This window comes from Nostoc sp. (genome assembly GCF_036917815.1).
Classification (GTDB): domain Bacteria; phylum Cyanobacteriota; class Cyanobacteriia; order Cyanobacteriales; family Nostocaceae; genus Nostoc.
Genome location: NZ_JBALEK010000098.1, coordinates 57672 through 102295 on the forward strand (window position 1 = coordinate 57672; position 44624 = coordinate 102295).

Here is a 44624-nt window from a genome sequence, read left to right on the forward strand (position 1 = left end):
TTTTGACACCCTGCTAAGGGTTCTAGTGTTTCCCAAACAGATGTAATTAGCGATCGCAATTCTACAGCTTTAGATTGCAATTGCATATTTGGGTTTGCTTCCATTTGGGTAAGTTCTAACCAGCTTTGCACCAAGCTAATCAGCCGATCAACTTCTTGCATTAGGCGGTTAACCCAGCGATTTAAAGGTGGTTCTAAACGGTTTTGTAAAGTTTCTACAACCAAGCGAATCGAAGTTAGTGGCGTTCTGAGTTCGTGCGCTAGATCAGAAAAAGAGCGATCGCGTACTTGATTTATATCTAATAGGGGTTGACGATTTTCTAAAAAGACTCCCACTTGTCCATTGGGTAAAGGCAAGCTAGATGCCCGCAAAGCTAGAGATTTTATTGTTGGCATCTGTGCCGTATCATCAAAAGATGGATGAAATATCCATTCTCCCGTCTGTGGTTTTTGGCAATCACGAGTTTGCTCAATTAAATGGTCAAGTTCATAAGACCTTACCAACTCCAATAACAAGCGCACCTGTTCTGGTTGCCACCTTTGCAGATACAAAATTTCCTGCGCCTGTTGATTGCACCACAGCAGTTGATTTTCCTCATCCACTTGCAAGTATCCCACGGGTGCAAAATCTAGCAGGTCTTGGTAGGTTTGCAACGACTGCTGCAAATCTTGTCGCTGCTGCTTCACCATCGCTATTTCCTGCCGTAACCCAGGAATCAGCAGCAGTCCTATCTTGGAAGAATGGGAGGTTAACGGTCGGAGTAAGCGCCCCAGGTAACGGTTAAGTTGAACCTGTTGCCAAACCCAAAACCCAATGCCTACTGCTAAACCCAGAAAAAATCCCAATAAAAGCATTTGAGTTGTTAGTTTCTTGGTGACTACTAAAAACTAACAACTATCTAAACTAATTATCCAAACCTATAGCCAAAACCTCTTACAGTCACAAGATATTCGGGATGACTGGGGTCTTGCTCTAATTTTTCGCGCAACCACCGAATGTGAACATCTACGGTTTTACTATCGCCGACGAAATCGGGACCCCAAACCTGATCTAGTAATTGTTCCCGTGACCATACCCGACGGGCGTAACTCATAAACAGTTCCAGCAAGCGGAACTCTTTAGGGGAAAGACTCACCTCTTGACCACGAACCAGCACACGACATTCTTGGGGATTTAAGGAGACATCCTTAAATTTTAATACTGGTATTTGGGGTAAATTACTTAGGCGTTGGCGGCGGAGTAAAGCGCGACAACGGGCTACTAACTCGCGCATACTAAAGGGTTTGGTCAGGTAGTCATCGGCACCGACCTCTAATCCTAAAACACGGTCAGTTTCACTACCCTTAGCACTGAGCATTAAAATAGGTACTGGGTTTCCTTGATGACGCAGCAAACGGCAAATATCCAACCCATTGATTTGCGGCAGCATCAAATCAAGAACGATCAGATCAAAAGGAAGCTCCCCGGAGTTGGTTTCAAAACTTTTGAGATACTCTATGGCAGACCGCCCATCTGGGGCAGTTATCACCCCATAACCTTCTTCTTCCAGAGCGACAACTAGCATTTCCTGGATTAATTCTTCATCTTCTACCACTAGAATACGGCTGGTTTGTCCAATATCCGTTCTGGCAGAGTATTTGGTCGATTCACTGGTATACATTGATATCACAAAAGTCTAGGACTGTGCTTGTATCAATTAGAAAGGGTCAACTACCCCGACGCAAGACGAACGTAGCTCTCCCAATTAATTCATCGGGAATAGCCTCCAGAACTCAGTAGTTCTATTGGTCTGCCATTCCCTCCTCTTGTCAGAAGTCCTGGTTCCCAAGACTCAAATTACCTATTAGCTTGGTTTTTGCTTGTGGCATTGATCGTTAAGACACTAACTATAATACCCGAAAAATTGGCAAGGATTGTCTTGACAAGAGCAGATTAGATTAGGTATATTTATTTTAGTACAAAAGTACTATAGTGTCTCAAGGGGAAAACCATAACTGAAAAACAGAAGGACATAAATAACATACTATGTGGAAAATTCGTACTCCACTAAGTGTCCTATATGATCATTTCAGTATTTTCACTGTGATAAAAATGTCGATTTAAAGGCTACTCTGATGTCTGCATAGGGTAGTCATTGGTATGGCTTGCTACCCAATAAATCATTGCCTATTGAAGGGAGTTGGAAGATGACTACAGTTGGAGTCAAGGACAGCAAACAACAACTAATGCAAGCATTTCAACAAATTATTATCCAAAGAAAAAAGCTTGAATCTAAAATAGCAACCAAACAAGAGGAAGCAGAAAAGGCAAAAAGTCAAGAAATTCTCCAAGGAGCTTCTGCATATACCGTTGATAGTATTGTCAAAGGTTTAGCTGATTTACAATTGGAGTTTGGCAGTATTCTCAATGCATTATCTGAAAAACTAGCTCAAGAAAATTCTAAGTTAGATGAATTGAACCGAGCTATAGAAATTGAAACTCAACGCCTACAAGAGCTTCAACAAATCAGAGTGGTAGCAGATACTCTAGACATTTTAAGTCAAGAACACCAAGAAAAATTAAAAAACCTCGAACAAGATACTATCAGCAAAAGGGAAGCACTAGAAAAAGAAATTACAATCAGGCGAAAAGAATGGCAAAGAGAGCAAGCAGAGTATGAAGAAAAACTCCAAACATATAACGATTTATTGGCCAAAGATCGCCAGCAAGAACAAGAAGAATCTCAGTATAAGTTAGAAACTACTCGTAAACTCAATACAGACAGTTACGAAGGGATAAAGCGCCAACAACAAAGAGAAATCCAAGAAAATTCTCAAAGGAAACAGAAAGATTGGGCAGAACGAGAAAAGATATTCGCTGAACGCCAACCCCTCTTTGCAGACTATGAACAAAAAGTAACTACGTTTCCTAACGAACTGGAAGAAGCTGTTAAGAAAGCTAGGGAAGAGGCAATTAAAGAAACCAGCCAAAAAGCTAAAATTGAGGCTGATTTATTTGAAAGAGAATGGGAATCTAACAAACAGAGTTATGAACAAAAAATTCTATCTCTGGAAGAAACAATTAAGAAACAGTCTGAGCAAATAGAAGGTATTTCTGCTCAATTGCAAACTGCATTAAAACAAGCACAAGACTTAGCTATGAGGGCTTTTGGTAGTTCTAATCCTAAATAGTTTTGAGTCTCTAGTATCTTAATCATTTTAAATTCCTGAAGAGGAGGTTTGTTGTGGTGGTGAAAAAACCGACTGATAAGAATACTAAGGTAGAAATTCTTCAGGCGTATGAGGAGTTAGCTAAAGAAAAAGCAGCACTGAAATCGGAACTCGATCAAGTTGCCAAAGAAAACCAATCTGGAACTAAAGAACAGCCTAAATTAGAACAAAAAACACCTATGAATCAGCTTTCTAGTGTCCAACAAAAGATGAATAATACAATTGAAAGCTTGGCAAAGATTCAATTAGGTTTTGGCAGTGCTGCTAATGAATTATCGGAACAGCTAACCACAAAAGCCTCTAACTTAGAAGAAATTAGGCGAAATTTAGAAGAAGAAATCCAGCAATTAGCACAGTTGCACAATTTAGAGATTTCTGATGATATCTTGGATACTCTCATCCAAGCCTATGAAGATAATACTAAAGCTTATCAGGATGAATATAGCCAGCGTTCTGAAGTGTTATTTCAAGAAATACTAGAGCAAAGGAATACTTGGGGAAAAGAACAGGAGGAACAGCAACGGGCGATAAAAGAACGGAATGAAAACTTGAATAAAACTCGGCAACGCGATGCGTCCGAGTATAAGTATAATTTAGAACTCCAGAGGCAACTGCAAAGTGACGAATACGAACAAGAGCAGAAAGCACTATATAAGGAACTGGAAGAATTACTACAAGAAACAGAAAAACAGTGGGCTGAACGAGAGAAAGCAATTTCTGAGAGAGAGAAACAATTTGAAGAATTAAAAGCCAAGGTAGAGGCTTTTCCGAAAGATAAAGAAGCAGCTATTAAAAAAGCTACAGAAGAAGGTAAAGGCATTGCCCACTACCAAGCTAAAGTAAAATCAGATTTATATTCTAAGGAAGTGGAAGGGCAAAAGCGTTTCTATGAACAAAGGCTGCAATCTCTAGAACAAACTATTACTAATCAAGAGACACGGATTCAAAATCTTTCTAAACAACTTGAATCTGCTCTCAAACAAGTTCAGGATTTGGCAGTTAAAGCTATTGAAGGTAATTCAAATGTTAATTCATATCAGGCAATTAAAGAAATAGCTTTAGAACAGGCAAAGACTCAAGCGAAAAATAAATAAGCTTATTTGTTTTTGAGGACAATTGTAGAGACTTAATTTAAGTCTCTACAAGAAATTAGAAAGCTTTTTATTCAGTTTTCTTTGGTTTTTTGATATCTGTGGGAGGTTGTAGTTTCTTCTTTGTTCCGCTAGACTGTGTTTGGTTCGATGCTTGGTTAGAATTTTGCTCTTGACTAGACATAATAGTGACATACTCCACACACTCCCCTTCTCTGCGAGACGCTACGCGAACGGGTGAGTGTGGGCTTCTCAACGACTCATAAAATTAATAAAAATGATATTGAGTTTTTACCTCGTATTCATCCCACACTCCTAAGAGTGAGTGTGGGGCTTCTACTGTTCAAGCTAAATTTTAAAGTCTACTATAATTTAATCTACATTACGGGTATTGTCGATTACCGACCTAACGCTTCACGCACCCACTGCCTAAATGCTCGCCGCGCTGTACTAGATCCTTCTGTCAGGCTAAGTTGCAAAAACTGCAATATTCCCTCAATCACAGGTAAATTCCCAAATGAGGGAATAGTTTCTATCAGCTGGACTGGTTAAGAATCCCACACTGTACTCGGTACTCTGAGTCAGTGTGTGGATTTTTCTACTAAAGACAGAAAATATCAAGCAAAGGTAGAAAAACCTAGATTCGGTGGAATATCCTGAATCCGCCCAGGCCCGATCGCTCGTAATGCTTCTTTGAGTAAAATATCTCCAGTATATAAAGCACGTCCGACAATTACACCAGTTACGCCTTGAGGTTCTAATGCCAACAAACTCAACAAGTCGGTGACAGAACTTACCCCGCCAGAGGCAATTATCGGGATGGAAATTGCTGCTGCAAGTTCTCGCAAAGCTTCTAAATTGGGGCCTGTGAGTGTACCATCTCGGTGGATATCTGTGTAAATTATGGCGGCTGCGCCCAATTCTTGCATTTGTACAGCCAGTTGGGTTGCTAAAACTTCTGAGGTTTCTAACCAACCGCGAGTTGCTACGAGGCCGTTACGGGCATCAATCCCGATGATAATTTGTTGGGGAAATTCTTGGCAGAGTTCTTGCACTAGCTGGGGTTGTTCTACGGCGATGGTGCCGAGAATTGCCCACTGTATGCCGAGATTAAATACTTGTTGTACGCTGGTGCGATCGCGCAATCCTCCACCAATTTCAATGGGCACTGACACCGCATGAGCGATCGCTTCTATTGCCCCCAAGTTTACTACTTTACCTGCTTTGGCACCATCTAAATCAACTATATGTAATCTGGTAGCACCTTCATCTACCCACTGTTTGGCAACATCAGCAGGATTTTCGCTAAAAACTTGTGAGCGATCGTAGTCTCCCTGATACAGTCGCACACAGCTACCTTCTAGTAAATCAATCGCTGGAATTACGTCCATTTAATTCTTCCTCATGACTCAATGCCATCAAACACTAATATCTTCATTTTTAACGGGTCGCGTCACTGGGGACTGGGAAGAGTTTTCTTCTCGTGCGTAAGCATAGCTCGCCGGAAGCATCGCTACTTGGTTTAAGTCCCAATCCCCTTCCAAGTTTTCCAAGTATTGAGTCCCTAATCCCCAGTCCCTAATCCCTTTTTTAATTGCCTTACAGCTTGCCCAAAACCCAGCACAAGCAAGATATTAGAAAGGGTCAAAAATAGTTCTGCACCACCATGCAACCAATCTACATTGGCCAAAGACTCGCCATAATGCAATTGAGCGTAAATTCCGGCTGGGATGGTGATGGCAACAAAAACGAGAGTGCCGTAAAATCCATACAGCGCTAAACGCGGCATTTGCGGACTGCGGCTGATAAACCACAAGAAACCCAAATAGGGAAACAGTGAAAGTGCAAACAGGGTTTCTTTAGAAATCATTGCTCTGATTTGATAGGTTTTGGTTCAGCAGTGTCAGGAGATTTAGTAGAACGCCAAATCAAAAAGGCTGCTGCCCAAAGTGTAAAATTACCAACTAAGGTCATGGTAGCTTGAAGCGTTACCATCCATTCTAGAGATTCGGCGTTGTCGAAATAATGCCAGGTACAGGCACACATAGCGCTAACTAAAGCTGGTAACATGGCAAGGGATAATCCCCACCAATTGCGGTTATTAGTCAGTTCGCCGTAAGTCCAAATTAACCAAATAGCGACAATCCACTCAATAACGCTAGAAATATGAATAATCCAAGTGGGAATCGAAAGGGTGTGCATAGAGTGGGGAATGGGGAATGGGGAGTGAGGAGTAGAGACGCGATTAATCGCGTCTGTACAGGAGTTAGGAGTTAGGGGTTTTCACATCTTTATATAGCTACGTTGAAAATCAAACTTGGAAATGAGTCTAGTAGTCTGTGGCGGAAGTTTGCCTACCTTTAACAAGTTGTTGAATTAGGGGCAATTCATGAATTGCCCCTACTTGTCTATTAAAAAAAGCTATTAATCTAAAATCCAAAATCCAAAATCTAAAATGGTCAAGATGCGGGCATTATTGTCTGGATATTACGGTAAAGGTAATGGTGGTGACGAAGCTTTGTTAGCAACGCTTTTGCAAATGTTACCATCTGATGTGACGCCTGTGGTGCTTTCTGGTAATCCAGAGTCAACGCGCGATCGCTACAATGTAGAAACTTGCGATCGCATGGCTCCTTTACCTGTAATACAAGCTTTGCGCTCTTGTGATGCCTTGATTTGGGGCGGTGGGAGTCTCATTCAAGATGTTACCAGTACTATCAGCCCCTTTTATTATGGGGGACTGATGGCATTAGCGCAGAAAATGGGTTTGAAAACTATTGCTTGGGCACAGGGTATTGGCCCCTTAGTGCGTCCCCAAACTCGTTGGTTGGCACGGCAGACCTTTGGTAATTGTACCAAAATCAGTGTCCGCGATCGCGCCAGTGCTGCTTTATTATCTGATTGGCAGATTCCTTGTATCATAGCTCCTGACCCGGTTTGGGCGTTGGAATCGAAACCAGTACCAGGACTTTGGGATTTACCTGCGCCGAGAGTTGCGGTAACGTTGCGATCGCATCCCCAACTTACAGAAACACGTCTGGCAAACTTAACTCGTGCTTTGGTTGACTTTCAAAAAGCCACGCAAGCTTTTATTTTACTACTGCCATTTCAAAAAAGTGAAGATTTAAGTATTGCCGAAGCCATTCAACCCCAACTTAAAGATGTCAGCCAGATTTTGTGTCTGGAAGATCCGCAACTTTTAAAAGGTGTGTTTCGCGGCGTGGAAATGGCGATTGGAATGCGTTTGCACAGTTTAATTATGGCTGCTGCTGAAGGTTGTCGCTGCTTTGCTCTCAGTTATGATCCTAAAGTAAATCGTCTCATGGAAGACTTGGAAATGCCTGGATGGGATTTAGCGAGTTTACCAGATGACCCCAATTTGATTAGTCTGACTTGGATGGAGCATTACGCCAATGGCGATCCTTTATCATCAGAGAAAATCCAATCTTTGGTGGATGGTGCTTTACTGCACTGCGAGTTGTTGAGTGAAGCCTTAGTTTCTGTACCCTAACTAAGGCGTGTGGATTTATACCCGGATTTCTCACCACATCTCTCAAAGCCTGTGCTTGTGCAGGGGAGCAGAGGAGAGTTCTTGTACAAGTTCTTTCCCCTCTGCCCCTCTGCCCCTCTGCCCCTTCCCTCAAGCTTCTGAGAAATCCGGGTTATAAAGGGTAGGTCAGAGGTAAACGAATTATGCCTACGATCGGTTATTGGATTAAGAGCCTTGATGACGATCAATTTCTGGCACCGCAAGAGGTTGCGGGAAAACTAGCACCAGATATTGCCAAACAGGTGGTTGCTTACCTTTGTGCAGGAAAGCTATACGCACAATATCGTGGATTATCGTGGTGTAGGTTTATGCATGGATGTGCTAAAGCATTCATGGGAAGTTCAGAATTAACTGATGGTTACTGGATATGGCCTGAAGGCTTGGTTCACTATGTGGAAGTGCATAGAGTTGCACTTCCTGAAGAATTTCTAGCAGATGCTTTAAACAAGTTAGTGACAAGAAACAAAAGTATTGAGCTAGATTCAGATATTGCTTTCTGGGTGAATTGGTGTTCACAAAACCAAGATCCAGTTTTTAGGAAACAGCTTATTGCTGCACGTCAGACTCCGCCGCAAGAAGTACAAGATGCTTTAATGGCAGAGATTAATGCTTTACAGCTTAAATATGGTTTGTCTGAACAACTCTGTCTGTGTGAAGGATGCAGGGAAAGAGCCTTACAAAGCCAAGTAGTCTGTGTCAAACACTTTCTAGGTGATGAGCGTTGGGAAAGAGGTTGGAGATCGGGTTTTTACTCACTGTTGTACGACTTTTGATAAACTACTGACTCGTTTTACCGCTAACAATCCCTGACCATTGAACTTTTTTCTCTTTCTCCCGGCGGTAAGAAAAGAAATGCTCTGGAGTTTGGAAAGTACAATAAGGTGCGATCGCAATTTGTTCTGCACTAATCCCCAAATTTTCCAGTTGTAAGCTATTCACTCGCCGGACATCCAGCCGTACCTTTCCAGGATTCGGGTCTTGTAGTAAAGGTGAATTTGGTAGCTCATTTAATGCGATTAAAATTTTTTCTTCGTCATTATGTGGTATAATGCTGGCTCCAATTTCGGCAGCCACTTCCATAGAGACTTGGTAAACCTCACCAGCGATCGCTGGCCCCATCGCAATTCGTAAATCATCAAGTTTACTGCCTTGAGATTGTAGCCGAGCGATCGCTAATGGGACAATCTTCTTAGCAGTCCCCCGCCAACCTGCGTGTAATGCTGCCACCTGTCCAGTTTGCACATCCCCAATCAGCACGGGTGTACAATCTGCACTAGCGACCCAGACCGCTTGTAGAGACTGCTCGCTAATTAAACCATCCGCCGATGCTAAATCCTCCCCAGTAGTGCTTAAAAAGCTTTCAACTTCTTGGGGGGTGAGAACAGTATTGCCATGAACCTGCTTTAAGCGATAGACTGATGCCTCTGGTTGCAATACTTCTGTGATAACTTGTGGCGATCGCGGCCAAAAATGCTGGGTAAAAAAGCCGTGATGCCAAGGTTCCAGAATACTACAAGTTAAATAGGGCAGTCCTTCCCAATTGCGCCAGTGCCAAGTGTGCATCTTCAACCAAACCTAAACAGAAATCACTCATTAGCCAATCAATGCTAACTTGAACAACGGAATTTGGGTTAACTGCTGTGGGATTTAATCTGCAATACTTGGAATCAGCCTTGAAATCAGGGCGTAAGCATACATATTTACCATTTTCCCTCCACTTTTTTGAAAGCGTCTCCTCAACTAACCAAACCCTTTGGAACTTACTTAACCAAGGAGCTATTTCCGGAACTGTAGTAATTGCAACTGTACAATCTGCTGGGCGGGGACAATGGGGGCGCCAGTGGATTTCTCCAGTTGGCGGATTATATGTTTCCGTGGGGATTTCTTTTGACCAGAAAATACAGGCTACTGACAGCTATCAGCTAACTTTCGCTACGGCTTGGGGAATTGCCTCTCAATTGCGGCAACGGGGTGTAGATGTTGGGATAAAATGGCCCAATGATTTAGTTTTAAATGGTCGCAAACTAGGCGGCATTTTGACAGAAACCAAAGTAAACAAAGGACAAATCACCCAAGCAGTAATTGGTGTTGGTATTAACTGGACAAACCCAGTACCCGAAACTGGAATCAATCTGGAATCGTGGCAAGCATCCCAAGATTTCAGACCAATTTCTTGTCTGGAAATGCTCACCTCTACAGTCTTGCTGGGAATAGAATCCGGTATGGAGTGCCTTTGGGAAGAAGGAGTAAGCATACTCTTGTCTCGCTATTTAGATTTGCTTACAAACATGGGCGATCGGGTGTACGTCAATAATCTTTCAGGTACCGTAGTTGGAGTGACTCCTCAAGGAAATTTACGAGTTGATTTAGAAACTTATGATACAAAGGAACTAATTACACCGGAAATCTATATTGAACCCGGTACAATCAGTTTGGGATACCATAAATCTTCCGTTTAAATTTGAGGTTTGTTCACAATTTCGCTCTTTGGGCAAGACAAACCACTAGCATCATCTCTTTAGGCTAATTACACACAACTGAGAGAACAAATGACGCAGCGCAATAATTCTGCCCATCATCGTTTGCACTACTTATGGCAGCCAAGTCTGACCAAAAAACGCTTTGCCTCGACCCTACCAGCTCAGAGCCTCTGTTGGCTGAGTAGCTTCAGCCTCCTCAGTGGCGGCTTTGTGTTTGCCCAAACGCAAACACAAGTAGACAACATCGTTCCCACTGTTGAAAGTTCCCAAACAACAGCAGTTATAAATCCAGTTAAAAAACAGGCTGTTGCACCCGAAGCGGCTCAAGCCCAACCGGAATTTTCCCAACGGCGAACCAGACTCAGACAGAGACTAAGTAACCCAGAGGTTGCTCAATCAAAAGATCGAGTTAGGCAGTCTACGCCCAAAATCGAAACTGCCCAACCTGTTGTGATTATCAGACAGTCAGAGCCAAAGGTAGAAGCTTCCCAAGTTACTCCTGTAAGGGTGACACCGGAAAAACCCAATACCCGTACCCGCTCTTTACCTGAAAAACTCCCAGAAGTGGCTCAACCATCAAATAACTCAAACAGCCCTGTCAGTGCAACAGTGGGGAAAACCAAGGATTATAATAACGCCTTTATTGATCCTAATAGTTATGACAATGGTGCTACAGGTACTTATCAAGCACCAGATTCTGTAATTCTCACAGAACGCTCCAGTGGTTGTCGAGCTATTTTGCCGTCAGTTTGCGCCAAAGTACCCCAGAAGAGTGTAGCTGATTCTAATGGTAAACCAGCACCTACTTGGCTCAGAAGAAGTGAAAATGCCCAATTACCAGTAGTACCACCCGTGCGCCAGGTTGCAACTACTGGCAACACCAGCAGATGGCGTCCCGCTCAAAGTGATTCTACTGGTAACAGCAAGAGCGCATTTCGCCCGAATCGGTTTATTCCGAGTCCTGGCGAGTTCAGCCCGACAACAGTGAGTGCAACTCCCATCACGCCGAGTGGTGGGACTTTACCTCTACCAATGGCAGATGGCAACATTGCGCCCCGCCCTGGCACCGTAGCTTACGACTTCTCACTAGCATCAGTATTGCCGCAAATCCCCTACACCGGGAGAGTCGCCTATAGTGGTACGGGAATGATGTATCCATTGTCTATTCCCGCTCCCATTACTTCTTTGTTTGGTTGGCGAGTTCATCCCATCACAGGCGATCGCCGCTTCCATGCTGGTACAGACTTGGGGGCGCCCACGGGAACACCAGTTTTGGCAGCTGCTGCTGGTCAAGTGGAAACTGCTAACTGGATGGGTGGTTATGGTTTAACCGTGATCCTAAATCACAAATCTGCTGAACAAACTCTCTACGGTCACATGTCAGAAATCCTTGTTCAACCTGGACAATGGGTACAACCTGGAACCATCATCGGGCGAGTTGGCAGCACCGGGGCTTCCACAGGACCTCACCTGCACTTTGAAATCCGCCATCTAACACAAGATGGGTGGGTTGCTACTGACCCAGGCGTGGAATTACAAAGCGCCCTCAGCCAGTTAGTACGAGGCTTGCAAACTGCTCAGGTTAGCCAAGAACCGGGCAGCTAGAAGAAGCTGAGGAGCAGGGGGAGCAGGGGAGGCAGGGGGAGCAGGGGAAAAATAACTAATGCCCCATGCCCCATGCCCCATGCCCCATGCCCCATGCCCATTACCCAATTACAAATACCCGTGTTCTGCTAAGAATGCGGGTGTAATGCCATCTATACTATTGTCATCAGAGGGTTTGCTGTGTGGGTTGCCAGAGTAAAGGAATTTTTCGACGTATTTGCCGAGAATATCCCCTTCTAGATTCACCAAACTGCCAGCCACCAAATAGCGAAGATTTGTCTCGGTGTATGTGAGGGGAATTACCGACACCTTAAATTGGCAGAGTTCTGGCTCATATTCTGCGACTGTGAGACTGATGCCATTGACAGCTATGCTACCTTTGGGGACAATGTACCGTGCGATCGCATCAGATGCAATAAAGGTCATTTCCCAAGAAGTCGCCGTTTGTTCTGCCACTAGCAATCGACCAATGCCGTCTACATGACCCATCACAAAATGACCACCAACTTTGCTACCCACTCTTAGCGACGCTTCTAAATTGACATATCTCTGTTGGGTTGGCTCACCTCCGAGAGTTGTGCGCCGTAGAGTTTCCGGTGAAGCTGTGGCGATAAACCCGTCTTTTAAAACTTTTTCTACTGTCAGGCAAACACCATCTACAGCAACACTATCACCATAGGCCAAATCTTGCATAATTACTTCACACGAATTGCTTATGCAAGTAATTTGCCAAGAATCTCCCCCCAAGGGTTCCATCGTTCCTAATGCTTGGATTAATCCTGTAAACACGGCTTTTTTGTCGAACTAACTCTATTTATGGCCTAATTTTGGCAGAAATCAATTGGTAATTGTCACATAAATCTAGAACATCCAAGTATATTTTCTGACTTTTTTTCGGATAGGAACATTAACACATTAGCATCCTTCACAAGGCATACTTGGGTAAGAAGGTTATTGTTTAAGAAGACCAATTTGACTTACTCTGGTTTTCACCACAAGTTCGGAGTTTAATAGAAGCAATTATAGAGAACAAATGCTTATGTTTATTGCTCTCGCCAAACCGCCCAGAAAAGGGTACTATTTGCTACACAGCATCCAAGGTTCTCAAAGGATTGTAGAGGCCTAGCCAATGATTGAAATGAAAGTCGCTGGCATAGCATTAGATGCCATAACCCGCAGCCCGATCGTACTTTTGAAAGATTCTTCAGATCGGCGAGCTTTGCCAATTTACATTGGTCAGGAACAGGCTAGGGCAATTATGGGCGCACTGGAGAATCAGAAGCCTCCCAGACCCTTAACTCACGACCTGATTGTGAATCTTCTAGAGACTTGGAATATGACTCTAGAAAAGGTAATTATTCATTCCCTGCAAAAGGATACATTTTATGCAGCTTTAATCGTCCAGCAAGGCGATGTCAAAAAAGAAATTGACGCGCGTCCTAGCGATGCGATCGCCATTGCCCTCCGTACAAATACCCCCATTTGGGTAATGGAAGAAGTCATTGCCGATGCTTCTATCCCTGTTGATCGCGATGCAGATGAAGCCGAACAGCAAGCCTTCCGTGAATTTATTTCCAATCTCCGTCCTGAAGATTTGATCAAGCGCTTTGGTAATGGCGACAGCTAAATCAAAGTTATGAGTTAATGAGTTATGAGTTATGAGTTACTTGCTTCAACTCCTAACTGTTAACTGTTAACTCCTAACTCTTTGTTAAATATGCAATACCGACGCTTTGGAAAAACGAATCTGCGCCTCTCGGTTTTTTCTCTGGGAACAATGCGCTACCTGGCTTCTGTTGAAAACGCTCACCAGACCATCGAACAAGCCTTAGCGCTAGGAATTAATCATCTAGAAACCGCCAGAGGTTACGGCAAAAGCGAGGAGTATCTTGGTAAGGCGCTAAAAGCTGGGTTATCAGTACCCCGAACAAGGCTTTACATCACTACCAAAATCTCAGTGACAGCTGATGCTGACTCCATGCGTCGGTGCATCGATGAATCCCTAGAACGATTACAGCTAGATTATTTGGATTGCTTAGGTGTTCATGGTTTAAACACTTGGCAACATTTCGAGTGGGTGCAAGCCAAAAATGGCTGTATGCAAGCCGTAGAGGAAGCTATTGCCGATGGTCGAGTCCGACACGTTGGTTTTTCCACCCACGGGTCATTAGAGTTAATTCAGGCTGCAATAAATACAGATTTTTTTGAATTTGTCAATCTGCATTATTACTATTTTTTTCAACGGCATGCACCAGCGATTCAAGCAGCTGCCGATAAGGATATGGGCATTTTTATTATTTCCCCTGCTGATAAGGGAGGACGCCTTTACACGCCACCCCAAACCCTTAAGGACCTGTGTCACCCGTATTCACCCTTAGCATTAAATTATCGATTTTTACTTGCTGATCACCGTATTACTACTTTAAGTATCGGGCCAGCAAACCCAGATGAATTAATCGAACCTTTGCAAGTTGCTGACCATGATGGAGAGCTAAAATCAGCAGAAATTTCTGCTTTCTGGCGTTTAGAAAATCACCAAAAAGTTACTTTGAAAACTGATAAGTGTAGCCAGTGTTATGCTTGTTTACCCTGTCCAGAAAATATCAATATTCCAGAGGTATTGCGGTTACGTAATCTCGTAGTGGCATACGACATGAAAGACTATGGACAATATCGTTACGGAATGTTTGAAAATGCGGGTCACTGGTTCCCTGGTATGAAAGGCAACCGTTGTACAGAATGCGGTGACTGTTTGCCTCGGTGTCCAGAAAAGTTAGATATACCAGCTTTATTAGCAGATACTCACCAAAAATTAAGTGGGAAAGCAGGTAGGAGATTGTGGGGATAAAAATGTAAACAGGAGTTAGGAGTCTGAATATCTCCACTGTTAAATAAATGAGTAATGAGTAATAAGTAATGAGTTATACTCATTACTTCAAAATTAAAGACAGTTGGAGTCGGGGATTTAAACCCCAACTCAACTGATACTACATGTAATGGTTGGGGTCTTAAACCCTTGAATTTACGATAAGCAAATATACCTGGCGATTAGAAATCGCGGCTACACAAACTAAGTCCGCCTGCGCGGACTTAAGAAATTGGAAACCCTTGTGATGCAGGTTTTGTCACTGTAGCCGCAAATTCCATTCGCTAGGACTTTTTACAAAAGTGACCACCCAGTTGCACACTCGTCATTCTGACTCCTGAGTTCTGAGTTATTTGTTGTTAAGATTATATAAAGATTAAAAGAGTCAGGAAGATCCGCCCAAGGTGGGGGATCTCGCACAAAGAAAAATGAAAATTAAAAAAAAAGAAATATCCTCCGCCAATCACTGACGGTTTTCCGCTACAGTGGACGGGCTGTAAACTTAGTATGGACTACTAGCCGATCGCTGACTATTCTGTTGGCTAGTTTAACAATAGTTGCTGGTCTTTTACCCGCAGCCATATCCTACCTCGGTAAGTTAATTGTTGATGCGGTGGTATTTGCATCTCAAGTTCACTCAGATAGCAATGGTTTTGTCAATATTTCTCACCCTTTATTGTATGTAGGATTAGAAGCGATCGCTGTAATTTTACTAGCAGGCAGTCAACGGGGAATCGTCATTTGTCAATCGTTATTGCGGGCGCTAATGGGTCAGCGAGTAAATGTACTCATCTTAGAAAAGGCGCTGACACTCGATCTTAGGCAGTTTGAAGACTCAGAATTTTATGACAAATTGACCAATGCCCGACGAGAAGCATCAGTTCGTCCCCTTTCTTTAGTAAGCCGCACCTTTGGGTTAGTGCAAAATGCCCTTTCCCTAATCACCTACGGGATTTTGCTAATAAATTTCTCAGTTTGGGCGGTGTTGGTACTAATTTTGGCCGCTATGCCTGTATTTATTGCGGAAACGAAGTTTGCTGGAGAAGCCTTTCGCTTGTTTAGTTGGCGTGCGTCAGAAACTCGTCAACAGCACTACTTAGAAAATCTGCTAGCAAGAGAAGATTTTGTCACAGAAGTCAAACTCTACCAGCTGGGAGAAATGCTGCTAGAACGTTACCGCAACCTGTTTGAGCAACTCTATGGCGAAGACCGCGATTTGACTCTGCGGCGAGGACTGTGGGGATATCTCCTGAGTTTAGTCAGTACTGGTGCTTTTTATATAGCTTATGCTTGGATTGTGCTGGAAACAGTGCTAGGTAAGATTTCTTTGGGAGATATGACCATGTATCTCACTGTGTTTCGCCAAGGACAGTCTACTTTTTCTAATGCCCTCACCTCTATTGGAGGGATGTATGAAGATAACCTATATCTATCAAATCTCTACGATTTCTTGGAAGAAGAAGTACCAAAGTCTTGGGGTAAGGCAACCATTGGTTTAAATTCCCAAGATGGTATTCGTTTTGAAAACGTATCATTTACTTATCCAGGAAGTTCCAAGCCAGCGTTGACAAACATTTCGCTGCATCTGAAACCTAGAGAGAAACTGGCAATTGTCGGTGAAAACGGTTCCGGGAAGACTACCTTAATCAAACTACTTACCCGACTCTACACCCCTGACTCTGGGCGAATTTTCTTAGATGGCTTGGATTTGCAAGAATGGGATGTGGATGTGCTGCGGCGTCGTATTGGTGTGATTTTTCAGAACTTTGTCCGCTACCAGTTCACTGTAGGGGAGAATATTGGCGTGGGCGATGTCGAACATCTCGAAAACAAAACTCGCTGGCAAACTGCTGCCCAAAAAGGCATGTCCCAATCTTTTATTGACCAATTACCCGAAAGTTTCCAGACTCAGCTTGGTCGTTGGTTTAAGGGAGGACAGGAACTTTCGGGGGGACAGTGGCAGAAAATTGCTTTATCTCGTGCTTTTATGCGATCGCAAGCAGATATCTTGGTATTGGATGAACCAACATCAGCAATAGATGCTCAAGCTGAGTTTGAGATTTTCAATCATTTTCGCGCTATTACTCAAAATCAGATGGTACTTTTGATTTCCCATCGCTTCTCGACGGTACGAATGGCTGACAAAATCGTAGTTATAGAAAATGGGGAAGTTATAGAACAGGGAACTCATGAAGAATTATTACAGCTAGGAGGACGTTATGCCAAGTTGTTTCTGTTACAAGCAGCTGGTTATCAGTAGGAAAGAGGGCTAGGGCGTGTTTTCAAAGTCTTAGATCCCCCCAACCCCCCGATAAATTGGGGGGCGAAGAGTCTGTTAAAGTCCCCCTTAAAAAGGGGGACTTTGATTCCGGTTCCCCCCAATTTATCGGGGAGCCAGCGTGGTCTTCTCCCTTGGCGCTAGCCTCTCCCAATGTGAGAAGGGGAGACGCTAAAAGCGATAGCGCCGGCGGCAAGCGAGTCCGCGTACCCTTACAGGGAAGCAAGCTACGCTTTTAGCGTCTCGTAGAGAGCGTCTGGCGTGGGTTAGGGGGGATCAACAAGTGCCTAAAATTACAGCCAACCACTTTTAAAACATCCTCTAAACACTCACTGTTATGAGTAAGTTGATATAGCGACCCTAAATGAGTTGTAAAAATCGAGAGACTCCGATCCCCGACTTCTCAAAGAAGTCGGGGATATTATTGTTCACGAATCATTTAGGATTGCTATAGAATATCAATAAGTTAGCTGATTAAATATAAAAAATGTCAACAGCCAAAGTTGAAGCACAACTATCTTCGGAAGAACTATTAAAGGCAGTTTAGCAGTTAAGCCAATTAGATTTAGAGCGATTTGTATCTCAAGTTATCGCCCTACAAGCGCAACGAAAAGCCTCTTTAATCTGACGAGAGTAATAAAAGAGCGTTAAGTACTATTCTGTTTTTTCATTCTAGCAATCTATAGAAAAATAAAATACTCACTAGAGTTTAGATTAATGAGCAATTTCAAACTCAAATAATGAAAAAACTCCAGAAATGTTTGTGACAAATCTGGAGTCAGGAAAGATACGCATTTACCTATATCAAATTTTCGCTGTGAGAAAATCCTACGTCATCAGGGTATACACTCAAATGTAGATAAAGGTGTCTGATGACAAACCACTGTGCTTCACATTTACACATTTTCTCTGTTGGAAGTAACGTAAAACAGCCCCAGATGAACTGAGGCTGTTTTGCGAGAGTTGTTTGGCAGCAGGGGTACATCAACAGTGATGCCCCGTGTTTAGATATAGATAATTCAGTATGCATCCTTATTCAGCCATGTTTTGGCATATCAGGATGATTTGGAAAATTTCGTAGGCGCAGCCCGTCGTAGACATCGCTTTTTCCAAAAAGAAACTCCAGATGCACTTAAGGCATTCTGGAGTAGTAACAGGTTTCTAACATCAATCAATTCTTACATCTGCGATCGCCGGATGTCGTTAGGGTATATACTCAAATGTGTTTTATGTGTCCTCATCCGCAAATCAAACAGCAAGTTACCTTCTTTTCTACCCATAACCTCAATGCATCTACAGAATTCTACCAACAAAAGCTAGGCTTGGAGTTATGGCTTGACCAAGGAACCTGTCGAATTTATACTGTTAGTGGCTCTGTATACTTGGGATTGTGTCAAGCAAGGGAAAAATCAGCTCCTCCAACCTAAAAGCAATCGAGTGTCAATTTAACCGGACTCGATATTGTATAACAGAAGCTAGAATACAATGCATTGCTACCAGCATATCATGTTCTTTACCAAGATTACTTTTTCAAGTATCCTCTTTGCCAGCCAATTGTGCTGCTTTTATAGTGATTATTTTTAAGTTATTTGATGTTTAATCTATTGGTTAACTAAATATTTTATTAGGATGATTGTATGATAGCCGAAAAAATAAAATGGGTTCGCGTAAAATTACAAGTTAAAGGTTCGGTAATTAAAGCAATTTATAAACATATTTTATGGTGCGGAGCTTTCGGATTTCTGATTTCTCTACTTTACCATTTTGACCTGCCTGTATCCCAACCTATTTTAGGAAGTGTTATTCCGAGCATTGTTTTAGGTTTGTTACTTGTCTTTCGGACAAATACTGCTTATGAGCGATTTTGGGAAGGTAGAAAATGTTGGGGATCTATAGTAAATAACGTCCGAAATCTAGCGCGGCAAATTTGGGTATCCGTTGAGGAAATTTCACCAGAAGATAAAGAAAATAAAATTACGGCATTAAACTTATTGGCAGCTTTTGGTGTAACAACTAAATTACATTTGCGGGGAGAGGCTGTCAATAGCGAGTTAGAAGACTTAATGCCATCTACTAAGTATAGAAAGCTGAAGATTATGAATAATCCTCCTATAGAGGTTGCCTTTTGGATAGGAGATTATTTACAGCAACAGTATCATCGTAATTGCCTTAATAGCTACCAGCTAACATCTATGCAAGAATTATTGAATAATCTTGTGGATAATTTAGGTGCTTGCGAACGTATTTTAAAAACACCCATGCCATCAGCTTATGCCATTCATTTGAAGCAATTACTGATCCTATATTGCTTTTTACTACCATTTCAGATCGTCCATAGTCTCGGTTGGTGGACAGGTTTAATTGCTGCTTTAGTTGGTTTTACAGTATTTGGCATTGAAGCCATCGGCTTGGAGATAGAAAACCCCTTTGGTTATGATGCCAACGACTTACCATTAGATGCAATTTGCGAGACGATGAAACGCAATATCGACGATTTAATTACTTTGACTCCAAATGCGCGATCGCACACAGAAAATATATGATTAAAGCGGACGTTAAAAAATATTGTAGGATTGAAAATATTTCTTTAACAAACTGGTCATTCTTAACTACTAACTTTTTATAGACTCCGAATTGCAACTTCTAAACCTTCACATACACGAGTCAGAAAATCTAAATCCAAAGTAGCGATGGCATCACTAGCCTTGTGATAATGTGGATTTCGCAAGAATGCCGTATCTGTCACCATCATTGCTGGATAACCCAAATCCCAGAATGGTGCATGATCGCTAAGTCTGATTTGGGGAACTATTAAACCTCGATTCGGCACGGGTAGCCATTGACTAGCTACGCCAACTTTGCGAATACTCCGACTCATGCCAATTAAATCAGGCAATATCCGCAAATTGCCAATTAAAGCAATAAAATCACCTCTATCTGGGTAGAAGCGTTCCAGAGGAGGGGGGTAGCTTTGGCAACCGGGTGTAGAATCCTTGTAACCCAGCATTTCTAAGGAAATCATTAAGCGTAGCTGTTGCTTTTGTTGGTGCAACAGTGCTGCATAGTCCGCGCTACCCAGTAAGCCGTATTCTTCCATATCGAAAGCAACCAGCCTTAAGGGATATCTTACAGCTTGGGCAGCAAACTTTCTCGCCAATTCCAGTAATACCGCCACACCTGTAGCATTATCATCTGCCCCTGGTGTTCCCGGAACGGCATCATAATGAGCGCCAATTAAAATAGGTGGCAAATCCTTTTTTTGCCCTCTAGCTTGAGAGGGTAAATTTAATATCAAGTTCTGACAAACTTTACCTCTGACTTCAAAGGTGTGGATTTCCACACTCCCCCACTGGGAAAATTGCTGACGGATGTATTCTTGGACAAAAAAATGTCCAGCCGTTGCCATATAAGGATCGCGTTCTCGCGCGATCGCACTCAGGGAAGTTTGTAATCGCTCTGTTAAATTCAAATTTTTAAAATAGTGGCAATATTTAGAGTTTTCAAACAATCAAAAAAGTCTTGCACTAGGCGATTAGAAGTCGCGGCTACACGAGACAAAACCCGCCTATAGGAGTTTAAATCCTTGATTTTCCCTAAGTCCGCATAGGCGGACTACCCTTCTCTTCGAGAGGCTGCGCCAACGGGTTCTCCAAAGGAGTACGTTTGGATAGCCGCGATTTCTAATCGCCAGGGCTTGGTGCAAAATATGCATTTACCAACTTGCAGATACCAGAAACAGAAGTAGGCGGATAACCAGAATTGAGGCTGCTTAGGCACACCAACCATCTCAATGCTATCCTAGTCTTGCAACTATCTCCTCTAGCTGCACTTCTTAGCTTACTGCCTTAATGATGACTATTATACCATTGAGGTATTTTAATGCTGTAGCACAAAGCTAGAAGTAGTTCCGCCCAATCATAATAAATATATAAGACACTTTAGGAGAAGAGTAACGCATGGGCAAGGTAGTCGGCATCGACTTGGGTACAACCAACTCAGTAGTCGCCGTAATGGAGGGTGGCAAGCCGGTGGTGATTGCCAATGCAGAAGGAATGCGAACAACACCCTCCGTGGTTGGCTTTAGTAAAGAAGGTGAAAGGGTGGTTGGGCAAATGGCACGGCGACAAACCGTTCTCAATCCCCAAAATACTTTTTTTGCAGTTAAACGCTTCATTGGGCGGAAGTATGGCGAACTTAATGCAGATTCCAAGCGTGTACCTTACACCATCCGCAAAGATGATGTCGGTAATATTAAAATCGCCTGTCCCCGTCTGAATAAAGATTTTGCCCCAGAAGAAATTTCGGCAATGGTGCTGAAGAAATTGGCAGACGATGCTAGTCGCTATTTGGGTGAACCAGTCACAGGCGCAGTAATTACAGTACCCGCTTATTTTAACGATTCTCAACGGCAGGCAACCCGCGATGCTGGCAGAATTGCTGGTTTAGAAGTGTTGCGGATTCTCAATGAACCGACTGCGGCATCTTTGGCTTATGGATTGGATCGGGGTGACACGGAAACTATTTTAGTATTTGACTTGGGTGGTGGCACCTTTGACGTATCAATTTTAGACGTTGGTGATGGGATATTTGAAGTCAAAGCTACCAGTGGAGATACACAACTGGGTGGTAATGACTTTGACAAAATAATCGTAGATTGGTTAGCAGAGCAATTTCTGGAAACAGAAGAGGTAGACTTAAGACGCGATCGCCAAGCTTTGCAACGTCTCATGGAAGCTGCGGAAAAAGCCAAAATTGAGCTTTCTGCTGTTAGCGTCACTGATATTAACTTACCCTTCATCACCGCCACGGAAGATGGCCCCAAACATCTGGAAACTCGTTTAACTCGCTCCCAGTTTGAAGGTTTGTGTGGTGATTTGGTAGGGCGATTACGAACACCAGTGAAACGCGCCCTCAAAGATGCCGGACTTTCACCTAGAGATATTGAAGAAGTTGTATTAGTTGGCGGTTCTACACGGATGCCAATGGTGAAGCAGCTAGTGCGGGATTTGATTGGCACAGAACCTAATGAAAACGTCAATCCCGATGAAGTGGTGGGAGTGGGTGCAGCAATTCAAGCCGGAATTCTTGCAGGCGAACTTAAAGATGTGCTGCTGTTAGATGTCACACCCCTTTCTTTAGGATTGGAAACCATCGGCGGCGTGATGAAAAAACTCATTCCCCGCAACACGACTATCCCAGTCCGCCGTTCTGACATTTTTTCCACGTCTGAAAATAACCAAAATACTGTGGAAATTCACGTAGTTCAAGGCGAACGGGAAATGGCAGCAAACAATAAGTCTTTAGGACGTTTCAAGCTGTATGGCATCCCGCCAGCACCACGAGGAATTCCCCAAGTTCAGGTGTCATTGGATATTGATGCTAACGGGATTTTACAGGTAACAGCCCTCGATAGAACCACTGGGCGAGAGCAGAGTATCACCATTCAAGGCGCTTCCACCTTGAACGAGTCGGAAGTGAATCGGATGATTCAGGATGCTCAAAAATACGCCGATGTCGATCGCGAACGTAAAGAAAGAGTAGAAAAGCGGACTCGTTCTGAGGCGTTGATTTTCCAAGCAGAAAGGCAACTTAGAGAAGTAGCACTGGAATTTGGTATGCAGTTTGCCCGCAGCCGCCGCCAAAGAATTGATAATATTTGCCGACAACTAAAGGAAAGTCTGAAGGAAAATAGCGATCGCGGTATCGATCAAGCCTACGCCGACTTGCAAGATGCTCTCTATGAACTAAATCGGGAAGTCCGCCAGTCTTATGCTGAAGATGAAGACGACGACTTGCTTGGTACTATCCGTGACATCTTTACAGGTGGTGATAAAGAGAAAGAACGCGAATCTCCCAGAGATGGCTATCGGGAACGCGACTCATACAGTCAGGACTATGGCAAAGATTACGGTAAAGACTATGGCAGAGACTATAACCGGGATAGTCGTTCTTCCTCTTATGAAAGCCGTCCTCCACGCAAATCCCGTCCTAGCTACCAAGATAACTGGGATGATGAAGAAGACAATGATTGGTTGTAAGTAGGAGGCAGGAGGTAGAAGGCAGGAGGCAGGAGGCAGGAGGTAAAAGCTGCTCAAGAAGCTGATTTCAATGGTTGGCATTTTACATTTAATTATGTCTACCTAATTAGTACTTCTGATAAAAGTTAAGAGTAGAAGTTAAAAATTAAATATTTCAACTCATAACTCCTCTCTCCTAATACCAATTCTTTGTGAGGCTGCGCCAAATTTTCTTTATCTCTCTGTGTCCTTTGCGCCCTTCTCCCTTGGCGCTAGCCTCTCCCAATGTGAGAAGGGGAGACGCTAACGCGAATGCGGTTCGTTCCTCATGTAGTTTGGCGCATCTTCATACAGAATTGGTATAACTCCTAATTAATCCAAAGTCCAAAATCTAAAATTTAAACAACTGACTATGCAAAATTTGCCGAACTTTCGCGATTACTACGAGATATTGGGAGTATCTAAAGATGCCTCTGGTGAGGAAGTTAAAAAGGTTTATCGGCGGTTAGCAAGGCAATATCACCCCGATCTTAATCCGGGTAACAAAGAATCAGAGGAAAAATTTAAGGATATCGGGGAGGCTTATGAAGTCCTTTCAGATCCAGCCAAGCGATCGCAGTACGACCAGTTTAGCCGCTACTGGAAGCAAAAAGGCTTTGCGGGCAACAAACAAACGCCCAAGGCCAAAACTTGGCAGAGTAGTCAAGGCGATCGCAACGGGAATCAGGACGTAGATCCAAGTCAATTCTCCGACTTTGAAAGCTTTATTAACCAAGTTATCGGCGTAAAAAATAAGGGCGCGGCAAGTAATTCTAGTAATGGTAATACTAGCGATCCATTTCGTTCCCCCAGAACAAAAGTTGCCTACACCGTTAACACCCCACCTCGCACAACCCGTCGGGATATAGAAGCCAGATTAACGCTTCCACTAGAAAAAGCTTATCAAGGTGGTAATGAACGCATTCGTTTGGAAGATGGGCGATCGCTAGAAGTTAATATGCCTCCAGGTATGGTATCAGGTCAAACCATCCGTTTGCGGAACCAAGGCGTTGGCGGTGGCGATCTATACTTAAAAATTACCGTTGAACCTCATCCATTATTTAAGCTAGAAGGTTCTAATATACTCTGCCAGGTTCCCGTTACTCCCAGCGAAGCAGTTTTAGGAGGACAGGTAGAAGCACCTACTCTGGATGGCCCTGTAAAAATGACCACTCCTCCCGGAGTTAGATCTGGTCAAAAATTTCGACTAGGCAATAAAGGTTATCCCAGTGATGACGGTAAACGTGGCGATCAATTAGTAGAAATTCAAATAGTTACACCGAAAAATATTAGTCAAGAAGAACGAGAACTGTACGAAAAGCTACGGCAAATTGAAACCTTTAAACCCCGTGCTGATTTAATCCGTTAGGAATAAGATATAAAGCTTCAGTCTTCGTGATTTTGAAAAATTGTTTCTATATCTTGTGAGCCGTGCAAGATACGTACAATTTCTATCCCTTCGTCTATTGGACGATAAAAAATTAAATAATTGTTCACCGGAAAACTTCGTAAAAAAGGAGCTAGTACAAGAAGGCAAAAGTAAAAAGGCAAAAGTAAAAAGAAAGAATGCCTATTTTGTAGGCTTTCTGGCTATTTAAAATAAAATATTTTATCAGATGCTAGACCTGCTGTGTCTTCTTCTGTCTTCTCTAATTCACAAAGGATTTAAAATATAAAAAATATCTTTGAGCAAAGTGACTCAAACAGCCGTGACTCAAAACGGGGCAATGCCACAAAGTAGTAAACCAACTTATTACTCCCTGCTAGGGCTGCATCCCTCGGCATCGGTAATTGACATTCGTCGCGCTTATCGGGAACTGAGCAAACGCTATCATCCTGATACTACAGACTTGCCGACTGCGATCGCCACTCCCAAATTTCAGCAAATCAACGAAGCCTACGCCACCCTTAGCCATCCAGAACGGCGCTTCGGCTACGATTTAAAAATTGGCTATTCCCGCTTTGGAGTGATTCAACCACCCCCGGATTTGAATCATCCCGTCTCGCGTTCTCATGACTGGTCAAAATCAGCTTACCTCGATGCGAGCGATCGCCCCCTCTCATCTGGCGAAATTTTTGCTTTATTTATGCTGGTGTTAACATTTGTAGGCTGTCTGTTATTAGCAGTTACCATCGGCTTAACTCGTGGCGATGCTGCTTTCCAAGCCCATATACTGCAACCAACTGCATCTATACAACAGCAGATTATCTATATGTCGCAACTAATTACCCGTCTGAAATAATTAAAAATTAAAAAATTTCCTAATCCAAAATCTAAAATTCCTATGCTTCTTCTTCCCTCTGATACTCCCCTATATAATCATTCCCTACCACAAATTGAGCAGTGGCTAAAAGACCAAGGCTGTCAACAAGACGAAACACAGAGGCATTGCTGGCGTGTGCAGCGGCCTAGTTGGCAAGCTGAATTATGGCTTGATGTTGAGCAAATCGTAGTGCGATATGTCCAATCTGGAGAAAATGGCCAAGATATCCAACGCTCATTTAAGTATTCTCTGAGTCGGGATGATGTAGAACAAGCTGTGTTTTCAGGCCCATAAAAGAGTGCAAAGTACAAACTAAGCCATCCATAGAATCGGCTACTGATGGGGGCTTACAAGCAGGGGATAATATTGAGAGTCGGCTCAATTGGAATGCCGTTTTCCTGCAGTGAACTGTCTAATGCGATCGCTGCCATTGTCGAGAGCTGACTTTTCACGGGATCTGGAAAACCTCACTTCTATTTCTCTCTCCTAAAAGGAGAGAGACTTTGAATTTTCCCCCTTCCCGCAACGAGTTGGGGGTTAGGGGGTTAGGTTTTTCGTGCGCTTTTCCACATAACGTGAAAAGTCAGTATCGAGAGAGGCGATCGCGGTTGAAAAGGGAGGATAGCGATCGCCAGCTACAGAACCTGCTTGGCAATCGCTGATTCTTTAAGTGCGATTGCCAATCTTCTAAAGTAGGCATAGCGGAAATTGGCGGTTGGGTTTGATTGTAAATTTACACTTTCCCAAATCGCCGCTCCCGTTGCTGGTAGGCACACAAGGCGCGGTGAAACTCCGCCCGGTTAAAATCTGGCCAGAGAGCATCGGTAATATAAATTTCTCCATAAGCCATTTGCCAGAGCAGGAAATTGGAGAGGCGCATTTCTCCACTGGTGCGAATTAACAAATCTGGATCATTAATTCCGGCAGTGTACAAGTGGCTCTCAAATACCTGTTCATTAATTTCATCGGGTTGTAACAGACCTTGCTGAACAAGTTTTGCAATCGCCTGACAAGCTTGTAAAATTTCCTGTCGTCCACCATAATTAGTTGCCACCGAAAACCGGATACCACGATTATTCTTGGTTTCTTCCATTGAACGGGATATTTCTTGTTGGAGCGATCGCGGCAGTTCTTGCAAATTTCCCACAAACTTGATTTGCACATTCTCCTCGACCATTTCTCGCAGTTCTTGGCGCAAAACTCTTTGAAACAGAGTCATCAAAAAATCCACTTCTTCCTGCGGTCTTTTCCAGTTCTCCGTTGAAAAAGCATAAGCTGTCAGCGCCTGAATTCCCCAATCCTGACAACAGCGAAGTAAATCCTTGAGAGCATCTACTCCTCGTTTATGACCCATAATTCGGGGTAGACCTTGACGTTTAGCCCATCGACCATTGCCATCCATAATCACCGCCACGTGCTGCGGCAATAGTTCTCGTTTTAAGTCAGTAGGCAAATCTTGCAGTTTAGTTTGTTGTCCTGTCATTTTTTATCTCGAGAAGCGGTCGATGGTAATCTGAGTAAACGTGAAACCAGTGCTAATGTCTTCCCACCTATCCGACGAACAAAACTCAATAGACCAGGAGCAACAGCTTCCCTATCGACCGTTGGAGACAAAAGAGCCTCCAATGACTCTTTCAACTTCCTAATCGTCAGTGGTCTATTTAGGGTTCCCCGTTCTGCTAAGGAAATAGAACCCGTTTCTTCAGATACAACGACACAAATGCAATTTTCGACCCGCTCAGTAATTCCCATTGCCGCCCGGTGGCGTGTTCCCAACTGGCGCGAGGCTGTGCGTCCCGAAAGTGGTAAAATTATACCCGATGATATAATCCGCGATCCACGGATCAGTGTCGCCCCATCGTGTAACAAAGTTTTCGGCTGAAAAATTGTCTGGATCAGTTCTTTAGAAACCTCCGCATTTAGCTTTACTCCTGGCACCGAAAAATCTCGCTCATCAATTGGCCCTGTGGTTTCCACAATTAGTAAAGCTCCAATGCGGTTTTTTGACAATTCTTTAACAGCCTCAACAATTTCATCAATTACACTATCAGATTTGGGGATTGCCAGACGGTCGGGTTGAAACAACTGGCGGAATTCGCCACGCCCCAATTGTTCCAAAAAGCGCCGAAACTCTGACTGTAGAGCAACTGCCATCGCCACAGCACAACCAATTACCAACTTTTCAAGTACAAAACTGAGCAGAGGTAGTCCGAATCTGCCACTTAGTGCTGAGGCTAGCATTAAGATAATGAATCCTCGCACCATCCATAGTGTCCGGCGCTCACTAATAATAACTAGTATCATGTACGTCAGCGCCAGCACTAACACAATATCCAGAGTCCCAAGTAGCAAGGACTGTGACCACCCCAGGTTTGTCAGCCATTGCTTCCACCAATCTCTCATGACATCTGGATTACACTTTTGCCTCTAATTACATTTAGTCATTAGTCATAATTCACCAGTCATTAGTTCCTGCCTAATGACCAATGACAAAGGACTAATGACTACTTTTTAGTCTTTCTGGTAGGCGATCTTGTCGAATTAAATCTTGATAAGTTTCACGTTGCAAAATTAAATTTGCTTCGCCATTCGCCACTACGACTGCTGCCGGTCGGGGCAAGCGGTTGTAGTTAGATGCCATACTGTAATTGTACGCACCAGTTCCCATAACTACGAGAATATCCCCTGGTTCGGTCTTTGGGAGTAGGGCATTCTTAATCAGAATATCTCCTGATTCACAATGTTTACCAGCAATTGTAACTGTTTGGGTTAAGGGAGAAGACATTTTATTGGCAACAACTGCCCGATAAACTGATTGGTAAGTAATTGGGCGAGGATTGTCAGACATTCCCCCATCAATTGCCACGTAGGTACGAATTTCTGGAATGACTTTCGATGAACCAACAGTATAGGCAGTGACACAAGCTGTAGCAATTAGCGATCGCCCTGGTTCACTCAGTAATTTCGGCAAAGGCAGATTTTCGGCTACACAAGCTTCTTGGATGACTTGACAAATTGCCTTCACCCACTCTTCAATACTAGGGGGATCGTCTGATTCTATGTACTTAATCCCCAAACCGCCACCAACATTTAACTCTGTAATATTTAAACCATACTTCGCGGCATCCCGTAGCCACTGCACCATCACAGCCGCCAAATCTTGATGCGGTTGGCGCTCAAAAATTTGGGAACCAATATGAGCGTGTAATCCTACGCAATTCAGGGCAGATTGTTGGCTGACAAAGGTAAAAACTTCGTCTAAATCGTTGGGATCAAAGCCAAATTTGCTATCTAAGTGTCCCGTGCGGATATATTCATGGGTGTGACACTCGATACCGGGAGTTAGCCGTAGCATGATGCGAATTGGTTGAGTAGGTTGGGCGATTTCGACAAGGGTATGTAATTCATACCAGTTATCCGCCACAATCGTGACACCAGACGCGATCGCTAAAATTAATTCTTCACGAGATTTATTATTTCCGTGAAGGTAAATTTTATCGGGACTAACACCCGCTTCTAGGGCTGTGTAAAGTTCGCCCCCAGAAACTACATCGATTCCTAAACCAACGGAAGCGGCGATCGCACAAACTGCTAAACAATTCCAAGCTTTGGAGGCGTACAATACTTGAGATTCGCCCTTGTAGTATTGCTTGAAAGCATCTCGGTATTGCTGACAAGCTGAACGCAGGGTTTCTTCATCTAAAATATATAAGGGTGAACCAAATTGCTCAACTAGGGTTGTGACATCACACCCACCAATTTCCAGGAAGTCATGATGATGAACTCTGGCAGTTAAGGGTAAAAGTTCTTGATTAGGCGATGGATTTGCTTTGGTGTCAAGCCTTTGAGGTAAATATTGACTTCCAGAATGTTGAACCCCAGTGGGGTGAGTCGATACCATAAATATAAAAGTTGTCCTTGTTCAAATTACGGGCTTTGAGTTCGTCTCCCGATTCCCAGTGTACAAAGGGTTTGTAATCTTATTCAATAAATGTGATCTCATTAGACTTAGAAATTAAATTACTCACCCCAGAGCATCTAAGTGCATTGTTGGAATTGGATCAAGCCTGTTTTGGCGGCCTATGGACAATGGAGGGCTACCAACGAGAGTTGGACAGTCCCAACAGCGATTTACTGGGTTTATTTTCCCCTGTCTCTAATTCGAGACTACTGGGAATGGGTTGCTTTTGGTCAATTTTAGACGAAGCTCACATTACAATTTTGGCGGTTCATCCCGAATATCACCGTCAAGGAATGGGTGCGGCTTTATTATATTCACTTCTCAAGACAGCTTGCGATCGCAAAATGGAGCGAGCTACCCTCGAAGTGCGAGCTTCCAACTTGGGGGCTATATCTTTATATCAAAAATTTGGCTTCAAAACAGCCGGACGGCGGCCGCGTTACTACCAAGATAACGATGAAGACGCGCTGATTCTTTGGCTCCCAGATTTACAACACCGCAAATTTCAAGCAACTTTAAACCAGTGGTATTCTATTGTCAGCGATCGCTTGGCCAAATCCTCTTGGCACTTGGTTTTTAAGTAGCTGGGGATTTTTAATTTTGAATTATCGGGGCTTGCGATCAACTTCAGCAAAAAAATGTAACTTTGCTGCGCCTAATTATATTTAAATGTTTTATTGAAAATAAGATTTATATAATTAAAAACTATGACAGGTATTTATGCTTTACATTCAAGCGTATATATGTTATAAATAAACGTTTGGGATTAACTCAATAAACTCTGAATGCAAGCAGTCAGCTATTTGTAATAAATCCTAAAAACGCTGGTGAACTAAAGCTCCTCAGTACACTAGCTAGATAAAAGTAGTCAATAGTTAACAATTAGCCCATCAACTAAAGTCATAGCTTCAGGATGTCTATAATCTGTTATACAGGCATCCAAAAGCTTTGCCTGTGCTAAAATCAGCATACCGGCACGACCGCAGATGATGGGATAAAGCCATGTTTGAGCGCTTCACAGAAAAAGCCATTAAGGTAATCATGCTGGCCCAAGAAGAGGCCCGCCGTTTAGGTCACAACTTTGTTGGAACCGAGCAGATCCTCTTGGGTCTGATTGGCGAAGGCACTGGAGTAGCCGCCAAGGTGCTGAAATCAATGGGCGTCAATCTTAAAGATGCCCGAATTGAAGTTGAAAAAATTATCGGACGGGGATCAGGCTTTGTTGCCGTGGAAATTCCGTTTACCCCACGGGCAAAGCGAGTTCTAGAACTCTCTTTGGAAGAAGCACGCCAACTGGGGCATAACTACATTGGCACCGAGCATCTGCTGTTGGGCCTAATCCGCGAAGGGGAAGGCGTCGCAGCCAGGGTGCTAGAAAACCTCGGTGTGGATCTATCTAAGGTCAGAACCCAAGTCATCCGCATGTTGGGAGAAACTGCTGAAGTTTCACCAGGCGGTTCATCCGGGCGCACAAAAACCCCGACTCTGGATGAATTTGGTTCAAACCTGACCCAAATGGCAATGGACAATAAGCTCGATCCAGTGGTGGGACGTGCCAAGGAAATTGAGCGGGTGATCCAGATATTGGGTCGCCGAACTAAAAATAACCCAGTGCTAATTGGGGAACCAGGGGTTGGTAAAACTGCGATCGCTGAAGGTTTAGCTTCACGCATTGCGACTAAAGATGTCCCTGACATCCTCGAAGATAAACGCGTAGTCACGTTGGATATTGGTTTGCTCGTAGCAGGAACCAAGTACCGAGGTGAATTTGAAGAACGCTTGAAAAAAATCATGGATGAAATCCGCTCGGCGGGTAATGTCATTCTCGTGATTGATGAGGTACACACCTTAATTGGTGCGGGTGCAGCAGAAGGTGCTATTGACGCAGCGAATATCCTCAAGCCAGCTTTGGCCAGAGGTGAGTTGCAGTGCATCGGTGCTACAACCCTAGATGAATACCGGAAGCACATCGAGCGAGATGCAGCCCTAGAGCGGCGTTTCCAACCAGTGATGGTTGGTGAACCTACAGTTGATGAAACAATTGAAATTTTATATGGTCTGCGCGAACGCTACGAGCAACACCATAAACTGAAAATCTCCGACGAAGCATTAGTAGCGGCGGCGAAGTTATCAGATCGTTACATTAGCGATCGCTTCCTCCCAGATAAAGCCATCGACTTAGTTGATGAAGCTGGTTCTAGAGTGCGCTTGATTAACTCCCAATTGCCACCCGCAGCTAAGGAGTTAGACAAAGAACTGCGTCTGATATTAAAAGAAAAAGATGACGCGGTGCGCTCTCAAGACTTTGACAAAGCTGGGGAACTGCGCGATCGCGAAATGGAAATCAAAGCTGAAATCCGCGCGATCGCTCAAAGCAAGACCAATGCAACAGGCACAGAAGGTGAAGAACCTGTAGTTACAGAAGAAGACATTGCCCATATTGTCGCTTCCTGGACTGGGGTACCGGTGAACAAACTCACCGAATCTGAATCTGAAAAGCTGCTGCACATGGAAGACACCTTGCACCAGCGTTTAATTGGTCAAGATGAAGCTGTGAGAGCAGTTTCACGAGCAATTCGTCGCGCTCGTGTTGGTTTGAAAAATCCCAACCGACCCATAGCTAGCTTTGTCTTCTCTGGGCCGACTGGTGTAGGTAAAACCGAGTTGGCGAAATCCTTAGCTGCTTACTTCTTCGGTTCCGAAGAAGCGATGATCCGCTTAGATATGTCCGAATACATGGAGCGTCACACCGTCAGCAAGCTGATTGGTTCGCCTCCAGGGTATGTTGGCTATAACGAAGGTGGTCAGTTGACCGAAGCCGTGCGGCGGCGTCCTTACACCGTGGTGTTGTTCGACGAAATCGAAAAAGCCCACCCCGATGTTTTCAATATGCTGCTGCAAATTTTGGAAGACGGTCGGTTAACTGATGCCAAAGGTCGCACAGTAGACTTCAAGAACACCTTGCTGATTTTAACTTCCAATATTGGTTCTAAGGTAATTGAAAAAGGCGGTAGCGGTATCGGCTTTGAATTCTCCGAAGATGCCAGCGAGTCAACTTACAACCGGATTCGCTCTTTGGTCAACGAAGAACTCAAGCAGTACTTCCGTCCAGAGTTCCTCAACCGACTCGATGAAATTATCGTCTTCCGTCAGTTGAACAAGCCGGAAGTGACCCAAATCGCCGAAATTATGCTCAAGGAAGTATTTGGTCGTCTGACGGAAAAGGGTATCACCTTAGAAGTCACAGACCGCTTCAAGGATCGTTTGATCCAAGAAGGTTACAGTCCCAGCTACGGCGCAAGGCCATTACGTCGGGCAATTATGCGCCTGTTAGAAGATAGCCTAGCAGAAGAAATTCTGTCTGGTCGTATCAAAGATGGCGATACAGCCCTTGTTGATGTGGATGAAAATGGCATTGTCCAAGTTAGTTCTCAACAGCGCCGGGAATTGTTACCCCAAGGTGTTGAGTAATATTTAGGGTTTGGGATTTAAATCTCAAATAGAAAATTAGAAAACGGTAGAGTGTTTATTGCTCTACCGTTTTTTTGTGGGAAAATATCTGGGTTTGCGATCGCTATGTTTTGATTTTGCTCGTAATTCTGGAATCTAGCTGTTTTCAGCTTTCATCTGCACTAATACCAAAAAATATTATATATTGGTATTATATACAGGAGGAAATTGTATGCAAAAAAATACAAGTGTTACCTTGGGTGAGCATTTTGAAGCGTTTATCGCCAATCAAGTTGACAGCGGTCGTTTTGCCAGCGCCAGTGAAGCGATTCGAGCGGGACTGCGCCTTTTAGAAGAGCGAGAAATAAAACTTGCCGCTTTGCAACGAGCATTGACAGACGGGGAAAACAGCGGATTTGCTGACTATTCTCTCTCAGGATTGCTTGCAGAACTTGACCGTGAATAGCGCATGTCAGCATTTCGCCTGACTGAATTAGCCACTCAAGACTTGCTATCAATCGGTCGCTACACCCAAAAAACATGGAGAACTGAGCAGAGAAACCGTTATCTTGCTATCTTGGACGATTTGCTTTCATCTCTTGGCACGAGAGCCACACAGAGGACGTACTTGTGATGATATTCGCTCAGGATATCGCAAGTACCACATCGGACGACATTTGGTCTTTTATTTAGAATCGGCACGATATTTACATAATAAAAACCCATTAGCTCGACTTTTTGGTATTCGCATTGGTTACAAAGTAGCTGTTTCATTCAGTGGTGAGATGGAGCGCGATTATCGGTGATTTCTGGTATAGCCTTATCGTTACCATGTTAGATTGATCTGATAAGTACTAAAAGGTGTTTCAATTTATGACCTTCAGTGATGTAGTTGAAGCAATTAAAAGTCTTTCCAGCGAAGAGAAGTTAGAAATTCAACTGTTATTGCAGCAATATCTACGGGAAGAAAGGCGTGAAGAGATTTATCAAAATTTTCAGGCGGCGCAAGTAGAACAGCAAAATAGTCAACTAAAGTTTTCCTCAAATATCGATGAACTGAGACAACTGATAGAAGAGTGATGTTAAAAGTAAGTTTCAATTCTTCATTTAAACGTGCTTTTAAAAAGCGAAGATGCGGTACAAAATTAGATCGCAAGGTGTAGGGGCAATTCATGAATTGCCCCTACGGGTGTACCTCACGTGAACGAGAACCGCTATAAGTTTACTACGACCAAAGCTATAAGGTGGTATTGTCGCCTGCCGTTCCACAGCCGAACTCAGCCAAGATGTGATTCAACGCTTTTTAGCTGTTTAATTTTTGATATTTCTATATCAATTGTGTCGGAAGCAATCAAGTCTGCTGCTTCTTGTAAAAGCTCATGTTGTTCCTTTTGAATCACTTCTAAGCGATGAGAAATTTCTATTAATCGTTGTTGTTTATTTGGTTGAAAAGTTTCAGGTAGTAAAATAGTCAGGTTATCAGTTGTTTTCGTAGCTGTGATTTTTTGAACAGCAAAACTGGCAACCTTAGTTAAGGATAGAAAACTAACTTTAATCAAAGCCTGAAGTAGTTTTAATGGAACTTGGAGTATTGACCAACTAGTTGTTTCAATCAAGCGGACAATTGCTTTGATGATGCTCCAAAGTAGAGCAAGCGCAAACACTAGAATTACTACACTAATAATTGGGTGATTAGCTGCCCAACTTCCTATTTGAACTAACCTAAAAAATAACGGGTGTTGCATCAGCCAATCATTCACAGAAGAAGTAATTGCGGTTTTTACTACTCCCGATGTTGTACTCTTAACTTGTTCAGCCCTTTGCCAATTGTGTTCTAAAGAACCTTTAGCTTGTTCAAGAGTTGCGCTAACTGTATTAATTGCCTTATCGGTCGTAGTTGCTGCTGTATCCTGCAAAGACTGTCCAGCTTGTTGCAGTGAATTACTGAAAGAGTGAACGCTTTGGTTGACGATATCTTTCGCTGTTTGCAAGGGTTGCAAAATTCCTTCAGGCAAATTTATCTCTAGAGAAAGTGCCATAAAACATAAAAATTTGATTACTTCTCTTTCTAACTCGAAGCACTAGTATAAAATCGCAACGCAAACCGCCAAAACCAAGTAGAAGCCAAAAATAGCACTACTGCTAATATTGCCGCACCTATGAACCAGCTAATTTCACTCCGACCCAATAGCGCTTGGGCTGGTACAGTAGTTAAAAAAGCCACTGGCATGATAAAGGTGAAGAAAAAACGGTAAGCTGTGGGATATGCGGCGATGGGATATCGTCCAGCTTCCAACAAACCACGCAGCACTTCGGTAGCATTGTATATTTTAACGAACCAAATACTGGTTGCTCCTAACATAAACCACAAACTGTACAAAATCACCAAACTGAACAATAAGGGCGGCGCACCAAGTAGATAGCCGTCTATCCCTACACCGAGGCGTTTACCTGCATAGCCAATGATAATACTACCAAAAATTAGATCCGGCAGTCCCCAAGGTGAAAAGGTATGGGTGGAAAGCCAAAACTGACTGCGGATAGGTTTTAATAATATGAAGTCTAAAGTGCCTTCCTGTACGTGACGGACAATGCGATTCAAGTTCGACGCTAGAAAAGTCGCAGAAAATCCTTGGAGTATGGTAAAAATTCCTAGAACTACTAAAGCGGCTTCCCATGACCAGCCACTAAAAGTGTACCCAGTCCGGTAAAATAAGAATAGTCCAAAGAGGCTGCCAGCAAGATTTCCTAAGCTGCTCAGGGTAGTTATGAAAAAGTTAACACGATACTCTAACTCTGCTGCGATCGCAACACTCCAAAATAGTCTTAATACTTTCAAATATCTTTGCATCTTGCACCAATACCATAAAATATGCCACCTGTAATGACATTTCTCAAGATTACACAATAACTTTATGTTAATTTAATATTATTTTTTATTCAGGAAAATTGCTAAACGTTAAGATATTTTAGGCTTATTGTTTAACAGTAAAAGATTTTATGCATTTAAATTTACCAGACCTAATTACAAAAATTGGCTATTTTGGGGTGTGGGCGATTATTTTTGCGGAATCTGGCTTGCTAATTGGTTTTTTTCTCCCCGGAGATAGTTTGCTATTTACTGCTGGATTTCTCGCATCTCTTCCGAAATCAGGGTTTAACATTTGGGTTCTGATTTTTGGTGCTTTTGTTTGTGCAGTCCTTGGTGATAATGTTGGCTACGCTACAGGGCATAGATTTGGCAGAAAATTATTTGAGAAAGAAGATTCATGGTTGTTTCAGAAAAAACACCTGGTAAAAACCCAAGATTTTTATGAGAAGCATGGCAAAAAAACCCTAGTTTTAGCGAGATTTACACCGATTATCCGCACTTTTGCGCCCATTGTGGCTGGACTTGGTGCCATGCATTACCGAACATTTATGTCTTACAACTTAATTGGCGGATTCTTGTGGACATTCGGCATCACCTTTTTAGGTTTTTTCTTAGGAAAATCTCTGCCACCTGAACAGGTAGATAAGTATTTGTTACCGATTATTGGATTAATTATAGTTGTTTCTTTACTGCCATCGATTATTCATGTAATACAAGAAAATCGAGCAAACAAAAGTTAAAGTTTTTTCGTAATTTATGAGGATTATTAATTTTTAATTCGGAGCGGTGTGACTTACTTAAACATCAACCTCTATCTGTTTCTAGAAAATCTCCTCTTTTTCATAATTGCCACACTTTTGATTGTGGTTGTGAATTGGGGGTGGAAACAAACAAAGCCCTATACTTTACCTCTACCCTTTCCCTGTTGGTATAAGAGGTTGTTTGAAAAGTGGTTGGCTGTAATTTTAGGCACTTATTGATCCCCCCTAACCCCCCTTAAAAAGCAGGGTGGTTTCATACGAAAAAAGAAAAATAGGGTGGCGGGTGGCGCTACGGGAACAACTGCAATTAAGATGAGTAATGGGTATTACTCATTACTTATTACTCATTACTCATTTATTTATTAAAGGGTATTAGGACAACAGTTTCAAGAAACTGGTTCAAAAACCATTTGAGGCATCAACACTTGATCTTGTAATTGTCCAATACCTAAAAAGCGAGTCTCTTCTTCATAAACTCGCACTATTCCAGTCACATCAGAATTTAGAGAAACTCGCTGACCTTGACACCATTTTGGAGCAGACATTGCTGGTAAACTAACAGACAACAAATGTTGTAAAGCTGCATCAGGGGCTAGAGGTTGAAAAGTCCCGTCTTGCAGTTTAGCTTCTAAGTCGGTGAAAGTGAGACTATCTGTTAAATCAAAACCACTGCTTTCAGTGCGGATCAAAGCCGCAAGAGTACCACCAGTTTCTAAGATTGCACCTAAGTCACGAGCGATCGCTCTAATATATGTACCAGAACCACAGGCGATCGCCACATCCAATTCGGGGAAATCTCCTTCTCTCCAGTCCAAAATTTCTGTATGAAAAATTTCCACTGTCCGCACTGGAACTTGCACTACTTCACCTTTACGTGCTAAATCGTAGAGGCGTTTACCATCCACTTGAATGGCACTGTAACTCGGTGGTATTTGCTCAATTTTCCCTTGAAATTGTGCCAGTGCAGTTTTTACCTCTACCAAACTCAATCCAGGACAAGGTTGAGAATTAATAATTTCACCTTCTAAATCATCCGTTGTAGTCCGCACACCCAGACGGATGGTAGCCTTATAAGCTTTGCTTTCTGGCAGATATTGCAATAATCTAGTGGCTTTACCAAGTGCGATCGGTAAAACCCCTGTCGCGGCTGGATCTAAGGTTCCCGCGTGTCCTACACGTTTGAGGCGCAACAATTTTCGCACCCGCGCTACGCAGTCGTGGGAAGTCCAGCCAAATGGTTTGTTTAAGTTGAGAAAACCTTGAAATAACACAAAATCAACACTTACAGCTTCTAAACTCTATTAAATACTTATTTAACGCTCAAAGCATTAATATTTAGCAATCTAAGAAGATGTTTGAAAAGTCATGATTGATGTGTCCGATGCTCAATATTCTAGGGGACTTCCAAATAAAAAAATGTCCTAAAAACTGACCCAAAAGCCTCTCTATTTCTCCTCTCTCTGTGTTCTCTGTGTCTCTGTGGTTCGTTTATTTGGATAATTTATTTCTTGGAAGTCCCTAGTTGCTCGTCTTGGTTTGCTCTGTGATGATTTAACTTTAGGTGAGTTTTGCAAGTGTGTTGCTCGTTTGGGTGGTTTTCTCGGTCGTAAAAGTGATGGGCTTCCTGGTTGGCAAACTCTATGGCGCGGATGGTGTCGATTAATGGATATGTGCTGGGCTATCGATTTTTCAACCCAGTCTTTGGAAAAATGTTGGTAATGGCAAGCTTCCCTACTAGCGTTGGGGGAGAATTCAAAGCCTCTCTGCTTGCAGGAGAGAGGAATGGAAGTGAGGTTTTCCAGATCCCGTGAAAAGTCAGAAGATAATTTCGCGATCGCTAAGAAGTAGACTTAAGTGTTTTTAGGTAGTTGCACAGTAAATACACTACCTTTACCTAATTCAGAGGCGACCTGGATAGTTCCGGCGTGCCCTTCTATAATCCGGTGGGATAGATGTAGTCCTAAGCCACTACCTGAGCGTTTATTTCTACCTTGGCGAAATCGCTCGAAAATTGTTGCCCGATCTTCAGGTGCAATCCCATATCCTGTATCTTGTACCTCAATTGTCACCAAACCTGGATTTCCGGGATGAGGTGATGTTTCAAAAATGCGGATTGTTATGCCACCTATATCTGTAAATTTGATGGCATTTGCGATCAAGTTGTTTAGCACTCGCCGTAGTTCCAAGCGATCGCCCATAATCATACCAGCATTTGGACTCCGTGGTTGTAATTCACTGGTATCTATTTCTAGAGTCAAGCCTTTTTCATTAGTTAGAGGACTTAGTTCGCTGACTACTTCTTGAGATATCTCACGTAAATCGCATTCTTCCCAATTCAACGTTTTTTTACCTGCCTCGAAGCGATAGACTTCTAACAGGGTGTTTACCATTTCCATCAAATTTTGGTTACTACGAATCATAACTGCGATCGCCTGTTTCATTTCCGGCGAAATTTTGCAGAATATTTCCATTTCAAATAAATTCAACATCCGATCGGCGGCTACTAGGGGAGTTCGCAAATCATGAGTCAGACGGGAAACAAAGTCTTCCCGTTGGCGGGCCATTTTTTGTTGTTCGTCCAGACTGTGTTTGAGACGTAATAGCGATCGCACCCTTGCCAGTAGTTCGTCAGTATCAAATGGTTTACGAATAAAATCGTCAGCACCAGCGTCCAAACCGTCCACAACGCTGGATTCATGAAAGGCAGTAATCAGCAAGATTGGAATATAAGATATGGCCGGGTTATTCCGAATCCGGCGTGTGACTTCATAGCCATCTATTCCCGGCATCATCACATCTAACAGAATCAGATCGGGTGGAGATTGTTCAATTTGCCGCAAAGCCTTTATTCCATTGGAAGCCAAATCAATTTCATACCCCTCACTTTCTAAAATTGCTTGAACCAAAATGAGATTATCTTGAATATCGTCAACTGCGAGAATACGATAAATTTTATTATCTTCAACTACAGACATGATTTATCAACTTTTATTAGTTTTTTTGGAAGTAATTTATAATTTAAATGTAGGAGAGCCTATTGATGTTTTCCTGGCTTCAGAAGATGAATGATGGGGATTTTTAGTATGGTAAAAAAAACCATCGTCATCTAACTGTGAAGCTGGAGCATCATCTGCTAGAGTCGATAATGTGATTTGACGTGGCAATTCAATTTTAAACATTGAACCCACCTCCAATTTGCTCTCAATAAAGATTTTGCCGCCCATCATTCGTACCAACGAATCTATAATTGCCAAACCCAGACCGGTACCTGGATATTTGCGAGTGATAGTTTGATCGACTTGCCGAAATGCTTCAAAAATATGTTTAAAATCCCTGGGTGGTATGCCAATACCTGTATCTCGAACAATAATTGCTAATCGATTTCCAGGTAATTCCTTAACCTCAACCCAAATTTCACCATGCTCTGTGAACTTAATGGCGTTGGAGAGCAGGTTAATTAAAATCTGTTTAATCCGAACCGGATCATTAAATACCGAAGCATTCCGCAAATCGTTTCGCACTAACAATGATAGATTTTTGGCATCAGCTAGGGAACGCATTTCATCTACAGCGAGATTTATTACCTTTGATACATCAAATATTTCTCCCTTTAAGTCTAATCGTCCTGCCTCCAGCTTGGAAAAGTCGAGAACTTCATTGAGTAGCATCAGCAAATGCTTGCCATTATTTAAGATGCGCTGAACCATATCTGCTTGCTGCTGCGTGAGTTGACCAAACTTAGGACGCAGGAGTATTTGCGAAAATCCAATAATCGCATTCATCGGCGTTCTGAGTTCGTGGGACATAGTTGCCAAAAAAAGTGATTTGAGCCGTGATGCCTCCAATAGCTTGAAGTTTTGCATTTGAATCTGTTGCTGTTGTCTCTCCAATTCTTGGTTTTTAAGAATGAGTTTTTCATGACTTTCTCTGAACTGCTGGGTTGCCAAATCTGCCTGCATTTCAGCCCGATAAATCCGAATCGCACTTCGCAAAATATGTGCCAATATTTCTGGGGAGATCCTAGACTTAAAAAGATAATCTGTAGCACCAGCTTTCAATAATTGGAGAGTAATTTGTTCATCTCCTTGATCAGTTAGGACTACTAAAGGAACTTTAATTTCCGAAGAACGTAGCCGTTGAATTAAGGTTAGTCCATCCTGATCTGGTAAGCGATAGTCGAGCAAAACACAATGATATGGAGTGGTGCTTAAGGCAGAGAATGCATTATTAACATCGCTTACTTCAGAAAGTTCCACCTCAACACCTGCTTGAGTCAGGGCACAACGGATTGCCATCCTGTCTACTTCGTCAGCGTCTACAACCAAAATTTTCAGCGTCTCTTCCATCGGTTTTTATTTTGCCGCCAAAGATAGGTTCATACATAACATTTCTCTTTTCAGATCATCCAACTAAAAAAATATAAGATTTTCGGACATCTAAAATCTGTAACTTGATTGACTAAGACATTTTGCATAACAATACTTGTTTGCCCTTCCCATTATCCCATTATCTCAACATTCCGGGCATTTCCTGGGGTTGAATTCAGTCTGTCATATCCTCGATCTAGTTAATTTACCAGAGTCTGGGAATTAAACTCCTAGCAAATGACCAATGGCTCTCAACTAATTAGTAACTAAACAAATCGAAAATTATTGATCTGAAGACAGCAGACGAAACTGATGTCAAGTCAAATAACATACTTTACCAAGCTTAAAACCAATTGTAAATGAGTGAGCAAGCGAGCGTCGTCAGTCATTGGTGAGAGTTGCATCCCATTATCCTGTACCACAAGCTTGAAGAATTTTACTCATCAGACTAAATAAGAAAGTCCTGTCTATACCTATTTGTGAATCTGAAGTAATCTTACCTCCTGGAATTTCGACAATTTTCTTATAGGGGTTATCGATTGAGTAGGTGCAACAACCCCACCCCCAACCCCCTAAGAGCAAGCGGGTGGGGTAAATCAGTACCTCACGTTGGGGTAGCCTAAGAAGAGAAGTTGAAATCTGCTGTAATTAGGAAACGCTATAACGATCGCTAGACCTGTGTTAAGATTTTCTTAGCGATCGCCAACTTCCACTGCTCAGAAAATTACCAAGACCTAAGCCTGACAAAGCTTCCCTACGAAAGTTGGGCGAAAATTCAAAGCCTCCAAACTGCCCATAAAGGACGACCAATAACCTTGCTGCTGCTGATTCCAACAAACTTTAACGCCATCTGATTCCCTTTAATGAGGATTGGCTCTATCAATCGGATTAATCCAAAGGTTTGGTTAAAAATCCCTGGAAAGCATCCTTCACTTTTTCGGAAAGCAACTTCGTCGAGTTGTAATTTTTTCATTTTCGGAAGCTTTTTTTAAAGTTTTATACAAAAAAATACTAATTAACGAATGGAACATCGCAACTCAAAGCTGAATTATAAACAAGGAGCAGCAATTTTGCATTCGTCTCAATATTTCATACTTTTTGTGTAAGTATCCATATATCTTCAGTTAGATTTATCCTCTATCAAAATATAAAAAAAATCGGGTATTTATTATTTCTATCGGTGGATGCAGACTGGTTGGAATATCATCTATCTTTAGATAGGTAAAATTAAGAGCTAGTGCTGACAAAAGGTAATATTTTGAAAGATGCAAACAGCGCAAGAGTTGAGTGTAGCAATGAATGAAATTAGTATTATTTTAATTGAAGATCATGACTTAACGCGAATGGGGCTACGAGCGGCATTACAGTCTCACAGCGCATTGAAAGTAATTGGCGAAGCGGCAAATGCTACCCAAGGATTAAAACTTTTAGAAACGGCAAAGCCAGATGTAGCTGTTGTAGATATCGGTTTGCCTGACATGGATGGCATCGAACTTACTCGCAAATTCAAACGCTATCAAGCCGAAACGGGGCAATCGAATACGAAGATTCTCATCCTGACGATGGATCATACAGAGGATGCTGTACTTGCAGCTTTTGCGGCGGGTGCTGATTCTTATTATATGAAAGAAACAAGTATCAGTAAATTAACTGAAGCAATCCAAGCAACTCACGGCGGTAACTCTTGGATTGATCCGGCAATTGCCAATGTGGTATTGCGGAAGATGCGCCAAGGTATTCCTGGAGAAATCCAAGGTTCTGACAAGCCGAAGACTGTAAAAATTGAGGCGTTGGCATCAGAATACGAGCAAGTTTTGGAAACATACCCCCTGACTCAACGGGAACTAGAAATCTTGGAGTTGATTGTCGGTGGGTGCAGCAATGGGCAAATTGCTGAGAAACTCTACATTACAGTTGGTACTGTGAAAACCCATGTTCGCAATATTCTAAATAAACTGTGTGCTGATGATCGTACTCAAGCGGCTGTGAGGGCTTTACGTTCTGGGTTGGTAGCGTGAGGGAGCAGGGAGCAGGGAGCAGGGAGCAGGGAGCAGGGAGCAGGGAGCAGGGAGCAGGGAGCAGGGAGCAGGGAGCAGGGAGCAGGGAGATGAGGGAGTGAGGGAGTGAGGGAGTGAGGGAGTGAGGGAGTGAGGGAGTGAGGGAGTGAGGGAGTGAGGGAGTGAGGGGACAAGGAGAATAAGCATACCCAATACCCAATACCCAATACCTATTCAAAATCGTTCCTGTAGACATTCTGCAATGCGTAGTGCGGCACCGGGTTTGCCCATACGTCGTAGACCATTTTCGGCAATAATTTGCAAAATATCAGGATCTTTGAATAGGGACTGTACAACCTCCGCTACTTCTGCTGGCTGCTCGACTAAAATCAAAGATGATCCGAGAAGACGACTTTGAGCTTCAGCAAAGGCAGGGTTATATTGGGGTCCATTACCGGGAATCGCGATCGCAGGTTTCCCTAAACCGATAAACTGTTCTGTGGCTGTACCTGCCATTGCGATCGCTAAATCTCCCAAATGCAAGCAATCATTATAGGCTTGTTGTGTAAGCAGTAAATATGCATTTCTTTGTTTAAATGTCAAGAGATTTGGATCAGAAATTTTGATCGGAGATGCAGATTCAGTGCGCCAGCCTTGGGATTGCACACTTTGGGATAAAATATTAGAGTCTAAACCAGGTGCGATCGCACCTAAAAATATCACCGTGCCAGAAGTGTAAAACACCGAATTTCGCTCCTGGAAACTTGCCATCAAAGCAGATACGGCAATCATAATTGTTTCCCAGTTGGCGTATGCCTCTGGCGCACGGGAACCAGGAAGAAGAGTCACTATTAAAGGCCGGACAGTCTCTTGCTGTTGGGCATCCCGACTATAAAATTGTTGGCGTGAAAACGTCGGTTCTAGACCATCCATCATGGGATTACCCAAACTTAAAGCTGGAATTGACCATTGTTTTAATGTTTCCGTGGTCAGCGCATCTCTAGGAAACACCGCCTGACAACGGCGACGACTCATTAACCAACGTTCCCAAGGATGGTAAACTGAACCAGAAAAGTTTTCCCAACGCGCATTCTTGGATTTCCGTGGTAATAATCCAGCTTCATCTCGGACATAATATTCAGATTTCGCCGTACCCACAAAAGCATAATTAGCGCCACTGAAAGTTGCAAACAACAACGGGACAATATCTCCCACAGCTAAAATCGCTCTTTTATTACCTAATTTTTTTTGAGAATTCACCCAACGACGGACAGATTTGATCTGGCTGAGGGTAAGTTGCAATAAACCACCGCGTACATCCCGCGCTAATTGTCGTCCATCCATATAAATAAAGCCGCCAGAAGGCATAGTGCGGACTGAACCAATCAGAGGGATATCCAACTGTTGATAAGCACGTCCTTCACCCACCAGAGGTAAAGCAAATATCTCTGGTGGGTTTGGTTGTCGTTGGAGTTCTTGCAAAATCCGAACTGCAATTACATCTTCCCCATGTCCATTACTTAATACAAGTAACCGCAAAGGAGGGGAGTTAGAAGCTAAGGATAACCGAGATACATTACTCATAAGAAACAAAATATCAAAATTAACTGTCTGTTTGGGTAAGAGGTTTAAAAATTCAAAATTCAAAATTGAAGTTGGATAAGATCCCCCCTAACCCACGCCAGTCGCTCCACTTGGGGAGACCCCAAGACCGCGCTGGCTCCCCTTAAAAAGCAGGGCTGTTTCATTCGATCTCTTAGAGATTTTGTCAATAGTATAAGTCAGAAATTTGCTTGATTTGGTTATCGAAAAGATAC

40 protein-coding genes and 1 pseudogene (1 of these 41 only partly in view) are annotated in these 44624 nt (G+C 42.9%); 22 read left to right on the forward strand and 19 right to left on the reverse strand.

Annotation, left to right across the window (positions count from 1 at the left end):
• Together V7K97_RS29380 and V7K97_RS29385 are read right to left on the reverse strand one after the other, a co-directional pair.
• Positions 1 to 854 carry the 5' portion of a sensor histidine kinase gene (locus tag V7K97_RS29380; protein ID WP_334804498.1) on the reverse strand. It extends 472 nt beyond the left edge of the window, so only the first 854 of its 1326 coding nucleotides appear in the window; it begins with the start codon at positions 852 to 854; its stop codon lies beyond the left edge, outside the window.
• Between the two features lie 53 nt (positions 855 to 907).
• On the reverse strand, positions 908 to 1660 hold the full coding sequence (locus V7K97_RS29385; protein WP_334804499.1) for a response regulator transcription factor: 753 nt from the start codon (positions 1658 to 1660) through the stop codon (positions 908 to 910).
• A 526-nt stretch (positions 1661 to 2186) separates the two neighbouring features.
• On the opposite strand from V7K97_RS29385, the gene V7K97_RS29390 reads away from it, so the two are divergent.
• Positions 2187 to 3170 (forward strand): hypothetical protein, encoded by a 984-nt coding sequence (locus tag V7K97_RS29390; protein WP_334804500.1) that lies wholly within the window; start codon positions 2187 to 2189, stop codon positions 3168 to 3170.
• 53 nt (positions 3171 to 3223) lie between these two features.
• Positions 3224 to 4303 (forward strand): hypothetical protein, encoded by a 1080-nt coding sequence (locus V7K97_RS29395; protein ID WP_334804501.1) that lies wholly within the window; start codon positions 3224 to 3226, stop codon positions 4301 to 4303.
• 614 nt (positions 4304 to 4917) lie between these two features.
• On the opposite strand, the gene hisA is transcribed toward V7K97_RS29395, so the two are convergent.
• The 3 genes from hisA to V7K97_RS29410 all read right to left on the reverse strand — a co-directional run bounded on the left by hisA (position 4918) and on the right by V7K97_RS29410 (position 6502).
• Complete coding sequence (hisA, locus tag V7K97_RS29400; protein ID WP_334804502.1) at positions 4918 to 5691, reverse strand: 1-(5-phosphoribosyl)-5-[(5-phosphoribosylamino)methylideneamino]imidazole-4-carboxamide isomerase; 774 nt, start codon at positions 5689 to 5691, stop codon at positions 4918 to 4920.
• Positions 5692 to 5864: 173 nt separating this feature from the next.
• Positions 5865 to 6170, reverse strand: a complete 306-nt coding sequence (locus V7K97_RS29405; protein WP_334804503.1) for a DUF3593 domain-containing protein — start codon at positions 6168 to 6170, stop codon at positions 5865 to 5867.
• On the reverse strand, positions 6167 to 6502 hold the full coding sequence (locus V7K97_RS29410) for a DUF2499 domain-containing protein (protein ID WP_334804504.1): 336 nt from the start codon (positions 6500 to 6502) through the stop codon (positions 6167 to 6169). The genes V7K97_RS29405 and V7K97_RS29410 overlap by 4 nt, the downstream gene beginning before the upstream one ends.
• Positions 6503 to 6764: 262 nt before the next feature.
• Between V7K97_RS29410 and csaB the strand changes: the two genes are divergently transcribed.
• A complete protein-coding gene (csaB, locus tag V7K97_RS29415) occupies positions 6765 to 7811 on the forward strand; it encodes a polysaccharide pyruvyl transferase CsaB (RefSeq protein ID WP_334804534.1) in 1047 nt (348 codons plus the stop codon).
• Between the two features lie 182 nt (positions 7812 to 7993).
• The gene (locus V7K97_RS29420; protein WP_334804505.1) at positions 7994 to 8623 is read left to right on the forward strand and encodes a hypothetical protein; all 630 of its coding nucleotides are present in this window, start codon (positions 7994 to 7996) and stop codon (positions 8621 to 8623) included.
• Between the two features lie 4 nt (positions 8624 to 8627).
• Here the strand turns inward: V7K97_RS29420 and pgeF are convergent, their stop codons facing one another.
• Complete coding sequence (gene pgeF / locus V7K97_RS29425) at positions 8628 to 9413, reverse strand: peptidoglycan editing factor PgeF (protein ID WP_334804506.1); 786 nt, start codon at positions 9411 to 9413, stop codon at positions 8628 to 8630.
• 77 nt (positions 9414 to 9490) lie between these two features.
• Here pgeF and V7K97_RS29430 point away from each other — a divergent pair, with 77 nt between their 5' ends.
• Together V7K97_RS29430 and V7K97_RS29435 are read left to right on the forward strand one after the other, a co-directional pair.
• Entirely contained in the window at positions 9491 to 10309 is an 819-nt protein-coding gene (locus tag V7K97_RS29430) for a biotin--[acetyl-CoA-carboxylase] ligase (protein ID WP_334804507.1), read from the forward strand.
• A gap of 90 nt (positions 10310 to 10399) precedes the next feature.
• A complete protein-coding gene (locus V7K97_RS29435) occupies positions 10400 to 11935 on the forward strand; it encodes a M23 family metallopeptidase (protein WP_334804508.1) in 1536 nt (511 codons plus the stop codon).
• Between the two features lie 108 nt (positions 11936 to 12043).
• On the opposite strand, the gene V7K97_RS29440 is transcribed toward V7K97_RS29435, so the two are convergent.
• Complete coding sequence (locus V7K97_RS29440; protein ID WP_334804509.1) at positions 12044 to 12724, reverse strand: riboflavin synthase; 681 nt, start codon at positions 12722 to 12724, stop codon at positions 12044 to 12046.
• Between the two features lie 340 nt (positions 12725 to 13064).
• On the opposite strand from V7K97_RS29440, the gene V7K97_RS29445 reads away from it, so the two are divergent.
• The 4 genes from V7K97_RS29445 to V7K97_RS29460 all read left to right on the forward strand — a co-directional run bounded on the left by V7K97_RS29445 (position 13065) and on the right by V7K97_RS29460 (position 19622).
• Positions 13065 to 13562 carry a bifunctional nuclease family protein gene (locus V7K97_RS29445; RefSeq protein WP_273768592.1) on the forward strand — a complete coding sequence of 166 codons (498 nt, stop codon included), beginning with the start codon at positions 13065 to 13067 and terminating at the stop codon, positions 13560 to 13562.
• Positions 13563 to 13652: 90 nt separating this feature from the next.
• Positions 13653 to 14783 carry an aldo/keto reductase gene (locus V7K97_RS29450; protein ID WP_334804510.1) on the forward strand — a complete coding sequence of 377 codons (1131 nt, stop codon included), beginning with the start codon at positions 13653 to 13655 and terminating at the stop codon, positions 14781 to 14783.
• Positions 14784 to 15252: 469 nt separating this feature from the next.
• Positions 15253 to 17061 (forward strand): ABC transporter ATP-binding protein, encoded by a 1809-nt coding sequence (locus tag V7K97_RS29455; RefSeq protein WP_334804535.1) that lies wholly within the window; start codon positions 15253 to 15255, stop codon positions 17059 to 17061.
• Between the two features lie 1655 nt (positions 17062 to 18716).
• Positions 18717 to 19622, forward strand: coding sequence for a bestrophin family protein (locus V7K97_RS29460; RefSeq protein WP_334804511.1), 906 nt, complete (start codon positions 18717 to 18719; stop codon positions 19620 to 19622).
• Between the two features lie 77 nt (positions 19623 to 19699).
• On the opposite strand, the gene V7K97_RS29465 is transcribed toward V7K97_RS29460, so the two are convergent.
• On the reverse strand, positions 19700 to 20548 hold the full coding sequence (locus V7K97_RS29465; protein WP_334804512.1) for a M28 family peptidase: 849 nt from the start codon (positions 20546 to 20548) through the stop codon (positions 19700 to 19702).
• A 487-nt stretch (positions 20549 to 21035) separates the two neighbouring features.
• On the opposite strand from V7K97_RS29465, the gene dnaK reads away from it, so the two are divergent.
• Complete coding sequence (gene dnaK, locus V7K97_RS29470; RefSeq protein WP_334804513.1) at positions 21036 to 23117, forward strand: molecular chaperone DnaK; 2082 nt, start codon at positions 21036 to 21038, stop codon at positions 23115 to 23117.
• A gap of 391 nt (positions 23118 to 23508) precedes the next feature.
• Entirely contained in the window at positions 23509 to 24504 is a 996-nt protein-coding gene (locus V7K97_RS29475) for a J domain-containing protein (protein ID WP_334804514.1), read from the forward strand.
• 17 nt (positions 24505 to 24521) lie between these two features.
• Here V7K97_RS29475 and V7K97_RS29480 read toward each other — a convergent pair whose 3' ends face one another.
• On the reverse strand, positions 24522 to 24686 hold the full coding sequence (locus V7K97_RS29480) for a type II toxin-antitoxin system RelE/ParE family toxin (RefSeq protein WP_442936816.1): 165 nt from the start codon (positions 24684 to 24686) through the stop codon (positions 24522 to 24524).
• A gap of 176 nt (positions 24687 to 24862) precedes the next feature.
• Here V7K97_RS29480 and V7K97_RS29485 point away from each other — a divergent pair, with 176 nt between their 5' ends.
• Positions 24863 to 25378: a J domain-containing protein gene (locus V7K97_RS29485; protein ID WP_334804536.1), complete on the forward strand. Its 516-nt coding sequence runs from the start codon at positions 24863 to 24865 to the stop codon at positions 25376 to 25378.
• Positions 25379 to 25420: 42 nt separating this feature from the next.
• Positions 25421 to 25693: a DUF3143 domain-containing protein gene (locus tag V7K97_RS29490; RefSeq protein ID WP_334804516.1), complete on the forward strand. Its 273-nt coding sequence runs from the start codon at positions 25421 to 25423 to the stop codon at positions 25691 to 25693.
• Positions 25694 to 26132: 439 nt separating this feature from the next.
• Here V7K97_RS29490 and V7K97_RS29495 read toward each other — a convergent pair whose 3' ends face one another.
• The 3 genes from V7K97_RS29495 to lysA form a co-directional block, all read right to left on the reverse strand.
• Positions 26133 to 26882: an isoprenyl transferase gene (locus V7K97_RS29495; RefSeq protein WP_334804517.1), complete on the reverse strand. Its 750-nt coding sequence runs from the start codon at positions 26880 to 26882 to the stop codon at positions 26133 to 26135.
• A complete protein-coding gene (cdaA, locus tag V7K97_RS29500) occupies positions 26879 to 27802 on the reverse strand; it encodes a diadenylate cyclase CdaA (RefSeq protein WP_334804518.1) in 924 nt (307 codons plus the stop codon). Before cdaA ends, V7K97_RS29495 begins: the two co-directional genes overlap by 4 nt.
• 94 nt (positions 27803 to 27896) lie before the next feature.
• A complete protein-coding gene (gene lysA, locus V7K97_RS29505; protein ID WP_334804519.1) occupies positions 27897 to 29300 on the reverse strand; it encodes a diaminopimelate decarboxylase in 1404 nt (467 codons plus the stop codon).
• Between the two features lie 92 nt (positions 29301 to 29392).
• Between lysA and rimI the strand changes: the two genes are divergently transcribed.
• The 5 genes and pseudogenes from rimI to V7K97_RS29530 all read left to right on the forward strand — a co-directional run bounded on the left by rimI (position 29393) and on the right by V7K97_RS29530 (position 33890).
• Positions 29393 to 29944: a ribosomal protein S18-alanine N-acetyltransferase gene (rimI, locus tag V7K97_RS29510; protein WP_334804520.1), complete on the forward strand. Its 552-nt coding sequence runs from the start codon at positions 29393 to 29395 to the stop codon at positions 29942 to 29944.
• A gap of 418 nt (positions 29945 to 30362) precedes the next feature.
• The gene (locus V7K97_RS29515) at positions 30363 to 32831 is read left to right on the forward strand and encodes an ATP-dependent Clp protease ATP-binding subunit (protein ID WP_334804521.1); all 2469 of its coding nucleotides are present in this window, start codon (positions 30363 to 30365) and stop codon (positions 32829 to 32831) included.
• 211 nt (positions 32832 to 33042) lie between these two features.
• Entirely contained in the window at positions 33043 to 33276 is a 234-nt protein-coding gene (locus tag V7K97_RS29520) for a type II toxin-antitoxin system ParD family antitoxin (RefSeq protein ID WP_229549494.1), read from the forward strand.
• 133 nt (positions 33277 to 33409) lie between these two features.
• Positions 33410 to 33454 (forward strand): annotated as a pseudogene (locus V7K97_RS29525) (hypothetical protein); the annotation flags it as partial.
• Positions 33455 to 33683: 229 nt separating this feature from the next.
• Positions 33684 to 33890, forward strand: a complete 207-nt coding sequence (locus V7K97_RS29530; protein ID WP_334804524.1) for a hypothetical protein — start codon at positions 33684 to 33686, stop codon at positions 33888 to 33890.
• A 197-nt stretch (positions 33891 to 34087) separates the two neighbouring features.
• On the opposite strand, the gene V7K97_RS29535 is transcribed toward V7K97_RS29530, so the two are convergent.
• Together V7K97_RS29535 and V7K97_RS29540 are read right to left on the reverse strand one after the other, a co-directional pair.
• Entirely contained in the window at positions 34088 to 34849 is a 762-nt protein-coding gene (locus tag V7K97_RS29535; protein ID WP_334804525.1) for a hypothetical protein, read from the reverse strand.
• 29 nt (positions 34850 to 34878) lie between these two features.
• Entirely contained in the window at positions 34879 to 35661 is a 783-nt protein-coding gene (locus V7K97_RS29540; RefSeq protein WP_334804526.1) for an ABC transporter permease, read from the reverse strand.
• Between the two features lie 149 nt (positions 35662 to 35810).
• On the opposite strand from V7K97_RS29540, the gene V7K97_RS29545 reads away from it, so the two are divergent.
• Complete coding sequence (locus V7K97_RS29545) at positions 35811 to 36422, forward strand: DedA family protein (RefSeq protein WP_334804527.1); 612 nt, start codon at positions 35811 to 35813, stop codon at positions 36420 to 36422.
• A 407-nt stretch (positions 36423 to 36829) separates the two neighbouring features.
• On the opposite strand, the gene truB is transcribed toward V7K97_RS29545, so the two are convergent.
• Positions 36830 to 37714 (reverse strand): tRNA pseudouridine(55) synthase TruB, encoded by an 885-nt coding sequence (gene truB, locus V7K97_RS29550; protein WP_334804528.1) that lies wholly within the window; start codon positions 37712 to 37714, stop codon positions 36830 to 36832.
• A gap of 265 nt (positions 37715 to 37979) precedes the next feature.
• Here truB and V7K97_RS29555 point away from each other — a divergent pair, with 265 nt between their 5' ends.
• Positions 37980 to 38162, forward strand: coding sequence for an IS4 family transposase (locus V7K97_RS29555; protein WP_442938937.1), 183 nt, complete (start codon positions 37980 to 37982; stop codon positions 38160 to 38162).
• Positions 38163 to 38293: 131 nt separating this feature from the next.
• On the opposite strand, the gene V7K97_RS29560 is transcribed toward V7K97_RS29555, so the two are convergent.
• The 3 genes from V7K97_RS29560 to V7K97_RS29570 all read right to left on the reverse strand — a co-directional run bounded on the left by V7K97_RS29560 (position 38294) and on the right by V7K97_RS29570 (position 41783).
• Entirely contained in the window at positions 38294 to 39418 is a 1125-nt protein-coding gene (locus V7K97_RS29560) for a hybrid sensor histidine kinase/response regulator (protein WP_334804529.1), read from the reverse strand.
• A gap of 36 nt (positions 39419 to 39454) precedes the next feature.
• Positions 39455 to 40789, reverse strand: a complete 1335-nt coding sequence (locus V7K97_RS29565) for an ATP-binding response regulator (RefSeq protein WP_334804531.1) — start codon at positions 40787 to 40789, stop codon at positions 39455 to 39457.
• A gap of 796 nt (positions 40790 to 41585) precedes the next feature.
• The gene (locus V7K97_RS29570) at positions 41586 to 41783 is read right to left on the reverse strand and encodes a hypothetical protein (RefSeq protein ID WP_334804532.1); all 198 of its coding nucleotides are present in this window, start codon (positions 41781 to 41783) and stop codon (positions 41586 to 41588) included.
• Between the two features lie 322 nt (positions 41784 to 42105).
• On the opposite strand from V7K97_RS29570, the gene V7K97_RS29575 reads away from it, so the two are divergent.
• Positions 42106 to 42828: a response regulator transcription factor gene (locus V7K97_RS29575; RefSeq protein ID WP_334804538.1), complete on the forward strand. Its 723-nt coding sequence runs from the start codon at positions 42106 to 42108 to the stop codon at positions 42826 to 42828.
• Between the two features lie 213 nt (positions 42829 to 43041).
• Here the strand turns inward: V7K97_RS29575 and V7K97_RS29580 are convergent, their stop codons facing one another.
• Entirely contained in the window at positions 43042 to 44391 is a 1350-nt protein-coding gene (locus tag V7K97_RS29580; protein WP_334804533.1) for a lipid-A-disaccharide synthase-related protein, read from the reverse strand.
• Positions 44392 to 44624 lie beyond the last annotated feature (233 nt).

Bases quoted from the DNA above. Each gene is read 5' to 3' on its own strand.
- V7K97_RS29385 (WP_334804499.1), bottom strand. From the start codon at position 1,660: ATGTATACCAGTGAATCGACCAAATACTCTGCCAGAACGGATATTGGA.
- V7K97_RS29390 (WP_334804500.1), top strand. From the start codon at position 2,187: ATGACTACAGTTGGAGTCAAGGACAGCAAACAACAACTAATGCAAGCA.
- hisA (WP_334804502.1), bottom strand. From the start codon at position 5,691: ATGGACGTAATTCCAGCGATTGATTTACTAGAAGGTAGCTGTGTGCGA.
- V7K97_RS29405 (WP_334804503.1), bottom strand. From the start codon at position 6,170: ATGATTTCTAAAGAAACCCTGTTTGCACTTTCACTGTTTCCCTATTTG.
- V7K97_RS29410 (WP_334804504.1), bottom strand. From the start codon at position 6,502: ATGCACACCCTTTCGATTCCCACTTGGATTATTCATATTTCTAGCGTT.
- csaB (WP_334804534.1), top strand. From the start codon at position 6,765: ATGCGGGCATTATTGTCTGGATATTACGGTAAAGGTAATGGTGGTGAC.
- V7K97_RS29420 (WP_334804505.1), top strand. From the start codon at position 7,994: ATGCCTACGATCGGTTATTGGATTAAGAGCCTTGATGACGATCAATTT.
- pgeF (WP_334804506.1), bottom strand. From the start codon at position 9,413: ATGCACACTTGGCACTGGCGCAATTGGGAAGGACTGCCCTATTTAACT.
- V7K97_RS29435 (WP_334804508.1), top strand. From the start codon at position 10,400: ATGACGCAGCGCAATAATTCTGCCCATCATCGTTTGCACTACTTATGG.
- V7K97_RS29445 (WP_273768592.1), top strand. From the start codon at position 13,065: ATGATTGAAATGAAAGTCGCTGGCATAGCATTAGATGCCATAACCCGC.
- V7K97_RS29450 (WP_334804510.1), top strand. From the start codon at position 13,653: ATGCAATACCGACGCTTTGGAAAAACGAATCTGCGCCTCTCGGTTTTT.
- V7K97_RS29460 (WP_334804511.1), top strand. From the start codon at position 18,717: ATGATAGCCGAAAAAATAAAATGGGTTCGCGTAAAATTACAAGTTAAA.
- dnaK (WP_334804513.1), top strand. From the start codon at position 21,036: ATGGGCAAGGTAGTCGGCATCGACTTGGGTACAACCAACTCAGTAGTC.
- V7K97_RS29475 (WP_334804514.1), top strand. From the start codon at position 23,509: ATGCAAAATTTGCCGAACTTTCGCGATTACTACGAGATATTGGGAGTA.
- V7K97_RS29485 (WP_334804536.1), top strand. From the start codon at position 24,863: ATGCCACAAAGTAGTAAACCAACTTATTACTCCCTGCTAGGGCTGCAT.
- V7K97_RS29490 (WP_334804516.1), top strand. From the start codon at position 25,421: ATGCTTCTTCTTCCCTCTGATACTCCCCTATATAATCATTCCCTACCA.
- V7K97_RS29495 (WP_334804517.1), bottom strand. From the start codon at position 26,882: ATGACAGGACAACAAACTAAACTGCAAGATTTGCCTACTGACTTAAAA.
- cdaA (WP_334804518.1), bottom strand. From the start codon at position 27,802: ATGAGAGATTGGTGGAAGCAATGGCTGACAAACCTGGGGTGGTCACAG.
- lysA (WP_334804519.1), bottom strand. From the start codon at position 29,300: ATGGTATCGACTCACCCCACTGGGGTTCAACATTCTGGAAGTCAATAT.
- V7K97_RS29515 (WP_334804521.1), top strand. From the start codon at position 30,363: ATGTTTGAGCGCTTCACAGAAAAAGCCATTAAGGTAATCATGCTGGCC.
- V7K97_RS29520 (WP_229549494.1), top strand. From the start codon at position 33,043: ATGCAAAAAAATACAAGTGTTACCTTGGGTGAGCATTTTGAAGCGTTT.
- V7K97_RS29530 (WP_334804524.1), top strand. From the start codon at position 33,684: ATGACCTTCAGTGATGTAGTTGAAGCAATTAAAAGTCTTTCCAGCGAA.
- V7K97_RS29535 (WP_334804525.1), bottom strand. From the start codon at position 34,849: ATGGCACTTTCTCTAGAGATAAATTTGCCTGAAGGAATTTTGCAACCC.
- V7K97_RS29540 (WP_334804526.1), bottom strand. From the start codon at position 35,661: ATGCAAAGATATTTGAAAGTATTAAGACTATTTTGGAGTGTTGCGATC.
- V7K97_RS29545 (WP_334804527.1), top strand. From the start codon at position 35,811: ATGCATTTAAATTTACCAGACCTAATTACAAAAATTGGCTATTTTGGG.
- V7K97_RS29560 (WP_334804529.1), bottom strand. From the start codon at position 39,418: ATGTCTGTAGTTGAAGATAATAAAATTTATCGTATTCTCGCAGTTGAC.
- V7K97_RS29565 (WP_334804531.1), bottom strand. From the start codon at position 40,789: ATGGAAGAGACGCTGAAAATTTTGGTTGTAGACGCTGACGAAGTAGAC.
- V7K97_RS29570 (WP_334804532.1), bottom strand. From the start codon at position 41,783: ATGAAAAAATTACAACTCGACGAAGTTGCTTTCCGAAAAAGTGAAGGA.
- V7K97_RS29575 (WP_334804538.1), top strand. From the start codon at position 42,106: ATGAATGAAATTAGTATTATTTTAATTGAAGATCATGACTTAACGCGA.
- V7K97_RS29580 (WP_334804533.1), bottom strand. From the start codon at position 44,391: ATGAGTAATGTATCTCGGTTATCCTTAGCTTCTAACTCCCCTCCTTTG.